The sequence below is a fragment of the bacterium genome, assembly GCA_040755755.1.
Classification (GTDB): Bacteria; SZUA-182; SZUA-182; order DTGQ01; family DTGQ01; genus DTGQ01.
In genome coordinates this window covers 1-57,671 of sequence record JBFLZW010000044.1, presented here as the reverse complement: position 1 = coordinate 57,671, position 57,671 = coordinate 1, and the positions used below count along the sequence as shown (strand labels likewise).

The following is a 57,671-nucleotide window of genomic DNA, read 5'->3' as shown; positions in this document are numbered from 1 at the left end:
AAATCAATATTGCCTTCTGCTCTTGTTTAAGCAATAGCTTAATTTTGCGTTTAAGTTCAGCAAGGTTTTGCAAATATTGCCAAGGGCCAATATAGGTTGGCAGAGGGAAAAATCTGACCCCTTTCCCCTCTATGGGAACAGCAGATAGATCTTCTCTATGAGACAACCGCCCTACAACAATTACAGACTCAAAAACCTCTAAATAGCGCCTCCAGAACCGTTCGTATGAATAACCAGGGGAAGCAGGCTTCCCATCGCGAAGCGTAAATCGCTCTTCAATAGCTACAATACAGTTCATTCAATCTATCCCCTCGATGGCTCAATCTGATCGATCTTTTCCAAAATTCAAGCTTTTACTCCCTGGTCTGGAATGTTTTCCTTTGGACAGTCATAAGTAATGCTGCCAGCAGAGGGCGCAAAGCATACCAGCCGTGGCTAAGAAGCCGTTTATCACGCTTGACTGCGCGCCATAAAACATATGATGAATACGCCGAACTCCGATAATCTGAAGCCGATCGGCGATAATAAATTAAGGGCATCTGTAGGTTGTGATACCTGAATTGCTTATACCCACGAAGCCATAAATCATAGTCCTGTGCTCGACGGAGGGTCTTATTGTATCCGCCCAATGTGTCGAAGAATTCACGGCGGGCTATGACTGTTGGGTGGATGAAAGGACACTCCTTATAAATATGGGATATGATTTCTTCGTGCTTTTCTGGACAATAGGTTTCGCGTATGGGGTGCCCCCTCGAATCAATTTCTATCATTCCTGCTCCAAGAACATCTATGTCCGGATGTTCTTGGAGAAATGACAACTGATGGCTAAACCTCGTGGGTAGGCTCACATCATCTCCGTCCATACGTGCAATGAACTGGCCTCTGGCATTGGCAAGAGCCTTATTGAGGCTAGCAGCCAAACCAAGATTATGGATATTTCTCATCAGTTTGATGCGTGGATCCTTTTCAGGCAGGTGCTTTATGGTATTATAGGTATTATCTGTAGAACCGTCATCTATTATTATGAGTTCCCAGTCACTCATGTCCTGTTGCTGAATACTTCGGATAGCTGCACCTATATAATCACATTCATTATGCGCGGACATAATAACAGAGATAGTCGTCATTAGCATACTCCTGTCACTCGGTTATGGACCGGTTAAGGAAACGAGATCTACACCTATCTTAGACCGATAACTTTTAACATCTTTTCAAATCTCTTCTCCCACGTGTGTTCCCTGACCGCCTTTTTCCTGCCAGCCTCTCCTATTGCCAGGGCTTCATCTAAGTGGTGAAGATAATAGAGTACCTTATCAACGCATTCATCAGGGGTACGGTAGGTTACAATCTCACGGCCAACATCAAACAGTTCATACAGATCAGGATTGTCATGGGTGAGATAGAGACTTCCTGACATAGGTCCATCAAAGTCCCGCAGCTTTAAGGCATAAAAATCTGAGCAATAACCAATAGTTCCAACTCCCAGAATAATTCGGGATCGGGCAAAAAGTCCGGGTATTTTTTCTATATCTATTCTTCCGTTTGGCCAGCCATTTCCATAGCGGGTAACATGTACCCCTTTTTTTTCTATTGCCTTTACAATCTTACTCCGTATTCCATAATTCGCCCCTACAAAGCAAACATCGTATTGTTTTGGTTCAGAGAGGGGTCTGAATAACTCTGGGTCACTTGCTTCGGGCAAGTAAATGGCGGGACATCCTTCTGCCAGATACCACAGACAACATTCTTTCGCAGCAGTGCAGACAAGATCAATAGCGCCGATAAGGCCAGCAGTGCCTGACCAACATCCATTGATCCGTTTGCCATAAAAGGCATGCCGATCATCCATTGAGATATTAACAACGGGGATACCAAGATGGCGGACTCTTTGAAGTGCATCTGGAGACATGGAATAAGCCCACATCTGTCCAATTACAAGGTGAAAAGGGTCTGTCTTTTGAGCTTCTTGAACCATTTCTAACAGCCGGGTGCCGTTTTCCCTTCTCTTATCCTTTCCTATGCTTCCATAATACTGGCCATATTTACCCGATTTGTGTGTAAAGGGGGTAACCTTTCCAAACTTTCTCAGGCCCTGGATAATTCCTCCAAAATCCTGACCAGCAACAGTGCCCACATAAAGTATCCTTAATTCCCCTTTGGGCACTGGCATGGGATGGAAGTTTCGTCTAGCAAATATATCTGCTACCAAACACGGGATATCAGCCTCTCGGTAATAAATTTTTTTTCGGGCAGCTAATTTTTTATAATATGCCTGTAAAGAGACATAGCGACGATTACAAAGGGTTGCCTTCCAATATTTATTAATGGCGTACAGTAATGAAATTTTTTTGAGGCTATTCTTTATTGATGGCATTGATACTATTCTTTCTGCATCTGAAATGGCCGCCTTTCAGCCGTTTATGAAATCCACCTGTTCTCGCAGGTATTTGTTTAATTAAGAGTCTATCTACCGAAAAGTGGGTAAGACACCAATATTAATGCAGCATCTCAGGATCTTTCTGATAGGTTCTATGCACAAGTCATAAAGAATGCATTCATATTTTGAAACTGTTGGCGGCATTTTAAAATAAGGATTGCATCGATAATATTTATTTACTCTTGAGTTATGTCCTTTTAAAAATAATAATCCTTTCTCATCTTCATATTCGTACATTTTATGGTCCTTTGCATACTGATAAAGTTCGGACCCAGGTAAGCCAACAAATACATTTTTCCCGACAAAGTCTGGTTTTATTCTTTTTATCAACTGCTTGGTTAATTTAATATCCTCATTGGTCTCTGTAGGCAGCCCAAATATGAAACTAGCATATGTTTTGATACCTGCTCTACGTGCATTGTCAAAGGCATTTATGAATTGTTGAATTGTTTCCCCTTTTTTTACGAAATCAAGCATCCTTTGACTGCCACTTTCAACTCCAATATAGAATACCTTACACCCGGATCTCGCCATCAAGTCAACATATTCAAAATCCTGCAGACTATCCGCCCTTGTCTCACATAGCCAATCAATTTTTTGATTGTTCTTGATAAGAAGATTACATAGTTCTATAATTCTCTTTTTATTCAAAGTGAAATTATCTTCCCTGAAATAGATGCATTTTGCGTTATAATTTTTTTTGAGAAAAATCATATCTTCAAACACCCTTGCAGGGGACATTGTTCTGTATGTCTTTCCCCATATGCCTTTAACAGAACAGAATTTGCAGCCAAAAGGGCAGCCTCTGCTTGTATTTAGCGTAAAGACAGAGTGAGAATTTACAAAGTTATCTGTCCAATTATAAGGTAATTTTATAAATTCTTCCCAAGCAGGCCTCGGCAATGAATCAAGATCTTCTATTCTTTCTCCATAAAGGATTCTATCTTTTTCCTGTTCTTCAACAATATTTATTATCTTTTTTTCACCCTCTCCTATAACGATATGATCTACATAATCTGGGAAATCATGTGGCATGAGCGAAGGATGCGGTCCACCGACAATAAGTTTTCCTTTCCATTTCTTTTCTATTCTTAGTTTTTGAATTTTATCAAGAAGTTTAACTGTCTCACTAAAACATACTGTATTTGAATATATTCCAACATAATCGATATTATTTTTCTGTAAGTAATCCGATTCTATACTATTTGAACGCCGTAAGTATTCATCGCTAAAGTGTATAACATGACCATCCTTTTTCAATACAGCCATTAAAAAACCTAATCCGAGAGGAGGCTTTTTTTCTTTGGTTGAAAAAGGAGAAAATTTCGGAGCAGGGGATGTCATTAACAGAATGTTTTTACGATCTTTCATTTTCCAATCCCTTATACCTTGCTGATCAAGTTTTTTTGTTCTTCAGGATAAACAGACAAGACACTATCTCTATTACTCCTATACTTTTCATCCTCTCTTAATCGCTTCGACAAAATATTCAACAGTAAAATGATGATTTAGGTCCATTCTGTCTAAATAATGGCAAACAAACGGCATCAACACGCGGAAATAACAGGCCAGCATAACTTTTAATGGCAGGGTTAATATCCTGGCAGATGATGATGTATTATCTGGAAACAAGATCGTTAAAAATCGCGTCGACTCCTGCCCGTAGTGTTTAAAAAAACCTCCATTTGGGGTAATTTCCATAAGCTTTAAGCTATATTTAGGGAAAAAACGATCAAACCAGAAGGGTGTATACCCTCCGTAGAAAATGTAAGGCTGCTGATGGATTCCGCATCCCAGGGGTGCACTCAATAAAAGTCTGCCCCCTTGCCGTAAAATTCGAGAGAATTCTTCGATCACCTTGATTGGTTCTGGTACGTGCTCAAGAACTTCAGTGCACAAGATAATATCAAAGGATTCATCTGAGACGGGAATATCGATTATGTCACAAATATAATCCATTTCTCCATATTTATAACCTGGCAACTGACAAAAATCCTGTGTTTTATAATCGCAATGAGAGAATAAATACCTATATCGTCCCCCCCCTGCTCCAGCATCCAGTACCCTAGCTCCAACAGGAATCTCCTTAGCCTTTCGCGCTACCCACTGGTCACGGTTATGTTGATTAAAATTGAAGATTTTATTGAGCATGTTAACCTCCCGTCTCTAATACTATTTTGTACTCTTATGAAGGACGTCTTACGTGCTGGAAGATATTGATCATGATAGAGATGAGTAAAAAAGAATAAAATATGCTCGATAACGAAGAAATAAGTGTATAAACAATCAAAAAGCTTAATGGGTAAGCTAAGAAAGAGAGGTTATTTTTGAATGATAAAAGCTTTCTTACCATCCATTCAGCTAAAAATAATAAAAAAGCGGTAATTAACCCTAATAAGATCAATACAAAGATATTTTTATTTGCTAGCAATATTAACATAGGAATGAATCCTATACCGACGCCTATAGCCATATTGGGGGGCAAAATGAAGCCATAAAATTCTAATGCTTCGTCTTTTATTACTCTTTGAAGAGAAAAGTACTTAATTATAGCAGAAATTCGACCATCAATAACATACTGATAGGCCAATACAACATTCTGCGCACCGCATAACCTGCCGCAAATATTATTAAATATTTTCAAAGGAATATCCCAGGTAATGTTACGGAGGAGTTCTGGGCTAAAAATTAAGTCAAAAAAATTTATTCCGCTATAAGAATAATATACAATGAGTCTTGAAGAAGTTATAACCTCATATCCGATTGAAATAAAAATAAATATGATAACTAATCTAATGTACTGTCTATCTTTAAAAGCATAAAATAATGTCGGCAAGGTGATAAATATTAGAGTGGAACGACTTACTCCAGAAAGACCGGCAATTAGAGCACAGATTAATACAATCAGATTTAATAATGTTGATCTATTTGATTTCCCGTACAAATAAAAAATTATAACTGGGACGAGCAAGCTTCTGAAAAAATAAAGTGCCCCTGTCAATTTAAATGGAAGCCTATGTTGAGGTAAGCCAAGAATTCCTATTTGATTATTAAACATGGCAATACTTATCGGTATTACTAACGATATAAATATTATCAATAAAATTTGGAATAAAATTTTTTTTTGTATATTATTGTTTATGTTAAGTATATCATCTATTTTTGTTATATTGCAAGAAGATAACGATTTATCCAAAGGAAATAAAATTTTCCTTAATCCTATAAAAAAAATTAATATGGAAGCCATCAAAATATATACTAAAATGTATATATTTAAAAACTCAAGCACCTCAAAATTAAAATTTTTTACTGCGCCCCAGCCATAGTAAGTATAGTTCTCTTTATCTAAGAAAAAAAAGGCAGGCTCTATGCCATGAGCTAAAAAGAAAAATAGCGTGAATATTGAAATTGTTATACCTTTTTCACGGATCGCTATGAACAGAAATAAGCCTGATACTGGAGATAATATGGCAAATAAAATGCCAGCTTGTTTATCTTGAACCCAAAATAATAATGTTAATATTAAATATATTATAAATATATAAAAAAATAATTTTCTATTTTTCATTCTATTTTTCATGAGAATTAATAAGCAGGTTAATTTTTAGGAAACTCTGGCAACCAGACTTATTTCTTATAGCTATTAACTCGACAATGTCAGGTTACCATTGCATATGTGCCCAGCCGTTTTTTCGCTTCTATATAACACACTGCGTCATGAGCCTTTTGCCAGTGTACCTTGGATATAGAGAAACCACATTCATTTATTAAATTTGTCAACTCGGTATATGTTGGATGCCATATATGATGATCGGAATGGTTATTTATTCCAATAAGAGGAAGAACTGCTCTGACAATCTCCTTGAACTGTGTTATTAAATCAACCTTACCTGTTTTCCCTCCACGAACATATAAGCCTACAATCAAAATACCATTATCTGTTAATACCCTGTAGGCTTCATTCAGAGATAATTCTGGATTGAGAAAGTGATCTATCACAGAGCGCATATGAACAGTTTCAAATGAGGATGATCGAAAAGGCAAATGCTCGGCATCACAACAAATAAAGTTTACAGGATCTTTCAGAAACGGATATGCCTTAAGTAAACTTTTCCTGCTTTCAATGTTATCAAATACACCCAAAAAAGGATCGCAAGAAACATATTGCTGATTGCGGTCGAGAAATGCACGAAGACGGCCATCATTTCCTCCGACATCGAGACATCGACCGGTTATAGGGATATTTTCATAGACCTCCCTCACCCCATTGATTTGAGCTACATAATCTTGTTCAAGATCATGTGCTGCAAGGCTATGGGTACAGCGTTCAAACCAAACCTGCCCCTTCTTCCATGTTTTTTGATCTTTTGTTGTTTTGTTATTTAAGAGGCGCAAGTCATAAATACCGTTTACAATCGGGTATTGCCGACCATAAGGTGCTATTAAGTAGTCTCCAGTGTTTTTAATAGAGAGAGGCTCTTTGCTGAGAGGATCAACAATCAGCTCTTTTACCCAATCATCTAATTTGGTGTACTTGCACACCATGAGGATATTCCTTTCTATTAACCATGGAAATATCTCAGTTCATAGCTTTGTCATCTCAAAGATGCCGCATCCATAGTTGCACCCAAAATTATTCTCAATTCCATCGTCGGTCAGTGTAACGTTTTCATGCAAGTCCCCTCTATCATCAACAAATGAAAAGCGGTCGATTTGGTATTTACCGACGAATAATTCGAGCAAATAAACGATTGAAAAAACCCTGTGTGCATTAAATTCAATCCGCTGTGGACCAATCGGGACAGAGATGTATAATTTCCCGTATCGCTTGAGAATTCTGTATAGGTTTTTTAATCCGATAAGATGTCCATCGTAATTAACCGGATCTCCATACCTTCCTAACCCGAAATGTTCTATTGCGTGCAGGCATGATAATGAATCGCAATAGTCAATTAAATCCTTTTCAAGGTTTTTTGTTAAATCGGCCTGCATAAAATGGACGTTTGGTATGTGGCTTGATAGCGGACGAATATCAATTACTTCAATTGATCGAAATGAAGCTACGTGAGCAGTAAACCCATCAACTCGAGAACCAACATCTACGTGGATTTTCGGGTTGTTTAAGGAAATTCTTCTGGCAACTAACAAATCCTGATGAAAGTAATGTCCCTTGGCTGAACCGCTTTCCATAGTCCTTTCTTCAAAAATGGGGTAAAACTTTCCAAATGGAAAAGAATTCTTGGTAAAAGCTTGCTGGTTTTTTAAGATCTTAAGATCATACAAATAGAATGGCAAGTTTCTTATAGCATGGATTGTTTTACGAGGATCAAAACCCAATAGTACCATTATGCTGTATGGGATTCTTAATTGATGCTTAATCTTTTCTTTCATTTATTGTCTTTCCATATATTTTACTATAACTTGTGGCGTTATACTTTTCAAAGCCATTTCATTGCTCGTGCATAGTTCTCATTGAGCATGTTCTCGTAGTTATTATCCCATACCCCAGCCCTTTTAATGGCCATCTGTAGTACCTCAAAATGCCTTTCCAAACGTTTAATGCAGTTATCTCTTCTTAAGTGGCCATACCTCCACTGACTAACAGACTTGTATAAAAAGGTACCCAACCAATGTCCGGGAGGAAACATTTTATATGTTTTATAGAAAAGGATACGAGGTATTTGAAAACATTTATGCCTGGTTAGAAAGAAAACTATATAGGGCGTCTCGTTATCTACTTTCATACCATCAAAGGCATCGATTGTTTGTTTTGCAATACTTCTCCTCCAAAGGCCGTATATCACATTGGACTTATACGTAGCTTCTTCAAGCTCTATATACTTAGCAACGCGGATGAATGGATCTTCATTACACAGAAAAGACATATTAGGAAATCGTTTCATTTTAATAATTGGATACATCCTGGATGTTACCCAAAACTTACTAAACACAATCCCTATATCAGTATGATTATCCATAAAATTAACGCAATCTTTTATGAAATTTTTGTCCCAGGAATCATCACATGCTGCCCACATAAAGTAATCGCATTGGGCTTCGTGTAAAACGAAGTTAAAATTCCAACTCCCCCCTTTGTTCTGTGATTGTCGGCAATATCGAATCCTTGAATCCTTTGCAACATAATGCCTGCATATCCCCTCTGTCCCATCAGTCGAAGCATTATCTGAAATAATCAACTCAAAATCAGTAAATGTTTGGCGAAGAAGAGAGTCAAGAGCCTTTCCTATAAATTTTTCTCCATTATACACTGGCATGCCAATGCTGACCTGGGGTGTATGATCACTATCCTGCAATTGATGCTCCTCCATAATACATCTTATTAAGCTTAATCACTCTTTGAATAATCCAGGAACGGGTGAAAGAGGCGAATATAGCTGATGTAAACAAAGTAGTGATTGAAACGCCAACTAGATGAATAAACATCATATATCTCGACAATCCATTTGGAGCAAATAGTCGCCATAGTGATGCTATACATAGAGCAGCCAAGAGGGGCATTCCCACATCACTAAGATACCATCGCCATTGTTCCCCTTTAAGCAAGCGTGAATGCATAATCGGAATACAAATAAACGCATAAGCGGTATTAAGGATAACCCAGGTACTTGCTGCTCCGGCTGCGCCATAATGAGTGGCAAGAAAGTAAATCATGGGAACAAATACAACGGATGCAATGATATTTGTATACAATGCAAGTTTTGTCCATGCATTGGCTATTTGGAGGTCATAGGGAAGATTCATTAATCCGTTAAGGGCAGTGCCTATGATCAGAAGGCTGAGAATGCTATGCGCGTTTGCTGCGATTCCTGGATTACCCGTCCAGAGAAGCAAGAGCTCTGAAGAAAAAAGTGATACCACTATCGCAGCCGGCAGGATCATTACCGACATAAATTGGCAGCCTTTGTGGTATAATTCTTTCAATCTGTCTTGATCATGCAGGCTTACCAATTGAGAAAATCGAGGGAACACAGCATTGGAAATAGGGGTGATAAATTTATATAGGGTGCTTGCCATAACTGAAGCGAGAGTATAGTACCCAAACATTTTCAAAGGCAATACCTTGCTCAAAATAACCTTGTCCATTTGAATAAGAATAATGGATGTGATAGAAATGCCGGACATTCCTGCCGCAAAACGCCAGACACGATGCAATGATTTTTTCTGAAAATGAGGACGATGACCACTTTTAGGCAAGTTGCGCCATAAAAAGACAGCCATCATAAAAGAGTGAATCATTTCTGTGAAAATCTGCCAGGTAAAAAATGCCTGTATAGTAGGGGAAATCTTCCAGAGGATAAGAACGGCACCAAGTCCACGCAAAATAGCGATGCCAACATCTATGCCATTTAATAACACCTGCTTTTGAAGACCATGAAGACCGCCTGAATAAAAAGTGAGAGGCCATCGGAAAGCTATTACTCCGCCCATGATCATTATTGCTTGTTGGACTGCCACGGGTGACAAATCCACTCCCTTAATCCAGTAATAGGCAATAAGTCTTGCAAGGCTAACCACTGCCAAACCAACAAAAATGGCAATGCTCCAATATATAATTTCCAGTGTTCGAACCGTGCAACGCATCTCATGGGCTTTATCCGGCATTACCGAAAGCCTTGCCAATTCCCTATTCATGGTTGCGCTCATGCCCATATCAAACAGATTAGAAAAAGCTTCCAAAGATGAACAAATACTCACCAGTCCATAAGCCTCAATGCCCATAAACTTTATGTACAGAGGTACAAGAACCAGAGACAGCAAAGCAGAAATAGCTTTACCTCCAAAATTTGCTATGATATTTTGTTTTATTGGAGACATATTTCTTAAGCACTGCTTGAGTTACTGTAAAATGCTCTTCAGGACATCACAAACGTATCTGACCTTCACTTCGGTCATATCCATGCCAGATGGGAGATTTATCCCATACGGACTGATTTGATAGCTGACTTTATTACGGATACGGGCCTGTTGAGCCTGCTCAAAATTTTCATAGGCAGGAAGGGAACTTAGAGGATGGAAGAAAGGGCGACAATCGATATTTTTTTCACTCATTAACTCCATTAGCTGATTTTTATCTTTTCTGAACTTTTTGTCGAGGATTACGGTGATCATCCAATAGGTATTTTTTGTGTTGGATGCTTCGTAGTTAAGGGTTATCCCTCCAAGGCCATCTAATTCTTTTTTATACCAGGCAAAAATTTGGCGTTTTAGGAAAACCAGTTCTTCGATGCGCTCCAATTGAGCGAGACCGAGTGCTGCCTGCATACTGCTCATTTTGTATTTATAAGCCACTTCCGTATTCCTGAACATCTTGTCGCCCGGATTGCGACCGTGGTCCCGCAGTACGAGTGCACGATGGTAAATATCCTCCCGATCAGTGACCAGCATTCCACCTTCGCAGGTAGTAAGAGTTTTGGAACCATGGAAACTGAAAACGCCTGAGTCTCCAAAACTACCTGCCTTTTTCCCTTTGTATTCGGAGCCTATCGCCTCTGCCGCATCTTCGATAATCGCTATGCCATATCGCCTTGCTATGCCTTGAATAGCGTCCATATCCGGCATGTTGCCGTACAAATCAACTGGAATTACTGCCCTGGTCTTTGGCGTTATGCATTTCTCGAATGAATCAGCAGATAAACACCAGGTCTTGGGATCGACGTCAGCAAAAACCGGCCTTGCCCCGACATAGGTAATGGGGGCCGATGAAGCGATCCATGTCACATCCGGGACAATCACCTCATCTCCCGATCCTATCCCAAGTGCCAATAATGAGAGATGTATCGCTGAAGTGCAAGAAGGCAGGGCAATGGCAAAGCGAACTCCTAAATAATCCCGAAAGGCTTTTTCAAACCGCTCGTGATAGACATTGGCATTGCCGTACCATGCATTAGTCACTGCCTCGGTGACATAGTCGATTTCCTTTTGCGTAATCCAAGGTCCAGATACGGAAATTCGTTCCATAATTAGTCTCTTATGCATCTTGGGTATTCATCTTTAGTGCCACAGTGATGGGAAGCATATTTCCATTGTAACATTTCCTAAGTCGAGTTACTTTCCATTCATCATTCAAGAATAGCGAATGAAAGTGCCGATGTGAATGGAAATCTTTCAATCCGGAGATTACGCAGGCCGACTGTTTCTAAAACGGCCAAAGTTTCGCCTGGCCAGGATGCCTGGTTCAACTCATCAAAGGCCAATACTGCCCCCTTGGGCATCCGAGGCAAAAAAGTTTCGATAGCGACTTTGGTTGGTTCATACAGGTCAAAATCAAGATAGAGCAAGGCAATGACCAAATGCGGGTTTCTCTGTACGTACTCAGGGATCGTTTGTATAGCATCGCCTACTGCCAACTCGACCCGTGGAATATGCCCGATATGGCGGTTCAAATCGTACAGCCGGATGCATTCCTGAAGGTCGTCATATGCATTGGTAGCCAGTCCGCCTTCAACCGAGTACTTAAGGTTATTTTCACTTTTGTCCTTATCATGTATATTGACAAAACCTGTGAATGTATCAAAACCAACCACACGCCTGACATGGTTAACAGGCTCATAGATTGCGCTGAGTTGCGCCCAAGTCATTAAGCCACCGCCGAGATATACGCCACATTCGATAATATGGCCGTGAATACCGATTACTCGCTGAAATAGGGCATGTTTGGCGAGAAACATACTGAGCGTCTGCCTCGGTACATACTTATTGAAGTGTCGCAGCTTGTCCATATTGGTGCCAAGACTACTCGCATAATAATGATCCATGCCTTTGGCGTATTCAAAATCTTTCTCAGTCTGTTGTGTTGGATTTAGCATCGAGTATTGCTCACTGGATTTATTTGTCATCTTTATTCTTCCGTTAGAGCCTCCCTTGCTTATTTCATTTTCCATTCAGATATCCCCTTTTATATTTTCTGCAGAAACCACTTATAATCTGTTGAAGGCCCTCTTCAATTCTGATCTTAGGTTGCCATCCAATCTCTGTTCTTGCTCGCGTAGTATCCATCACAATGTTTGGAGCAAAATCTTCGATTTCCCTGTGCTTGACTATACTTTTTGAGCCTAATTCCTTGATGATAAGTTGGGCAACTTCGGTCGTCGATGTTCCTGTACTAGTACCAAAATTTAAAAAACCGATATAGTTTGTCTCAATAACCTTAACTAAAGCAGAAATAGCATCATCAATATAAAGAAGGTCTAATGTAGGAAAGCCATTCATATATTTATGTGTTGTGATTTCAGCATTGTGAATGGCCTTTTCCAAAAAATTATATATAAATTTTGGTCTATCACTGCCTAAACCATAGATTGGGCTAAAGCGTAATATAACATAATCAATACCATACAGTTGTTGATACTGTTTGATCAATGTTTCGCAAAGATACTTGGTTTCTCCATAAGTTCCCTTGGGAAAAGATGGCAAAGACTCTGCTGCCAACAAATACTTCGATCGATATCCTGAATATACTTCCCAACTAGAGGGGTAAATCAATTTGACTTTATTTTCACGACAAACGTCAAGGACATTTTTCAGCAATAGCAGGGTTTCTCCCATTGCTTCATGAGAGGTGTAAATACGCGGATTTGCTAAGTGCACTATTGTATCGATGCCTTCTTCCTTAACCATAAGGTCTAACTCAACCGGCCCCTTTATAAGGTCTAGTTTCTCCCGTTCAGGAGCAAATATTTTGTGGCAGGTTTGAAGATAAGGAAGCAAAGAAGTACCAATAAACCCAGAACGTCCGGTCATGAAAATACTCTTTTTTAAGAACGGGTTATTATTTGTATTATCAGGTACAGCATTTTCAAGGGCTTTACGTATAACAGAGAGAACTTCAATCTTGATTGCCTTTTCAGATGTAGCTGACATAACTTTGCCTACTGCTTCATTAAAGGATATATGTGAAATTTTTGCCAATGCGCCAGCAGCAATTGCATTGCTTCGCGACATACCATAATCACAACAAATAACAACTCTTTTCCCCTGGTTTAAAGGATTGATAACCTCCTCAATCTTTTTCTTAACCTCATCGATAGAATTACCTAGCTTATCAACCATGTCTCGAACATCGACAATATGAATGTTTGGGTGTTCAACCGCATCTATTTTAGCAGATGTACCTAATCTATCTGTTATCCATTTAATCATTTTTGATCTTTCCCTTATCAACACAAACCTCAGTCAGGCTCCTAAAATAGTACCCTTTACGAATTTCTAAAGGCTTCTCAATATGACCAGTAGCAACATATTGTAAATAAATATCTACTTCATTGATTCCCGCCATGGCCCGTAAATAAGTGGAAGCCGAAAACCGGGGGTTGAGCTCAAATGGGATCAAAACACCATTCTTTAGTCGGCCTTGGATATTTAGCGGGCCGCTACTTTGTATTGCAGCAGCAATCTTCTCAGCTATCATCCGTACCTCTGGAAAATCATCGATAAGACCTTGACTATATCCACTAGAAATTAATCCGCTCTTTGTCTTAGAAGATATTGACAATTTAACGTTAAATACACGCTTTAAAGCGATTGAACAGACCAATTCTTTATTTGGAAGTGAAAGAACTCCTACAGTAAATTCCCCTTCATCTTCAGGAATGTATTCTTGTATCAAGGGGGTTTTCCCATTTTTAAGAAGATATTGGGTATAAATTGCCGCTTCAGTTTTGTTGGCAGCCAGAAAAACAAAACTACTTCCTCCTGAACCAGTAGCCGGTTTCACTATAGAAGGGAAAGGCATTTCATCCAGGTCACTGATTTCTGTGACAACCTTAGTTAAGGGCAATTGGAAACCGAGTTGGGATAAAATTTCAAAAGTGGTTTTCTTATTAGAAAAATTCTCTATAATTGCCGGCGAATTGATTGCCAAATGGATTCCTTTATCTGTAAATATATTAGCAGATGTACTGAGTAAGGCCATAGGCTCTTCCCCGCCAGGAACTATAAAATCCACATCTGCTTTGGAACATATCTCTAGCACCGATTCAATATAGTCGTGGGGGGTAGCTAAAAAAGTCTTATTGAATCCCTCTTGATAATGTCCATAAGCGAATTCAGAAATGTCGCACCCAAAAACTTGATAACGTCCGGTCAATAGGAGACATTTCAATATCTCTGTACCTAAAGAGGCACCTCCAATTCCAGCGATTAGTACTTTATTTTTGGGTTTCATAAGGGATCCTCAAACAAAGGATAATTTATATCTTTTTTAGAAATAGTTCGTTTTTTTGTCCATGGCCAGTTAATCATAAACGATGGATCATCCCACCTTATTCCTCTTGCACATTCCGGATAATAAAACTCAGACATCTGATAAAAAACCTCGGTTTTGTCCTCCAGGGTTTGAAAACCATGGGCACAACCTTTCGGAATATATACCATGGTATGATGTTCAGCATGGAGCTTAACAGCATCCCATTGCCCATATGTGGGGGAAAGCGGCCGCAGATCAATAATCACATCGTAGATGGCACCCCTCGTGCAGCATACCAGCTTGCCTTCTTCATGAGGAGGTATCTGATAATGCATCCCCCGAAGTGTGCCTTTCTTTTCGTTATATGAAATGTTGCACTGAACGATCGTAAAATCGATCCCCTGTTTTTCAAACTCTTCTTTACACCAGCTCCGGGCGAAGAAACCCCGTTCGTCTCGTATGGGTTCAATCTCAATAACATAGGCGTTCTTTAACTTCGTTTCCGTGAACTTCATGAAATTACTTCCACTTCCGGTATCAGTACCACGAACTTACCGCCCCAGTCTCGAATGGAATTCATCTGGGTCATGATCTCATCCTTGAGATTCCAGGGAAGAATGACCAGATAATCCGGTTTTGTTTCTCTTACCTTGTCCGGGTGTTCAACGGGAATATGAGTACCCGGCAGGAAGTGACCCTGCTTATGAGGGCTGCGGTCCACGGTATAATCTAAAAAATCGGTGCCTATTCCGCAATAGTTGAGAAGGGTATTGCCTTTGGCCGGAGCACCATAACCGGCGATCCGCTTGCCCTCTCCCTTGACAGAAATGAAGAAATCGAGAATTTTCCGCTTTGTTTCTTTTACTCTTTCAGCAAAATTCTGATAAGTGTTTAGATCTGCTATGCCAAAAGCCTCCTCCCGGCGCTTTAACCCGGCGACCCGCTCGGTTAAGGACCTGGATGTATCTTCCTTATGCCGGGCGTAAATCCTCAGGGATCCGCCATGAGTAGGCAGCTCTTCCACATCAAACAGGGTAAGCCCATGAGCATCGAATACCTTTTCCACGGTGGTGAATGAAAAATAGGAGAAGTGTTCATGGTAAATAGTGTCGAATTGCCTCCCTGCCATCAATTGCACAAGGTGAGGAAATTCCAGGGTAATCACGCCCGCAGGTTTGAGGATAATATTCATTCCTTCTACAAAATCATTGAGATCAGGTACATGGGCCAGCACATTGTTGCCCACGAGTAAATCAGCCTGTTTGCCTTCCTCAGTCAGTTCCCTGGCCGCTTTTGCGCCGAAAAATCCGGTCACGGTAGGGATCCCCTTTTCTTCCGCCACCCTGGCTGCATTCACTGCGGGTTCCACCCCCAAAACAGTGAACCCCTTTTCCCTGAAATATTGAAGAAGATAACCATCGTTACTGGCCAACTCGACTACGAGCTGCGGGGGATTCAATCCAAAGCGCTGAATCATCAGTTCCGTGTAGTTTTGAGCGTGCTTCAACCAGGTATCGGAATAAGAAGAAAGATAGGCGTATTCACGGAAAATATTTTCCGGGCTTTCAAATTCTTCCAACTGAACCAGAAAACAGCTTTCACACACGTAGGCATGGAGCGGATAGAATCGCTCCATGTCCTGTAAATTTTCCTCCTTCAAATAAGCATTCGAAAGGGGAGACATTCCCAAATCAACAAAAGAATACCTTAATGGCTGAGCACAAAAACGGCATTGTTTGTTTCCCATGTCCTCACCACCAAAGAATGATAATGATTGATTTGTGATTCCGTAAGTTTGCAAACAGATGACGGATCACTTTGATAAGCTCGATACCAGTCCAGAGTAAGCTCCAGGGCCTGCTCGATACTCAACCGCGGTGTCCATCCTAATCTCATTTTAGCTTTTGAATAATCAAGCTTTAAATAATTGGCCTCGTGCGGGTGACGGGCATTATCCAATTCATAGCGTATGCCCTGGCCCCACCTTTGGCCGATATATTCCACGATCCAGGATACAGTTTTGATATCACCATCTGATGGCCCGAAGTTCCAGCTTTCCGCATATTCCGGGCCATTGGTATAAAGCTTTTCAGCCAGTATGAGATAGCCGCTGAGTGGTTCTAATACATGCTGCCAGGGACGAACGGCCTGAGGGCTGCGAATGCGAAACGAGCGCTTTTCAAGAAGGGCTTTCATAATATCGGGGAGTAAACGATCCTGGGCCCAGTCCCCTCCACCGATGACATTACCTGCCCGCACCGATGCCAGGGCGATACCATGGTGATCAAACCTTTGCGGATGAAAGAAAGAGTTCCTGAAGGCTGCGGTTATTATTTCCGAACAGCCTTTGCTGCTCGAATATGGGTCAAATCCTCCCATAGGGTCGTCTTCCCGGTATCCCCAGAGCCATTCTTTATTTTCATAGCATTTGTCGCTTGTCACGTTGATAACAGCACCCGGATTACCTGCCCGGCGAACAGCCTCTAAAAGGTAAACGGTGCCCATAACGTTAGTAAAATAAGTTTCAATCGGGTCCTGGTACGAGCGCCGCACCAGGGACTGGGCTGCCAGGTGAAAAACAACTTCCGGCCGATGGGTTTCGATCACTTTTCTCAAATGATTGAGATCCCGGATATCACCTTTGATGGAAATCATCCCCTTTTCTACCCCGGCCAGTTCATACAGGTTGGGGATTGTCGGGGCAGAAAGGGAATACCCTATGACCTCGGCACCCAGCATCTTGAGCCAGAGCGATAACCAGGATCCCTTAAAACCGGTATGCCCGGTGATGAGAACCCGTTTCCCTTTCCAAAAGGCTTCGGTTACCATACCTTCCATGCGGCCCTGTTTTCCTTCCAAAGATTATTCAGGTAATCCATGTCCCTGAGAGTATCCATGCAGGCCCAAAATCCTTTATGCTCGTAGACCATAAGCTCTCCCTCCCGTGCTATTTGTTCCAGGGGGCCACACTCTAAATCAGAATTATCATCAGGCAGAAGATAATCAAAAATACGTCTGTTAAAAACGAAGAATCCACCGCTGATAAGGCCGCTGCCATTTTCCGGTTTTTCATGGAAAGCTATTGCCTGGTTTCCTTTAACCTTGAGCTCTCCAAAGCGCGAAGTAGCTTTGATACCCGTTACGGTAGCCAGTTTTCCATGACGGTGGTGAAAAGCCACAAGATCGTCAATATTTATGTCAGCCAGACCATCACCGTACGTCATCATGAACTCGTTATCTGTTATATATTTTTCTACTCTTTTTAAACGAGCGCCCTTGAGTGCATCATTACCCGTATCTGCAAGAGTAACCGTCCATCCATTTTCCTCGTGAGATTGATGAATGCGGGTCTTTTCAGGATTTCCCAGGGCAAGAGTTACATCATTATTCATGATCTCATAATGGAAGAAGTAATCTTTGATCATTGTACCCTTATAGCCTAAGGCAAGTATGAAGCTTTTATGGCCATAATAAGCATAATGTTTCATGATGTGCCAGAGGATCGGGCGAGTGCCGATATTGACCATTGGTTTGGGACGAAACTCAGTTTCTTCGCGAAGGCGTGTGCCAAAACCACCGCACAGGATTACAACATCCATACATGCCCCCCTGTCTTCCCTCAATTAGGTTTTTTTTCATGATACCGTATTCTATTCCAGGGCTCTCTCTTTCCCTGCCGACAGCTCAGGATAACGCCGACGATCCGCTCAAGGTCATCACTGGTCAGGTTTGATCCTGAGGGGAGGCAGAGGCCACGGTTAAAGAGGTCTTCAGCTACAGCTCCGCCCCGGCACGTGCAACCCCTGAAGGCTGGCTGAAGGTGGAGGGGCTTCCAGATCGGCCTGGCTTCGATATTCTCCCTGCCAAGTGCGGCAAGAATTCCATCCCTGTCCGCACCGAATCTTTCGGGGTCTATGGTCAGGCAGGTGAGCCAGCGCGTACACTTGCCGAAGGGAGCTTCCGGCATGAATTCAATCCCGTCAGCATCAGCCAGGCCGGCCTGATAAAACTGGTAATTGCGGCGTCTGGTCTCGATCCGCTCGTGCAGGGCACGAAGCTGCCCCCGGCCGATTCCAGCCAGCACATTGCTGAGCCGGTAATTATAGCCGATAACCGAATGCTCGTAATGCGGGGCCGGATCCCTTGCCTGGGTAGCCAGAAACCGGGCTCTTGACACCAGTTCCTCATCATCCGAAACGAGCATGCCCCCGCCTGAAGTCGTAATAATCTTATTGCCGTTAAAGGAATACACCCCGGCCAGGCCGAAGGTGCCGGGAGATCGTCCCTGATATGTGGCTCCCAGGGCTTCGGCGGCATCTTCGATCAGCGGTACGCCATAACGGTTACAGGCCGCAAGAATAGGGTCAATGTCCGCACTCTGGCCGAACAGGTGGACCAGAACCACAGCTTTGGGCAGCCGGTTTCTGCGGGCCCGCTCTTTCAGCTCATCAGTCAAAAGCTCCGGATCCATGTTCCAGGATGTCCGGTCGCTGTCGATAAAAAATGGCCTGGCCCCAAGGTAGGTAACAGGCGAGGCACTGGCAATAAAAGTCAGGGTAGAGCAGAGAACCTCATCACCCGGACGGACGCCGATTAACTGGAGGGCAAGGTGCAGAGCGGCTGTACCCGAGATTACGGCTGCCGCATGCCTGCATCCTGTTACCTCACAGAACTCGCGCTCGAAGGCATCCACATGCGGCCCTATCGGTGCGATCCAATTCGTTTCAAAGGCTTCGAGAACAAACTCCTTTTCCGCTTCCCCTATGTGCGGAGGAGAAAGATAGATGCGGCCTGATGCTGATCTTGTCCCTGCAACCGGCTTGACTTTTACCATGATCGATGCTTCTCCTTGGCTTTCTCCAACAACAGTTCTCCAACAACCATTGACCTGCTTTCACTATTTTCCTCTATATTTACCTCTATCGCGGCTGCCTGCCGGGTTTTGATTACCGTAGCCGGAACTCCAGCCACCGTCGAGTAAGGGGGTACATCATGGATGACCACGGCCCCGGCTCCAACAATCGCCCACTTCCCTATGCGCTTTCCCTGGATAATCTTGCATCCTGTTCCCAGATAGCAGCCTTCCTCCAGGACGACATTGCCGGATACGTTCACCCCCGGCATAAGGCTTACGAAGTCTTCGATTACTACGTCGTGGCCAATAGTAGAAGCCATTTCAAAACAAACATGATTGCCAACGGTCACATCGACATTCAAGATATTGCCTGAGCTGACAATGTTCCCGACGCCAAACGAATTACCGTGATAACAGATGACATGAGGGTGGATGATATTGGGAAATCGAGCGTTTGCCTGCTCCAAAATCCCGACGATCTTTTTCCGGGCCAAAGGGCTGCCGATAGCGCAGACCACAAATACCTCCGGATTATGGAGAAATCTATCGATGCCGCCCAATACCGGATAACCATTTACCCGGCTCCCCTGCTTACCTGAATCTTCATCCAGAAAACCCAATAACTTCCACTGGGGCTTGAGGAGATTAATATCCTCGATCAGGAACGCTGTTTCGCGGCCAAAACCGCCTACGCCGAAAATGACGATCTCTCGCATGCTTTGAGACTTGTTGTATTGGAAAAAGAAGCCGGGAATCTGAAAAAGAAAGATTTGAAGAAGGTGAATTATGCTCAGGCCGGGTCTATAGTATCTCAGCCTTTTGACCCTCGAATTTTTTTACCGTTGCCTGTCCTGCCTGGTTGATATTTTGCCTGCAAAGAGTCTTCCAGATAGTAAGAAAGATAATTTTCATATCCAGCCATAACGAACGATGGTCTACATACCAGACATCCAGGGCAAACTTCTCCTCCCAGGTAATGGCATTTCGGCCATTGACTTGAGCCCAGCCGGTAATACCGGGCTTGACCCTGTGTCTTCTCTCCTGTTCCGGAGTATAGCGGTCAAGATATTCCATAAGAAGCGGTCTCGGTCCAACCAGACTCATGTCTCCCCTGAGCACATTAAAAAGCTCTGGCAGTTCATCAAGACTTGTACTGCGCAAAAAACGGCCAAAAGGGCTAAGCCGCTCCCCATCCGAAAGCAATCTCCCCTGGGTATCCCGTACATCAGTCATCGTTCGAAACTTATAGAGAGGAAAGGGCTTACTATCCAGTCCAGGCCGCTGCTGGCAAAATAACACCGGATCCCCAAGTTTAAGGCGAACAAGAAGAGCAATGAGAATCATTATTGGTGAAAGAATAATAAGTGCCGGAATGACTAAGATAATGTCGAAAAGACGTTTTTGGAGATCACAAGACCCATTCTTGTATGACATAAGGTGAATATATTTTTTCCCGTTCGTTATGTTACTCCTTTGTAAATTCCAGGCATAGCTTCGCCCTCTCAATTCCCGGAAACTTTTTTACTCAGGTGTTAAACAATACCTCTCCTGGCAAGTACTTAAATTGTGATTTCGAGCAAGGTGAGAAATCTCTTACTATCCTGAACATGTCGCAAGTAAGATTTTTCGTTCCTGAGCTCTCGAAATTACAATGTCATTTTGTGTTGACTATTATTATGAGCGAGTAGATTAAAATTAGATGAAAAATTTTTTAGTGTGGCAAATAAATGAAAGTAAATTTTTTAGCTCATATATGATCGAACCAAATACTTATCGGAAAATTTTATTAATTATACCTACACAATTTATATAAAATTTTTATTAATAGATGCTGAGGGTTTTTAATCCGGGGAGGAATTTTTGAAATAATGGCTGCAAAGGCTATTTTATAGTATAATATTTCTGGTTTCGGTCACTTCCTTGATGCCCTGATTCGGGAAGAGAGGCAAAGACAATGAGAATTACCAATGAATGATCAGGTTACGCCGTCCATCGAGCACCTTAAGGGACCTATTACCCGCATCTTGAATGCACGCCGTATTGTCGTTGGTGGTGGCGATATTCTGTTGGCGGATAGAGGATTTTGCTCTTGGTTGGCTTCAGCAACCTCGTTCATCAAGTAAATGGCAGAGATCATGACCAATATCTTTATAATGAAGAGAAATAGGGCTATTTTTGTCGATGCCAGTGCTCACTTGCTGGCTTTTTGATTGCTTTTACGAGAAGGTGCACAGAACCTCTTGGGAGCTTGGCTTCCACCTTATCGTTTATACAAGAACCTAAGAGGGCTTGTGCAATAGGTGTATTGACGTTTACTATTCCCCAATCAGGATTCGATTTTGTGTTGGATATCACGATATGTTTCTCGATCTGCGGATCTTGAATATCAACATAAATCACCGTGTCACCGATTTGGACTTTTACATCGTGTGCAGCTTTTACATCTTTTACATCCGATTCCTTTTCTTGTAAGCGGATTTGCGGGACAATTCCTCTCTCATCGAGAAGGCGATAAAGATGCTCCATTACCCTTTGCTTATCCGCATAGAATTCCGATTCTCTGACATTAAAGAAGACCCAGCCGCATCGTTCTAATTGTCGTTTACGCTGCATATCCTCTTCATATCGATCAACTCCATGCCACTCATCACCATCACACTCGACCGCCAATCGCGTCCGGCCGCCTTCGACCACAAGATCAATCCTTTTTCCGGCAACCTCATACTGCGGTATTACGAGATATCCCCTGCGGATCAGCTCGAGCGCTACGTTCACTTCAAACCAACTCTCAAACGGTGGTGGCGCTTTAACGACTGATCGGTTATCCTGCGCCGCTCGACGTTCCAACTCATCCCTATCAATACCGGCGATCTTTCGTGGCCGAGTATCTTCAAAAAATTTAAGTAACGTGCGGCGCAGACAATGTGTACTCAGATCGTTGCACTGTACTGAGTGGAAGAGCCACATCTGGTCCCGTGCGCGACTTGCTGCCACATTGAATCTTCTTTCATCCGCCGCCTTTGCGAGTGGGCCGATTCTATCATTGGTTGCGGCAACCATGGACAGGAAGATAATGTCACGTTCATCGCCCTGGAAGCTGTATGGATTCCCGCAGATTAGACGCCGCATCTCCATCTCTTCAGCTCCCAGGAGTTTCAATAGCTTTTCCTCTATCAGGCCAGACTGGGCATCCCCCTGCAGCACCACAACACCCATAGTCTTTCCTGTGTACCTTGGATCTTTGCACAATTCAACAATTTTCTCTGCTATCGCATCAGCTTCCGGATGATTGATCGCACGACTATCGCTTCCCTGGCGATAGCCTTTCCTGACAAAAACATGCTCAAGTGGGGTCAGTCGGTCAGGTCCGTATTGTCTCAGAGGAATCAACGGAGTATCGAAATACCAAAGATCGTTGCTGAATCGGATAATTTCCGGCATGCATCGGAAGTGCTCACGCAGAATAATCTGCCGATTTCCACATCTCAGTTTGCCGTGAGCGAATAAGCTGCTCTCGACGTCGAAAGAAGACCTGAAGCGGAAATCGTGAAGAAATTCTTCCATTAAGCCGTGCACGTCATCACGTGACAAACCAACAGCATCCGGGCTGATCTGCTTGTCATCTCCCACAATCAAAATCTTCTTCCCCAGGTAAAAGAGTGGAAGAGCTTCAAAGCCGCATTGTGATGCCTCATCAACGATGATGACGTCAAACATTCCGGGCGAGGGGTCTATTGTATCCCAGACCCGATGAAGAGGCATTACCCAGGCCGGAACCGCCTCCCGGCACTCGTTCAAGTGTTTCTGGGCTTCACGAAGGTGTAAGTGCGCATGTTTTCCCGTTCCTTTGCCATATTTCTTCATCTCCTGTTGCCAAGCTACCATGTGACGCTGGTGCTTATCCTGAAGACGGGAGAAGCAGAACGACCATGCATGGAGTGCAGCGAGTTTCGTAATGGTTATGCTGATTTCGTCCTCAATCTGCCTTGCGCGCCTGGCGAGATTTGGAGCGTCTTCCTTTCGTATGTATTCCTCAACCCAGAACCTTGCCTGGGCCCAATGCCAGGCACTTTCTATCTCCTGAACACGTGAATTCCAGCAGGCATCATTGCAGGTGCGTTCCAATTCCCCAACCAGCCTTGGCACAAGATGCCGCAGTTTGTTAATGTCTTCGTTCACCTTATGAAGATGTTGACAATCTCTATCCAGATCATGCAATTTATTCCAGGCACGTGCGAATCCCTCAGGGTCACGTTGGCGAAGTGACTGAAGTAACTCTCCTGTTATGGGATGTACACCGCTCTTAGCAACAAGTACCATCAGTGGAGCTTCAATCCTCCGGATTTCTTCAATAGCAAGGCGCTTTGCTTGACGGTCCAGTGCAAGCCTGCAAGAGGCAATGATTTTTCTTACCTGCAATTCATTGGTCCAAATGGATTCGCCCAGATGTGGACAGTGCTGCAGGGCCTTGCGGCATTGCTCAATGAGAGTCTCGATGGACAGCACACTGGTCAAGGCGTCATACAAAGCTTTCAGCCTGTGTAGTTGCAGGGTATAAGGCCCCTGGATATTTTTACACCGGCCTGCCCAGAATCTCCATGCCTTTTCGCATGCAATCCGTACATACAGCGCATCGGCCAGAACTGAGATATGCTCAAGGGTGGAGCAGGAACGCCCGTTTATTCGAACGGTCTTGAGTACATAAGCACGCTCTTTAACCAGCTTTGGGCGGAATGGCCCCCACCACCCAAGTTTACCGCCATTTTCCATGTGCTCTTTCAGTTTGCAGGCATCTTCACGGAGTGCTCTGATATTGGTTGTATCTGGAAAGTCAATGGTGGTATCATCCGCCACAGAGGCCAGCGGTTCGATAGAGGTGATTGTATCCCGAGTAACGCAGTGAAGGTCACGCCACATGGATGAATTGCCGCCTGCAACATCACGCAAAGCTTCGCATATCCATGCATGAGGCGATGTGGAAAGCCTTTGGTACTCGTTCAGGAAAGCAGAAAGGGAATCATGGATCGCCTTGATAGTTTCGGCCTCCATCCTTGATAGATGATCGGCTATCAGTTGCTCATCCGCTCCTTTTGCCGAACGGGACTCTTCTTCAATCGCCTTTTTCTCATGCTCAAAGAGGGTGGAGACTCTTTCGGGTGATAGCAGGTCTTTTGGCCGCGGACGGATTAACTCCTGCCGCTTTTCGGCTGTGAAGCGGCGCAGACCCCCAAGCACATTTCGCAAGTCGCTTTCGGAGATTGGACAAGTCCCATCCAGAGGGACCGTGTCCGTGAACCATTCGTAGGTACTCCTATTCCGATTCATAGCTTCTGCTATTCGTGCAGCGGTACCTCGATAGGTTCCTTCAGCAATGGAATGTGAATAAACTTCGGATTCCCGGATATCGCGAAGCCTTCTGTTGATTTTAGCTTTCTCCTCCCGCAATTCGCGGAGCTTTTGCTCAAGTTCCTCACGAACTCTGGCTGCCTGTTTTTCGCTCCATTCATCTTTCTTCCGGAGTATTCCGCCGACACTGGATTCCATCGACCTCTTCTCTTCACGTCCGCTGCCGAGCACGTTGATGCAGAGCGGCCGAAGTTCATCCGGGATAAGTCCTTCGAGAACCTGAAGTGCACGAGGAGTTTTTGCTGTGATCAGCGTTCTCTGGCCGGTGGCAAGCAGGTGGCAGATTAGATTAGCGATCGTATGGGATTTTCCCGTACCAGGAGGCCCCTGCACAAGTACGAGACTTGCTCTTCTGAGCATCTCCACGATGCGACGCTGTTCCTCATTTGATGGCTTTGGGAAAAACACTTCACCATCAAAGCAGCTATTCACTTCACCCGAATCATTTTCCGAATCGACATCACTTGCCGATTGTATTTCAGCAAGATCCAAAAACTCGCGGGGAATATCCTCGCCCTTCTCAATCCGTCCCTTAATCCGGTTCAATATTTCAGTAAGACCTCTTGCGCATCGTTTTCTCAGAATAAGGGCGGGCGCATATTTAACAACGGGTTTACCGGATGCTCGGACACTCTTCCCTTCCAATGCGCTGTCATATTCGCCCTGCGAATTGATTGAACGCACAAGAGCTTGAAGTACCCCTTCAATACAATCCTTTTCCCACGGATCATCCCCAGCAGCAGTCAATGCCCGCTTCGCCTCTTCCTCAGCGTGCGCTGGTTGACCCTTAATATCCAGCATATCGAGCTCAGGTCGAAGTTTTGCGCCATCCGGGTTTGGCCGGACAGTGAATTTTGCCAAACGCGCCTCAAACTCAAGCAGGGCGTTGGCGACAATCAAGTGGCGGCAAACACGGTGCCCGCTTGGAGTCTGCCAGATAAGAAGGCCAAGACCGAGAACGAGCTCATACTCCTCACCGAGTCGCATTTGTTCCTGGTGGATGGCAAAGAGTTCGGAATATATCTTATGGATGCTCTCCCAGGCATTATGCTCTTCCGTCCATGGCAGCCAGCGTTCTTCAACCCAGCGGTCCCATGCACTTTGAATTTCTGGATGATCCTCAAGCCTTGCGGTGCAGGTTATAAGCTCTGGTAGATTGGAGCCTTCCTTCCAGTTGGGATTGCGATCTTGGATGGTTATGGACGATAGAAGTTCCGGCAGTTCATTCTTGTTCCGCAGAGTATTCTCGTTAACCCAATTCTGGCACTGCTCCGGGACGCTCGGCAATTCTGGTTCCCGCCGACTCTGGACCTCGATCCAGATATCTGGATCGTATTTTTCATCTCGTCCCCAAGCCTGAGTGAAGCATCCCTTTTGTTGCGGGATCCCACCGACCCAGAGAACCATTTCATAACCGGTGATCTCCCGCACCAATGGAGAGCGCAGAGAAGCGAGCCGCCGCAGATACTCAACGAGTCGAACGGCTTTCTCATTAATATTTGGAATTTGACATAAGCTCATATGTCATCTGACCCCAAACAAACATTCCTTCTACTTCCCCCCGATCGCCTGCAATATTCCCTCTTTCACCTGGTCGTCAAAGCCGGAGTAGGCTTTGTCCTTCACGAATATGACCGGCAGATAGCCGAATGTGTCCGATATCCCCTCGCTTGAGCCATACTGGGTCATGAGCTCGTTCAGCCGGTCCCGGTAATCGGCATCGGTATTCAGATGCTGCACGAGCGGGTAGTCAAGACCCTGGAGGAAATCGAGCGCGGCCAGGCACATGGAGCCATAGCCGTTATGGAAGATGATGATCCTGCTCCCGGCTTCTTGGCCGACTCCCTGGCCGGGAGATGCCGGAAAGTCGCTGATTTGACAGGGATTATCAACATTCGGCTCTTCATCGAGGGGCCGGGCCGGTTTGGGGACGGTGTATTGGACCTCCCGGTTTTGGGGGATTTCAGACAGCGGGAGTATCTCGTCCACTGTCCCGAAGGTGTCCAGATCGACCCAATGGATGGATGCCTGATCGAAAAAGTCCAGATAGACCGCATTCCACGCTGCCTTCAGGCCGCCGATCCGGGTATGGGAGACCGGAGAGATTTTGTCGTGCTGCCGGGCGGCATCGAACAGCTCCTCCCGGAACTGCTCCGGCGTCCCCTCCCTCGCCCAGTAGCTGTAATCGCACAGGCTGCCGGTGCCCCACTTTTCCGAGGACACGTTGGAAACCGAAAATATCCTGACATCGTACCCTTGCGGCTGATAGATGGTTGCTTTGGCCCCGGTGGTCCCTCTGGCCATGACAAAGGGGATGCCGAGCTCTTCAGCCACTTTGAGGGTATTATGATCGTAAGCAAAATAGGCTGAGGCTATTGCCCTGATCGGCTTGCCGAGGCAGGCTTCGATCCTCTCCTTCCGGTCTTTGATAATCTGATACTGCTCCTCGTAGGGCACATCCCAGAGCGGGGGAGAGGGAGAGCATAAGGCCGCGACCTCCATGCCATACTCTTGCAGCTTCTTGAGTTCCCCGGTATGCTGCTCGACAAAGTCTGCCGAAGCCAGAAGCAGTGAGGGGATATTTCTTTTCTGAAGCTCGAAGATAAAGTTAGTCAGGCCGGGCATGCCTTCATACTCGATGAGCAGCATCAGGGCTTCCGGCGGCTTCTGGGTATTGGTTTGGGTATTGGCTGGCTCGTCTATGACCGCATTGTCAACCAGCATCCGCTCTTCATCCAGAATGTCGCCGGTTTGCACATCAATGAACAGATGCAGGGTGGACCCCCAGGCATCGATGACTGCTCCGCCGACTCTTTTGCACAGCCTGTCCCTGATGATGTAAAGTTCCCCGACTGTCAGGTCAGCAGGCACGGAAATAACCTCATGGCTTGCAGTATGGGTATAGTAATACTGTGCTTTCTCCTCCAGGTCCGCATCGGAGAGTACAACCGTGATGTCGTTTAGGTTAGGATACCATCTCAGGATTTTCAGGAAGTTGATTTCACCCGTATCTCCTTCGATTTCCGCATAAATACCCGGATAGCTCAGGGTTTCGGACCCGAACTTCTGCTTTGCGGTAAACTCATACCAATGAGAGTAGGGACCGGCAGAAGATTTGACGAGGGATAACTCTTCCGAACCGCTCAAGACTATGCCCAGCGAGAATAGTATCTCTTTCATCCTGGCCATTACCTTTTCCTGATCGTATGACCAGCCGATTGAGGTCCCCCGCCTCTTCAGGAGATAAGTTAAGGCATAGTGCTGACAATTGGGATAAGGCCGATTATTGGGATCGCCCCACATGGTGATCCGGCCACCATTAGTGAGGGTGTACTCATACCCTTCCTTTATCCATTTCATTTCCCTTTCCCAGTCAAGCCCAACCGGCTGGCTGTCGGTAGAGACCACTTTGTAGTCAGGACCTATCTTTCCAACCGGAAGGTGCAGTATACTTGTAAGATATTCAGCCGTCTTCAAGGGAGACATACGTAAAAAATCAATGTAGCAGAGCTTGATCCAATCCAGGCAGGATGTCAGCCCCAGATATTTTCGGAACAGGCAAAGAGCATCTGCCGGAGTAATCTGACTGTCCTGATTGACATCAGCCCAGTGCGGGCAGGAGCCAAGAGCCAGATAGCACCGGAAGGCAATCAGGGCATCTTCGGGCGTGACCTGGCTATCACCATTGAGATCGCCTTTGATGCACTCGCCATCGTGCTCCACGTTTACACCGCTGAAGGCCGCAGCACAACCGGGATTACTGTGCGTTCGGCCATCACAGCCACAGACCGGATCAACGTAAGCCAGGCAGCCTGCTGGCCTTCTGACACACACCCCTTCTCCCTGACAATCTCCGGGCTTCTTCTCACAATACTCTTCCGCCAGGCACTGATCATTGCTGGTGCAAACCACCGGCGGAGGATCAGCAGCCCATGCCTCATGCTGACCGGGCAGCAGGGTGAGGGTACCTGCCATGTGTCCTGCCAGGGCTGCTATCATGAGCCCTGCAAGCCATAAGGTAATTCCCTTGCCTACCCCCCCGGTCATTCTTCCCAAAACCCGTCTCATATGCTCACACTCACTCCTTTTTCTCATAGTCGGCCTCCTTATTGACTCCTTACTATTCAGCTTGCTCTTCGGCAGCTAATCCCTGGCCGGTCATTGCCGCCTTTATGTCGTTGAATACTCGTCTGGCAATGCTGACGGCTTTCCCTGCATCATTTCCTGATGGCTCTCCCAAAGGGAGGAGACCGGCTTCAACAGGATACCCTCCCCGGTAAATCGTATCGATAAAGATTACTTCCTCATCAGAGATGTTGAGGGATATCTTGTAATCCTCTCCGATAGCTGCCAGCCGTTCGATGCTGGGCACCCTTTCCAACTCCCAGCCCCTGGTAAACAGCATTGCTTTGATAGCTTTCTCGATACTCTGCTGAGAATGATAGCAAGCGCCTTTAAAGTGAATGGCACTTACAGAACGAATCATACGGCTAATCCGATCTCATCTCCCTCTTGAGGGCAATGATGCTCTTACACCCTAAAAGATAATGCTCCTGCCTTCTGCGGCGGCAGCCGCTTTGGACTGCGGCAGCACGATACCGCTTTCCTTCTCCTGGACTGAAGATAATCTGGCGGCCACTTTCCTTGTGGATGACTCAATACTGTCACTTTTGAAAATAGCCGGGCTTGCCTTATAATATCCATTGCCTTTTGGAGTGGACATCGGGAGCGCAGCGGAAGCTGCTTTGCAGTGCTCACCGCACAGGTACGACTTCCTGGCATACCGCCACACCACACATCCTGACATACTGCCCCCCTCCTGGCACATCATCTGCCTGGCGAGCCAAAGAGCACAACCAGAGCCGGATGAACCACCCTGGCAATAACCTGAACCACTTCCTGTGCATCCTGAAAGGTAACCATAGAAATTGTCCGTGTATTCAAAAAGATGATAAATATATCATCTTTTTTATTTTAAACAAAAAGATTTGGTTTTACAAGGGAAAAAACACCACCTTATTAATCCGTCTCTTGATTTAATAGCACTGACCCCCAGGGAGGAGGAGAGTAAGTGAAAGCTTTTCCATAGCATTGGGGAACATCCGGGCTCCCCTCTTTTAAGCTTGAAAAAGATGGAAATTCTGCTAAAATAAGCACTTCCATAATTACATAATTATTGGATTTAGGATACAGAACTGGCTGATAAAGAAAGGATAAAAGGAGCTTTCATTTATGATCAATATTGCCATTTCCCTGCTCTTCGGTGTTGGAACCTTCTTTCTCCTCCATTTTGCCCTTCCCGGTCATTGGGTTATCGGGATCATTTTGGGGCAGATTGCGGCTATCGCCGTTTTTTTCCTGCTGGCCAGACTCGTGATGAAAAAGGTTACTGCCGTTATTGAACAGGCCAATGAAGAGTTGACCAAAGGGCAATTTGACCGGGCTATCAATGTCCTGGAAGGCGGGTTCAAATACCAGTACCGGCATCCCTTTATTGCCTCTCAGCTCAATTCTCAAATCGGAGTGATACAATATTATAAAAAGGATTTCAAAAAGGCTGAAGAGTATCTTAGCAGGGGGATTGCCAGCCATTACATCGGGCAGTGCATGCTGGGTATTTTGTACATGAAGAAAAAGGACGAGGAAAATATGAACAAAGCCTTCAGGGCTGCTACCCGCGCCTCCGGCAGGGAGAGTATCGTCTGGTCCCTGTATGCCTACTGCCTGAGCAGCCTCGGGAAGAAGGACGAAGCCATCGAGGTCCTCAACAAGGGGCTGAAGCGGCTGCCAGGTGACGAGAATATCAAGGCTAATCTCACGGCCCTTCAGAATAACCAGAAGATGAAGATGCGGGCTTATAAAGATATGTGGTCAATCTTCATGCTGGAAAAGACCATTGTCCGTCAGCAGCCTCCCAAATTTGTCCGCGGCGGCGGCAGCGGCAGCGTTCGAAAAATATATCGGAGATAGGTTAACCGAGTGGAGTTTTTCCAATGCCTTCCTATTGAATCTCTGCCAGGAATGGCATTAAATACAAAGACCTCTCCCGGCAGAGAAGATTATTGAGCGTCTTCAGATATTCAACCTTTTTCGTCAGTTTCACATCAGAGGATGAGCAAAGACCGAATCTCTCTCTCAGGAAGGGGCGGAGAGTGCGCAGAATATCCAGCAGGCTTTCCGGCTCGATTGTGATGGGGACAATGGTCGGGACTACATCCTTGCCCAAACCGATCTTTTTCTTGACAGCCTGAATGACTTCATGATAGCCGCCAATACCGTCCACCAGGCCAACCTGCCGGGCCTGCCGGCCGGTCCAGACCCGGCCCTGGGCGACTTCGTCCAGCTCCTCATACTTTTTATTCCGGCTCAAAGATGCCTTGGTAACAAAGCTCCGGTAGGTATTCTGAAGAAACTCATCAAACTCCCTGCGCTGGTTTGGAGTGAAGGTCTGAATGGGGGAGAACAATGACGCCCCATCACTAAAGGCAATAATTTCCGTATGAGCACCGATCTTGTCCAAAAGATCGCTGACCACAAACTTGCCGCCAAAAACACCGATAGAGCCGGTGAGGGTGGTCGGGCCAGCATAAATCTGACCTGCACTCATGGAAATGTAGTAGCCGCCTGATGCTGCTACGGAGCCCATAGATACGAAAACGGGCTTTTTGGCATTCAGCTTTCTGACTCTCTCCCAGATGATGTCTGAAGCCAGGGCTGAGCCTCCCTGGCTGTTTACCCGGATAATCAGGGCTTTAATGTCGGGATCTTCCTCGACCTCCTCCAGTTCCTTGAGTATCTGGGAAGGCAGGATGGAAGGCTCTTTGATCTGATGCTCCTGGGGTGACATCTGAATCAGGCCGTTGGCGATAATCATGGCAATCTTTTTATCCGTATCAACCTTGAGCCCTTTGACGGATGAAGGCGAAACCCTGGCGTAGGTGCTGAAGCTCAAGGGCTCAATCTCCGGAAAGAGTTTCTTCTCTACAATTTCAAGGAATTCGTCATGATAGGAGAGGTTATCTACCAGCTTTCGCTGGAGGGCTTCCCTGGCCGTGATCAGGGCTTTGTTGAGGCACCCGGTTACTTCCTCTCTGGATAATTTTCTGTTTTTAACCAGGGTGGTGATAAAAGTCTCCTGGATATCACTCAAAAGCTCCGTGTATACTTTCCGGGTATCCTCAGACATGGCATTGGATGTAAACATTTCCGGAGCGCTCTTATACCTTCCTGCCCGGAGAAAGTCAGCTTCGACTCCCACCTTGGCCAGGGTATCTTTTACGTACATAAATGAGCCGGAAATGCCTGGTATATACAGACTTCCCTCTTTCTGGAGAAATATCCTGTCCGCCGCCGAGGCCAGCAGGTAGTTCTGATTGTCAGCTTCGTTTAAAAAAACATAGACCTTTTTACCCTGCTTCCGGAAACGGTTCAAGGCATCGCTCAACTCGAAAAAGGAATTCATGGATGCCTGCATGTCCAGATTCCTGATGACCAGCCCCTTGATCCGTCCATCGCGGGATGCCTGATCTATGGTAGTGATCAGGTCGTAGAGCTGGAATCTTGGCTGCTCTTCAATGAGCTGGATAAACCAGCCAAACTCCGAAACCTCCTGGTCCTGAACATCCCCCACCAGATTCAACTCCAGATAAAAAGGCTGATCAGCCGCAAGCTCTTCTTTCTCTTCCATGCGCAGGGAGACCTTGCCGATGTTACTGATTAAACTGAAAATGAAAACTGCCAAAAGCAGCATGAACAGGGTAGTCAGGAATCCAACGATCATCAGGTAATATTTGAGGATATTCTTCATCGCCTGTGAGTTCCTTATTATATTGTTGTTATTTTATTGCTCCTATCTTGCAGCTACTCATTATCTTCTTTGCCCCTTTGTGCCTTTGTGCCTGAGTAATTACGCAAAACATACCATAAGGTGAAAATGATAGTCAAGGAAAGTTACACGCAATTCTCAGGAAGTGTAAAGCTTTCAGCAAGTAATATCAAGCAGAAATGATTCTGTCAGACAGTCGGATACCGACACGTCTTATCTTGGTGCTCATCATTGCCGGGTTTTTTCCTGAAATCCGGGGTGGATAGTCCGGCATCCCGGCATTTGGGAGGTTATCTGAAATCAGCGGCAGAGAATTTTTTCAGGCGGGAGAGGCTCTTCGCGGAAGCACAAAAAAAGGGTCTTAGCTTACGCTAAAACCCCTGAAATACATTTGAGTCGCATGGGTTATCCTTCCTATTGAACTAGTTTTTTCCCTCTGCTGCAGCAAACTGTACTTCACATTTGACAGGAGCTCCATATTTTTCCCACAGGTGTTTGACTGCCCTGGGGAAGATGCTCCGCGCTGAAAGACCGTTCTTCCATTCAAAATAAATATATCTCAACATACTCACCTCCTTTCTGGAAAAATCAGTGCAATAATATACTGGTTATCCCCACCCTTGTCAATGGGAAAAATAAGGAGGCGCGCTTTCAATTTCTACTGCTCCCGGATCAACTGGAGCAGTTCGTCGGCGGACATTTTGCCGGTCATATCGCTGCCATCCAGGAGGTTGGAAGCCAGGTCCCGTTTTTCTTCGTGCAGGTTGACGATTTTTTCTTCTATCGTATGCCGGGTGACCAGCCGGTAGACAGTCACCGGGCGCTGCTGCCCGATTCTATGCGCCCGGTCCGAGGCCTGATCCTCGACAGCCGGATTCCACCAGGGGTCCATGTGAATCACGAAATCCGCCGCTGTCAGGTTCAGCCCAAACCCTCCGGCCCTCAGGCTGATCAGAAAGAGGTCCCCCTCGCCGGTCTGAAAGGCGTCGATCCGCCGCCTTCGCTCTCTGACCGGAGTGCTGCCATCAAGGTACTGGTAGGATATCCCCTTCTCATCCAGAAATTCCCTGATGAGGGATAAGTGATCGACAAACTGGCTGAATATCAGTGCCTTGTGCCGGTTTTCGAGAAGCTCCTCCACGACTTCGGCCAGAAGCGCCATTTTGGAGCTTTCCATGCTGAGGCCGGGGTCGACCAGCCGCACATTGCAGCAGGCCCGGCGCAGCTTCATGATTTCTGCCAGGATATGCAGGTGCTTCTGCCCCGGCGGACCCGCAAGCCTCTCAATCCGGGTGAGGGCATCCTGTCGCAGGGCCTCGTAGAAGGCGATTTCCTCGCTGTTCATTTCAACATGCAGGGTGATTTCCGTGCGCGGCGGAAGCTCTTCCAGCACCTGGCTCTTGATTCTTCGCAGGATAAAGGGCTGGATCAGTTTCTTGAGCCGTTTCCTGGCCTCCTTGTCCTGATATTTTTCGATCGGGATACCGAACCGCTGATTGAACTTTTCCAAAGACCCCAGCAAACCCGGATTGAGGAAATGAAAGAGGTTCCACAGCTCACCCAGGTGATTTTCGATCGGGGTTCCGGTGGTGATCATTTTAAAACCTGCTTCGAGGGACATGGCGGCCTGCGATCTTTTGGTGGCCATATTTTTAATAGCCTGGGCCTCATCGAGAACAACAGTCTGCCAGTGGATTTCGGAAAGGATGTCCGACTCTATCTGCAGCAGAGAGTAACTGGTGACCAGAACATCGAAGGCTCCCAGCCCCTCAAGCTGCTTCTTTCGGTCTTTTCCCGAAAACTGGACAATTTGCAGGGTCGGGGCAAAGCGATGCGCTTCCTCCACCCAGTTCATGCAGACCGAGGTGGGAGCGACAACCAGGGTCGGCCCGCCCCCAGCCCGCTCCAGAATCATAGCCAGGGCCTGAACGGTCTTTCCCAGGCCCATATCGTCAGCAAGGCAGGCACCGACCCCCCATTTGGCCAACTGGGCCAGCCACATAAAGCCGTCAACCTGGTAATCGCGCAGTTGCGCCTGCAAGGTCGAAGGAACCTTGGCCCGCAGGTTCTGCGAACGGTCGATCCGCCCCAGGTGCTCCCGCCAGGCTTCATCCGCTTCCAGAGAGCCGACGCTGTCGGTAAATTCCCGTAAGGCAAGCGAGGTCAGAGGATGAAACCTCACTCCCTTGGCAGTCGGATCGGAGAAGGCTTTCAACTCATCCAGCCGCCTGCGGAATTCATTGGTCAGGGCCAGAAACTGGCCTTCCCCCAGGGGAATGAACCGTCCGGGTGCAGCTTCCATAAGCTCAAGGAGCCTTCGCATGTCAAGCACCTTCGATTCATCGAGCTGCAGCTCACCGCTGACGCCGAACCAGTCTCTCTCCCGGTGTATCCGCAGCCTCATCTGGTCAAAAGAGAGCTGACGGCTGACCAGCTTCAATTTCTCTCCCTCCGGCCATTCAACCTGAATACCTTCGATCTGCTGGAGATCGAGCAGTGTCTGAAGGCAATCCTCCGTTTCCTCGATGAGCCACTCGAAGTCGCCTTCATCCAGACTGGCCAGGACCGGGCAGGCATCAACCACCTCTTTGGCCTTTGCCCGCTCCTGCTGAAGGTTCCGGGTGGTCTGAACCCGCTTCCCCTCGATCTCGGCCATGATATTCTTTCCTCCCAGACCCGGCTTAAGGTAAGGCCCTCCCAGAGACAGTGGCTTGACCAGCATCTCCAGATGGAACCCGTATCCGGCAGGAAGAAGATGAACATGGATCCTGGTGTCCGGCGCTACCTCCTCGACATTTTCCATCCTGCCCTCAACCATCGACTGCACCGTAACCACAGAAGCAAGGGCAGATGTGGTGCTGAGAACCCTGTCTTTGGCTTCGGCAGGCACCTTCAGGCCATCCGGACCGAGAATCTTGGCTATGGCCCGGTGCTGGGGAGTGACTTCAATGACCCGATACCTGGTCTTCCCTTCCTGAACCAGGATGATATCGTGATCGGCAATACGTTTCGAATCTTCGGAGAACCTGATCTGGAACTGGTTTCCCTGCCGTTCAACCAGAAGCTCCAGACTGCCGGGCATAAGCTCCATCCGAAGGTCCGGTTTATCTGCATGGAACAGGAGCGGATGGCCGATCATGGCTGTCAGGGTCTTTGGCCAGTTGAAGTGATAGCTTGTCTCCCAATAATCACGCTCCATCGAAAGGGTGGCGCAGATCTTCTGATCCTGGGGTGTCAGAAAGGGCAGGTCCTTTCGTGAGTAAAGCCTGCTGAGAGCGACCGGACGGCCCTTGGACCACTGTCCGCTCTTGGTGAGCTTTTGTTCCACGGGCTGAAAGCGGCAATAGTTTTGGTCAATGCCAAGCCGCCAGATAAGGCGCGATTCCCCGACTGCTTTACCCTTATCCGCAGGAGCACCGGCCACCAGATTGGTCAGGGCCGTGAGTGAGCGCTCCCACTCGGCTTCATAGCGAATAATACCCAGGATAGAGTGCATGCCTGTCTGGGCCTGAATTTCCTCGACCCGCTTCCGGTACTTCTGCTCCCTGGGGAAAAGAGCGGCCAGGAGATTGGCGGATTCCAGGGAAAACCAGAGATAGCCGCCTTCCTCCGCTTTGGAAAAAATCGCTTCGAGCATGGATACCTGATCGGCATTCAGCTCTCTGGTTATCCAGTAGACAGCCAGAATAGAAAAAAGCCTGGATATGCTATCATCCGGCGGTGCGTTCTTCAGCAGGGAAAATATGATTCTGGCTTCTTCAGCCTGGCCCTGCTGCGAAAGCAGGGTGGCTTTCAGTGCCTGATACGCATCAGGGTACTCGTTATCATACTGCTGCTTTTCTTCCACATTGCGGATGCAGTCGAGTATCTCCCGTGAGTAAGCAGCCTGTCCGGTCTTCAGCAGGGCCAGAAGGTAGAATATTCCACTTACATGGTTAAAGAAGAGCTTTTTGCGGCCTGCCCCTTTTCGATGCTCCTTCAGGAAATTCTGATATCGGGCAATGGCCTGGTCATTATTCCCCCGGAGAAAATCACACCATCCTTCAATAAGACGCACATACATGAGTCCCTGATCTTTTTTAACGACCTCCAGGGCATCATCCAGCCTGCCCCGAAAAAGTAAGACAGCAGCCAGGGCATCCCGGAAATATGATCCGAATTGCTCCCGGGAAAGATCGCGGTATTCATTCAACAGCCCGGTGATTTTTTCAGGATGGGTCAAATCCCGCAGGGCCAGAACGGCGATTTCTTCAAGGGCTGTAACTCGAATGCCTAACGGGAGCTGACGAAACCAGGCAGGGCGAAATGGGCTGTTGCAGATCATGGCCAGGATCTTTTTTCGGGCAAAAGTCTGGGGAAAATGCGTGTAGCCGATGTTATAAAACTTTCTGACATGATCCGGGTCGTGGCTGTATACCCCGATGCGTATTTCACGGATGCATCGGTCAGGAGATTGCCCCCAGTATGGAGCTGGAAACTGGGCCTGGACCGCTTTGATCATGGCCGGGAACCGTCCGCTTTCCACCGCCAGAGTAGTGGCTTCCTCCACAAAGGCCGGATGGCACACGACCTGATCGCCGATAAACCCCTTTTTTCTGAGTACGACCAATGCACTCCTTACATCCTGGTTGTCCAGAGCCCTTCCTTCAGGTGCTCTGATACCGCTGCTGCGCAGGCAGTTCAAGAGCGCTGTCTGATGGGTCGGTTCATAGATGATCGACAGCATCTGGATGACCGTCTGTTCCAAAGATGATAGTTGCGCATACGATGCTGACAGCTTTTCGAATGTTTTGGTCATATCTGACGTAATCGATAATAGCACGATCTGTTTTTTTTCACCTTATTTCTTGGGTTATTGTCAAGCACTATATCTCCCGTATACCACATATTTCCCCTCTCTGATTACTCCCCGTGCCGGTGCTGATTTAATAGGTAATATCGTCAAAAATGACCGGGATTTTTCCTTTGAATTCATCGAGGAGCTGCCTGGCCACCTCGACCATCTGGGGGTGTCCGGCAACCGGGGTTCTCAGTTTAAAAAAATGCCTCCATTCACGCAGGTTCATGGTAATAACTATCTCGGTCTTGAGAGAATTGGGCAGCACGCTCCTGGCCTCCTGGGGAGTAGCTCCCAGTTCAAGGAGTCTCAGGTAGGCTTTCTCGGCCTCTTCCATAGCCTTTTTCCATACTTCGTGTTTTTGCCTGTTCTCAGTGCTTTCGGCCTTCCAGAAGCAGGGATCGATGCAGGTTATTTCATGGCCGAACTTGTTCTTGCTGTAATTACAGTAACGTGTGCTTTCCTGGCTGTAACTGGCTATCCTGTGCCTGACTATTTCATGACTCACACCCCGGTCGCAGATGACTCTGACCGTAACTTTCTCATGCTCCAGCACGGTTTCGTGGCCGTGCTCGATGAGAAATTTCACAAACCCCTGAGCAGAATCAGTGGTAATCTTTCCTTCACTTTTATAGCAAGTCCGTCCATATTTTTCAAGTTTTTTCAATATTTCCTCGCCATTAATGGTATCTTCAATCATTACACAAGGCGGTATGATATTCATAAAGAACCTCCTTGAATATATTCGCTATAAGATATGCCTGGAATAAAATCCTGCTCTCACGGCCCTGCTCTATTATACCAAGATGGCCATCTTCTTTGAACCTGTAAAATTATTCACTCCGGGACTCTGCAAAAAATTTAATTTGTGCCGATATTCTGGAAGGAAGGTAAGTCGTGGATTTATTGTCACTTGACACTGTTTTATTTAAAATAGGGGAGAAAAATATAACCTAGGTTATTGAAGGAAAGGAGAAGGTCATGAGAAAGACTCGTTTAATGACTCTCAGTGTGGTTTTTGCGCTGATAGCAGTATGTGGACTGATAGTATTCTGTACGTCGGGGGTGGCGAGGGCAGGCAGTCAGATCACCTTCGCTGATTCCCGGCTGGAGAGAGCGGTCCGTGAGGCCCTCGGAATAGCCGAAACAGAGCCGATTACCAGGGAAATGGCCCTGACCCTCACTTTTCTGGATGCCTCTTCGCGGGGGATCGAGAGGCTTGATGGTCTGGAATACTTTACGAATCTGACTGATTTGAATCTTTCGAATAACAAGGTTCAGGTTGTTGTTCCCGTATCCGCCCTGCGAAACCTTGCACGGCTGAGTCTCTGGGACAACTATATCAACGAGATCGGCTCGCTGAGCAGTAATACCAACCTGACCTGGCTGGATCTTGGAGCTAACTTTATAGAGAACATCGATGCCCTGGCTGAGCTTGCAAATCTGGAATGGCTGAACCTTGAGAATAACTTTGTCAGCGATATAGCTCCCCTGGCTGAGCTTGCCAACTTGCAGTGGCTGAACATCCTGAACAATATGATAGAGAACATCAGCGCCCTGGATGAAATTCCCGGCCTGGCATGGCTGAACAACCTCCCCTGGACGGGCGGCGATGGCACCTATCTGGACCAGATAAGAATCATCCTTGAAAATGGTCAGGAATGGATGGATAACTGGCGGATTTTTGTTGATGGTTTTGCCGATTTACCCCGGCTTGGTGAGTTATCGATCGTTCCCTATTGGCAGGGCGGCCAGTTCATGGAAAACGTCGGCATCTTGAATGATTATTGGAGTGCCCGGCTGGATCTCTGGAGCGATACCATCAACGGTTTCCGGTCCCTGGCCGATGATGTCCGCCCGCTCAGGGCAGGTTCATTTGAAGGCAGCTCTCCAGAAAATGCCAACCCCCTGGCCGGTAACTGGGCAGCCCGGCTTCAGGAGTTTCGGGCCAGAATCGTCAACAGACTCGGTTCCTGGTCCGTTTTCAGCGATCAGCCCTGGTCATCGTATCGACCGGGAAATGGTAACTTGCGGCAACTTTGGGAGACTTACCTGAGCAACCGGACCAATAATAACAACGATACCAGGAATACCGATGATGATGACGAAAATAACGGGGATGATGGTGATGACGGAGATGATGGTGATAATGGTGATACCGGCAATGACCCCTGCTATCAAAGCACGTATCAGGGATATCGTCCGTGAGCAATAATCAGCAGAGTCCCCCTGCTTTGCCCTCTTCCCCCCTGGTGAGGGAGAGAGGGGCAGGGTAAGGGGGGAGTGAACGGTTAGGTAACAGGGGAGGGTGGAGCTTTCCAGCTCCATCCTCCTCATTCTAGCGGATGGGAAAAGGTTCATTTTTGCTGAACAATATCCTCGACGGTTATTGCCGGATGCCGGTACCTTTTCCGTCCGGGGGTATTCTTTCCACACTCGACAGCTTCCTCCGGACACCATTGCAGGCAGGCCAGACATCGCTCGCAGTGATGCTGCCACTGCGGCCTCCCTCCCTTCATGACAATGTTATTTACCGGACAGACTCTGGCGCAGATCCCGCATCCATTGCATTTTTCATTCAACCAGAATTCGCTGTCCCCTCCAGGGAACCGGGGTATGCCTTTCCGGTAAATGAGACCGGAAAACAGCAGATTCACCAGGAAGGAGTTCGACTCAATCCTTGCCGTCCTGCCTTCTCTGATTGTTTCCGCGATCTTCTTCAGTCTGGCTTCTGCCTTTGAGAACAATTTGGTTTGCCTGTTTTCGGGAATCGCCCCATACAACGGGGTATAGTTACCCGGCAATTGCACACTGAATCCTGCCGATAGCTTCAGTCCTTTTTCTTTGAGCAGATGATCCATCTGTTTCAGGGTCGCTGCGGGAAATCCGCCACAGGTAACCAGACCGAAGATATACGCACATCTTTCCACTACCAGCTCGTGGATAAACCGGGGAACAATCAACGGCAATCCCCAGGCATACACGGGACAGACAATGCCTATCCGGTCGGCTGAAACAGGTATGGGGCCGCCTCTTTGCACAAATCTTGCGATTGGCCAAAGCTCCGTTGAACCCAGTTCCCTTGCCACATCCCTGGCCAGCTTGAGTGAGTTTCCCGTGCCGGTAAAATAAAAAAGGATCGTTTTCACCCTGTATCCTCCCTTTTTTAATCAAGGTATTGTTTGGTTAGCCAAAGTATATCAGTTCTTCGGAAAAACGTGAAGCCTTTGGCTGATCTGTCGCGCCCAAAGATTTTCCTTTCCGATATTACCAATCAGAGCAGACAGGAAAAGAGAATATTCTCAGAAATTTTTCCACAGCGGGTAAGGGCCCGATGTTTTAGGAGGTTTAATTATGGATGTGATTCAGGCTGTCAAGGAAAGACGCTCAATCAACTTTTTTGAAACCGGGCAGGAGCTTCCTGATGAAAAGCTCAGGGAACTGCTTGAGATATCAAACCTTGCACCTTCCTCATTCAACCTTCAGCCGTGGAAACTGATCGTGGTGCGAAACCCCGAAAGGAAGCGCATCCTGCGGCGATGTGCTTTCAATCAGCGAAAGGTTGAGGATGCGGCGGCAGTGCTTATCATTGTGGCTGATCCAAGCGGCGTTGAAGAGAACGTGGAGAGAGTTTTGGATAGCTGGGAAGAGCTGGGATATATGAAACCTGATGCCAGAAAAGGCTATGTCGATATGATCCAGAATCTCTACGGTCCGGAGAATAGTCTCAAGAGGAAATTTTTTGCCATCAAGAACGCCTCCCTGTTTGCCATGAACCTCATGATTACAGCCAAAGGACTCGGTCTTGATACTCACCCGATGGATGGATTTGACGAGGATAGTATAAAAAAAGAATTCGATATTCCCCCTGACAAGGTCATCCCGATGATTATTGCAGTCGGCAATCTGAAGTCAGGGACTAATCTTCTGCCAAGGGCATTCAGGAGGAAGATCGAGGAATTTGTGAGACTTGGCTCTTATTGAGGGAGTGGTCAGTGGCCAGTGGTCAGAAAAGAACTGAAAACTGATAGCTTTTGATCAAAGGTAAAGCCGTGATCAAAATATTCGTCTTGGCCAGCGGAAGATCAGGAACGCAGTATCTGTCCAGCCTCTTTCAGGATAATGTGAAAAATTGCGTCAGCAGGCACGAACCATACCCCAGCATGTTTGGGAAGCCGATTTACTGGTATCAGGAAAAGAAATTTGATGATATACGAAGGCTTTTTGCAATAAAGCAGAGAAGAATCAGCCGCTGCCGGGCGGATGTTTACCTCGAAACGAATAATGCCTTCCTGAAATCCTTTTCCGACATTGCCATGGAATTTTTTCCTGACCTGAAGCTCATCCATATCATCCGAAATCCGCTGGAGGTGGCCAGAAGTCAGCTCAACAGGCATATCTGGCTGAATAAAATACGTCTTCCTCTCAGAAGATATTACCGGGGTGATGACGGAAAGAAATACTTCCGGTGGACACTCACGGGAAAAGAGGATATTTTTCAGTCAGTCACCCTCGATGCGCTTACGCCGTACCAATACCTTGTGCTTCAATGGATCGAGATCGAAAATAGAGCAATCAGATTTTTGGATACCTATAACAAACACTCCGAGTGCTACACGCTGATGGCTCCCGGTGATCTTAATAACGGCGAGGTTATCGGGAACCTGTTCCGCTTCTTCGGACTGGAGCGGAAAGACGGGAGGATAAATTTCCGGGGAAAGAAGAACGGGAATAAGATACCGACCGTGGTAAGTGAGGAGGACCTTCGGCAATTCAGGCAGGTGATCGGCAGCCTGCCTGACTCCTGCCTGAGAATATTCCGGAATGCACCCTACACAGGATGCGAGTGGGCAAAACTGCTTGTCGAGAATGCAGGAGTCGCAGGTCAGGAGTCAGAATAAAGGCTGTCTTTTCTTCTGACTCCTGGATTCTGACTCCTGAGCAAAAGGTTCAATATTCACCCGTTCGCAGTATACCTACATACTTCCGCAGCATGTGCATTTTCCGGCATCTTGTGCCTGCGGCCTTTATCGGGCGCTCAGGAGCGAGGGGCGAGAGTGGAAAAAGTATTTATGGCAATGAGCCGATAACAAAGTGAAGGGGAATTCCTGGAATTTATTTTTTGCGCGGTGTTGGTTATGGATGATGGTGCAGCCTCATAACGGGAAGAATAACTAACCAGGTGAAGGATGTGATGTGAATTTGGGCGCCGACCTGTCATCACCGGAGATTCAACCGTCCGATATCTTGCAGGCCAGCCTTGAGCCAGTCATTCCTGATGAAGTCAAATATTTCGAAGAGGTCGCCCGACAGGAAAAACGGCTGCGGAATTTTGAAAAAGCCGGTAATATGTTCATGAATCTGGCCAGTTGGTACGAGAGCCAGAACGAGTGTACCCTGCGGAAAAAATGGGAACGGGCCGGACACTACCATTTTATGGCCGGAGAATGCCTGGTCCGCTGTGCTCAGGACAACATTGCCTCCCAAAATAAAAACTGGCACGAATTAGCCAGCATGGAATATGCCCGCTCGGTTGAATGCTACTTGAAAAACCCGGAAGATGTCTACTTTCACCGGGAAGCATTTAACCTGGCGATTCGGGAATTTAAAATGATTCCCCGGGGACAGGGTCTGCTCTACAGCCAGATCGAAGAGGCCGAGCGGATCAGCAGGCACCTGATTGACATGACCTACAAAAAATTCATAGCCATGCTGGACGAAATGACCTTCTCCAGGGACAGCGACCAGTTGACCATTGAATATTGCCATTGGAAAGCCATTCAGACCAAGAACAAGGGGCTGAAGATCTGGTACTGGTTCTGGGGCATGACAAGCAAGTACGGAACCAGCGTGACCAGGTGGATACTCTGGATGCTGTTCGTCATCAGTCTCTTCGGCGGATTTTACTACTTCACCGATATGGCCATCAATGTTCCCCTGACCGGGTTCGATAAAGTAGTCCAGTGCTTCTACTTCAGCGTAGTTACCGTAACTACGCTGGGATATGGCGATATTTATCCTAAGACCAGCTTTGGTATGGCATTAGTCATTGTCGAGGTATTCTTCGGTCAGTTGATGTTCTGGGTGATGATGACCATTCTGGCCAAGAAGATATTCCGGTAAGAAAAAGAGTAAAAATGACCTTGACCCATGTAAATTTTATTGCGTATAATATGAGATATTTCAAGAGATGGAAATATCAGCAGAAGATTCAACAAAGGAGAGAAAGGTTCAGAATAGATGAAAAATATTCTCCCTAAAGCCACAGATGCATTTAAGACGACTTCCGAAGCACTCAAAAGAATAACGCTGGCTGATATTTACACAAGAATTGATTCCATAGGTAATCAGCTCAATGCCAGGATCGACGCACTGGGTGAGAAGTTTGACCATCGCTTTGATATACTTGACAGGAAAACAGATACCCAGATCGGCCAGGTTAGACAGGAAATTGGTCAAGTCAGACAGGAAATTGCCCAGGTAAGCCAGAAGAACGATATCCAGATCGGCCAAGTCAGACAGGAAATTGCTCAGGTAAGGCAGGAATTCGGCCAATTAAGTCAACGGGTAGATCTGATTAACCAGCGCGTAGATCAAATAAATCAACGATTCGACACCGTTATGCAAATGTTGGTTGAAATAAATAAGCAGGTAGTTGAATTAGCCAAAAAAAGCCAGTAGTCATATTTCACCCCCCAATAAGCTTCTGCCATTTCTTGAGAAGCCTGAGTGCCTCCTGAGCGGGAAGTTTCCCAAGGTCCAGGGCTCGAAGCTCTGCGGCCACATATTCTTCCGGAGCGGTAAAGAGAGACAACTGCCGTCCCTTTCGGAGCTGGCCTTTTTGAAAGGCGGATGTCTCGGCGGCAGCCTCGACGTTATGCTTTTCCAGGGACGTGAGGATCTCTTTGGACCGCTCGATTACCTGCGGAGGAAGCCCGGCCAGCCGGGCTACGTGAATGCCGTAGCTTTTATCCGCGCTGCCGGCCATGATCCGCCGCAGGAAAATCACCTCATCGTTCCATTCCCGGACAGCCACGCTGTAATTCCGGACCCTGTCCAGGGAATCAGCCAGCCGGGTCAGCTCATGGTAGTGGGTGGCAAACAGGGTTTTTGCTCCTACCTTTTCGCTGTGCAGGTACTCAGCCACTGCCCAGGCAATGCTGATTCCGTCAAAGGTGCTGGTCCCCCGGCCGATTTCATCCAGGATAATCAGGCTGCGGCTGGTGGCATTGTTCAGGATGTTGGCGGTTTCATTCATTTCGACCATGAAGGTACTCTGCCCCTTGACCAGATTGTCGGACGCGCCTACCCGGGTAAAGATCCGGTCCACCAGGCCGATGACCGCCTCTTTGGCCGGAACGAAGCTGCCCAGGTGGGCCATCAGGGTGATCAGGGCCACCTGCCGGATATAGGTTGATTTTCCAGCCATATTCGGGCCGGTGATAATCAGGAGCTGGTTTTTCTCGTCATCGAGGCTGGTATCGTTGGGCACAAAGCGTTCATCCTTTGACAGATGCTCCACGACCGGATGACGGCCTTCGACGATCTGAATGGCTGATCCGGCATTGACCGTCGGCCTGACATAGTGATACCGGCAGGCAGCTTCAGCCAGAGCAGCCAGAACGTCAAGCCTGGCCAGGCTCCGGGAGGTTTCCTGCATCCGGTTCACCTGCGGGGAGAGCCGGGCCAGAAGTTCCTGGAACAGGGATTTTTCCATCTGCACCATTTTCTCGTGGGCGGTCAGGACCCTGGTCTCGTAATCCTTGAGCTCGGCAGTGATGTAGCGCTCTCCATTGGCAATGGTCTGCTTGCGGATGTAGTTGTCCGGGACCAGCCCCAGATTGGCTTTGGTCACTTCGATGTAGTAGCCAAACACCTTGTTGTATCTTACTTTCAGCGACGAGATGCCGGTCTTCCGGCGCTCCTGGTTTTCCAGCCGGGCAATCCAGTTTTTGCCCTCGAAGGCAAGCTGGCGAAGCTCATCCAGCTCAGCCGAGTACCCTTCCCTGATAAGGCCGGTATCCTGCGAGGGTGGGGGCGGGGGATCAGCCAGGCTTAAGGTAATCCACTGATAGACATCCTGAAGCTCATCGCACGATCCGGCCAGAGAGGCCAACAGGGAGGAGGCAGGCTCTTTGGGCAGCAGGGCTTTTATCCGGGGAAGGAAAGCGATCGAATTTTTCAGCGCGGTCAGGTCCTGGGCCGAAGCGGAAAAGAGGGCAATTTTTCCGGATATCCGCTCAAGGTCATAGACCTTTTTCAGCAGCTCCCGCAGCTGCTGGCGCAGACTCTGTCGGCTGGCCAGAAACTCCACAGCCTCAAGCCGCTGGTTGATTGCCTCAACCTGGAGCAGGGGGTGGAGAATCCACTGCTTGAGCGTGCGTCCTCCCATCGAGGTCTCGGTCAGGTCGAGAACGGCCATCAGGGAGCCGCCTTTTTTGGCATCCTGCCAGGAAGAGACCAGCTCAAGATGCTGCTGGGTGGCGGCATCGATGATCATATACTCGCTCAGGCTGTACCATTGGGGCCGGCGCAGGTGGGAGAGATCGCGCTTTTGGGTTGAGCGCAGATAGGAAATGGCTGCGGCTGCCGATAAAATTGCCAGACTGTTTCCCTCACAGCCAAGCCCGTCCAGGGAGTGGACCATGAAATGCTCCCGCAGGCATTTGCGGGCGCTCTCCTCCCGGTAGCGGTCATCATCCCGGTATTCGAGGCGGATGCGGGGAAGCCCGGCCCACAGCTTTCGGAAAAGATGATCTTCGGCCAGGGAGCGGGGGACGATCAGCTCCCGCGGGGCTTTGCGAAAAAGCTCGGTTTCAAGCTTCTGATACCAGTCCGGCCCCTGGTATTCGGTTATCCAGAGCTCGCCGGTCGAAACATCGGCAAAGGTCAGTCCGAGGCCGGAAGACTTGACGGCCAGGGATCCCAGAAAATTATTCTCTTTTCCTTCCAGCAGGTTCGAATCGGTGATCGTGCCGGGGGTAACTACCCTGGTCACTTCCCGCTGGACGATCCCTTTGGCCTTTTTCGGGTCCTCCACCTGATCGCAGACAGCCACCGTGTAGCCTTCCCTGATCAGCCGGGCAATATAGCCTTCCGCTGCATGATAGGGCACTCCGCACAGAGGCACGGCATTTTCCTTGTTCCGGTCGCGGCTGGTCAGAGTAAGCTGAAGTATCCGGGAGGCAACTTCGGCATCCTCGCCGAACATTTCATAAAAATCACCCAGCCGGAAAAAAAGAATCGCCTCACGGTACTCCCGCTTGATCCGGGTGTACTGCTGCATCATGGGAGTCAGAGCCGCATCTTCGGCAGCGGGCAGACATGGTCCGTTTGTCTCATCATGCGTGGTCTGATTGGATTTCAGGTTGTCAATCATGGTTGTGTCTGGTTTCTTTTGTCTTTAAAAGTGTCGGCGGAAAACGGCAGGATTTTATATCTGGTGAGCCACGTAGCTGTCCCATTCCTTGCACTGCGGGCACTTCCACTGGATCTGGGAGGATTGATAACCACACTTTTGACAGGAAAAAACTTCGTTTTTATCCATGATCTGTTCTATAAGGTGTTGATATTCCCGAAGAGCCTCATCCTGACGGTTGTCGCGGATCAACATTTCGGCCAGCGTGGAGCGAAGGGTCAGAGACTCGGGGCAAACTTTCAGCCCCTCCTGCAGTTCTTCGATTGCTCTGGGTATGAGCCCTTTTTTATAGTAATAATCAGCCAGGATAGCCCTGGTCCGGGTATCCTGGGGACGACGGGTTAAAATTTCCTGGTAAACTGATTCTATGCTCTCAAATCTTCCCTTCTGGAGATAAGCCTTTTCCAGCAGCTTGTGCACGCCGAAGGAATGCTGGTACTGATCCGAGGAGATGATTTTATTGAAAATGGCAATCGCCTTGGCTGGTTTATCCTCGGCCAGATAAATGTCTCCCAGGATAAGATATGCCTCGGTGCAGTCTTTGTCCAGGCTGATTGCTTCTTTCAGTTTTTTGATGGCCTGAGTATAGTCGTTTTTCTGATAAGCCACCTTACCCATTTCAGTCATAAGGTGTGCTATCCGGGAGTAATTACTGGAAGCTCCTGCAAGTTTCTGAATCTGTTTTTCCATCTGGTATGCGTTTTCCCAGTCTTTTCCTTCCTCGTACAGCTCTTCCAGCAGCCGGTAGGCCTGCAGGTTATCCTCGTCATGCTCCAGGACTTCCTGATAAACCTTGATTGCGCGGTCGATAAACCCGCCTTTCTGGTAGTCAAGTCCCAGGTTCATGAGAGCGGATATCCGGAATTCCCTGTCCAGTGAAGGCCGTAAGAGAATACTCTGGTGAATCTGAGTCGCCCGTCCGACCTCTCCCCGCTCCCGAAACAGGTTGCCCAGATCCTGGTAAATTTCAATGGTATTTGAATCGACCTGAACCGCCCTGGTGAATTCGGCAATGGCCTTATCCGGTTGATTGGAAATGATGTATTTGAGTCCCCGGATATAGGCGTCGCGATCGTTCTGGCCGGTCTTTTTTTCCGGCGATGGCTTTTTAGCTATGGTCCACCCCAGCCAGGCTCCAAGAGCCAGGGAGATGGCAGCCGTGAAGTAGATAGATACATTGTGCATTGTTTCTCTGCCTCAAGTGTCCTTTCCAATTCGTTCAATGGCCTTTTCATCGGTAAGCGGCAAGTTCCGGAGGGAATTCAGTTCCCTTTCCATCTGGGCACATCTTCGGCGCTCCGCTTTCAAGGTCCTCTTCAGGTTAAAGTTCTTGACGAATGAAGGTATGCTCACCATCAAGGCACCAAAAAAGAGACTGCCCAGAAGCAGGAGAATCACCGGGATCTCTATGGTTTGATACCGATAATACTGGATTTGATAACCCTGCCTGACAATCCAGTCATTTTGCCTGACAAAATCGACACTGACGATAACTATAACCACAACCAGCAATATTTTAATAATATGCATTATCTCCACTCCCAACCCTGTCCATTTCTCTATTTCCAGCTTTTTCGTTATCGAAAGAGAGGTTTCAGGATATCATAGGTGGTATCCAGATGCTGAGGCAGCACCTTGATATCCGCTAAAACCGGCATGAAATTGGTATCTCCGCACCATCTGGGTACGATGTGGAGGTGAAGGTGATCGGCAATTCCGGCCCCGGCCACGGCCCCGACATTCATGCCAATATTATATCCATCAGCCTTCATGGCCTCCTGCAAACAGGCCACGCTCTTTTTGGTCAACGTCATGATCTGGAAAAGCTCTTCCGAAGATAACTCTTCCAGACTGGCTGCATGACGATACGGAGCTATCATGAGATGCCCGTTATTATACGGGAAAATGTTCATGATAACGAATCCGAGCGTATCACGAAATAAAATATAATTTCCCCTGTCTTCGCTCTCTTGTGCTTTTTCACAAAATATACAGCCACTTTTCTTCTCGGAAAGAATATACTGCATCCTCCACGGAGCCCAGATTTTTTCCATAGGTATTCTTTCTCCTCTCTTGAGCAAGCGGTATAATTCTAATCGATTTTGCCAATCTTGTCAAACAATTACGAAAGGCAATCAAGATTGTGATTTTTATACATTTTCAGCATTTGAACAAGAAGGCCGAAGTCTTTCGGCAATTTTTTACCGAAAGTTTTATTACTGTCAAGAAAATAAACAGGAGGTGTTTTCCTGCCCTTCGCCATCCCCGCCTATATATCCCTTTATATTCCGGGTGATAAATCCTGCTGGTAGATTCGCCAATATTTGGCATAAAACTTGCTTGCTAAAATGGGAAAATGTCTGATACAAATCAATCACCCGAATAGTGTTCTTCGAGGAGGCTCTATATTATGGGATATCCGGAAATCAACACCATCCTGAACTTCTGCCGGGAATACTTTCTCAACCGCTACAATGACAGTCTTTCTGACCAGGAGTTTCAGGAACGATCATTGAATCTTCTTGAGAGACTGCACAAATACTGTCAAGGGGAGACGGTCTATGTCATGGGGGAAATGGCCCGTTCAGATACCCCTCCCAATTACGACTGGGTAATGAAAAAAGTGATTCGCCCTCTCTTAAAACAGTAGAGGATTACATCTGCCCTATGAAGGGGCTATGAGAATCTGTTCGGGTAATGTATTTATCTCAAAAATCACCCAACACAAACTGAAGGATGCTGAGAAGGGCCAGGGACGCTGTTTCCGTTCTCAAAATGCGGGGACCAAGGTGAAGGGTTTCAAACCCTTCCTGTCTGGCCAAAGTGACTTCATCCTCGGTAAACCCCCCTTCAGGACCGACCATGACAGATATTCCTCCGCTGCCACATGGCCGTCTCAAGAGATCGGCCGGAGTCAGTCCTGCTTCCTGCTTTTCCCACAGGAGTATCCGGAGGCCGCTTTGCCGTGCCTGGTGCAAAGATTCCTGAAAGGTGCACAAAGGGAAGAGATAAGGGATGTCGGGCCTGCGGCACTGCTTGGCAGCCCGCAGGGCTATGCGGGGCCAGCAGTGAGCTTTCTTTTGCCTGCTTTCCCTCTCCTCCAGCGAGGTGGACCGCGCCGATTTGAATGGGGCGATGGCAGAAACCCCAAGCTCGGTGGCTTTCTGAATGATCCATTCCATCCGCTCCCTTTCGGGCAGGGCCTGGTGGAGGATAATTTCCCTCCCGGTCCCGACAGGGCCATCCCCTCTGGCAAAAACGTGAATTCTGGCCCCTTCAGCCGACAGGTCGAAAATCCGGGCACGGTAACTGTGCAGACCCGCATCCATGACCGTGATGATTTCCCCCCTGCGCGGCTCCCACAGTTGCAACGCCTTTCGGGAAGGGCCGGTCAACTCGTAGTCGCGGTCCAATTGGATGTCACAAGCCAGAATGATTCGGGATTCCCCTCTATTCATGTTGTCGGCTGGCTCAGGCATGGCGGCTGGTTGACGTGCCCCTTGAGTGCTGGACCTGCCGCAGTATCCCCCGCAGGATTCTTACTTCCCTGCCGGTGACGGCTTTCCGGCGGATCATTTCCTTGAGTGACAGCATCATGTGGCGGGAATTTTCCTCGGTTATAAATCCAATCTCCGTCAGGACCTGCTCAAGGTGAAGGAAAAAGCCCTGAAGATCATCCTGGGAAGCCATTCTCGGCTGATGCGGCTGGGTGTTAGACCGATGATGACAGCCTTCCTGAAAAACCTTGAAAAGCTCCCAGGCTACAACCATGACCGCCTGAGAAAGGTTCAGCGAGCAAAAATCCTCCTGGGTGGGGATCGTGACCGCCTGGTGGCAGAAGCTCATCTCCTGCGTGGTCAATCCGTATTTTTCCGATCCGAAGAGAAAAGCTATCCTGTTCTCCTGACTCAGGGAAACAACGGTCCGGGCAATATCCTGGGGAGAGGAGACGGTCTTCGCATACCGCCTTCTGCGGGCAGTAGTGCCCACAACCCAGGTAATGTCTGAAAGGGCCCCCTCCAGACTGGCCTCTACTCGTGCCTGCTCGATCAGGTCCTCCGCTCCGCAGGCCATCTGAATAGCATCAAGCCAGTTCACAGGGCGGGGGTTGACCAGCCGCAAATCCCGGAACCCCATATTCTTGAGTGCCCTGGCCACGGCTCCGACATTGCCGGAATTTTTGGGCGAAACCAGCACAAAGGCAATATTTTCCGCAAGCATAAAAATATCCTTTCCCAATTATACCAATGTTGGTATATCATATCATAAATTATCAGCAGGAGCCAGGGAGTAGGGAGTGGTCAGTGGCCAGTGATCAGTGGCCAGTGGTCAGTGGTCAGTGAAGAGGAGTCAGCAATTGCAGACCGTTATCGGAGACAGCTCATCTTTAATCTATTTGAGCAAGGCCTCACTGCTGTGCACCTATGCGCAGCTTGTCCGCCTGATCGCTTCTCCCCAGGTTTACGAGGAGTGCACACGGCACTCATGCTCAGAAGATGCCCGGCGGATCCGCGACCTGGTTCAGGAGAAATGGATAGCAATCTGCCCGGTCCCCGAAGTGGACCAGCTTGCCCTTCCGCATTTGGGAGCAGGGGAAAAGAGTACCATCGAGCTTTATTATTTCCTGAAAGCGGATTCGGTCATGGTTGACGATCGCAAGGCCATCAAGGTCTGCATGAAACGCCGGATTCCTTTCCTGTGCGCAATCCTGGTACCGGCGATACTCCAGCAAAACCATCTGCTCAGCGGCCCGGATGAAACCGACCGGCTCATTGAAAAGATCTGTCAGATTGGCAGGTATGGTAGATGGATTATCCAGTATGCCAGAGAGAACAAGCCGCAGCCAAATTGCCAATCTGGATTATAACCCCTAGTATTTTGGAGAGCTTGGAAGAATATGAAATGGTTACAGTTAACAGTACCGATTTCCGGTGAGATTGAAGATGCCTGTGTTAACCGGGTACAGGAGCTGGGGGCTACGGCGGTGTTTACCGATTCCCTGCCTGACAGTTCACTGTCCCTTGTGCATGGAATATTTCCCCTTGATGCCGATCAGTCATGGATTCTGCAGTCCATGCAGGTCTATCTATCCTCTTTGCGGGACCTGGGGTTTGATGTTCCCGATCATGAGTCTACCCTCCGGGAGATTGACGAGGATGAATATCTCTACCAGTGGAAAGAATTTTTTCAGCCGATTCACTTCGCCGATACCCTGGTTGTCGAACCTGTCTGGGACCAGGGCCATGCCCGGACAGGAGAAAAGGCAATCATAATCGATCCGGGCATGGCTTTTGGTACAGGACAGCACTTCACTACCCGGTTCTGTCTTCAGTGGATTTGTGAGCACAGGGAGCGGCTTGGCAGCCTTATCGATATCGGCTGCGGGTCGGGAATCCTGTCCATTGCCGCATCAATACTGGGAGTAAAGCGAGTCGTAGCCCTGGATCATGATTTTGCGGCCGTGCAGGCGGCGAAGATATGCCTTGAGCTCAACAAGGTCCGGAACAAAATCTTCCTGATCACAGCCGATGTTCTGTCCCTCCCGCTCAAGGGCAGTTTTGATGCCGTAATCGCCAATCTCCATACACCCCTTTTACTCCAGGCCAGAGAGTCGCTGGAATCGCTCCTCAATCCCGGAGCATCTCTTGTCCTGACAGGTATTGGATATGCCAGACAGCAGGAAATCCTCGACCGGTATTCGGGCCTTCACCTCCGGGAAATGCATGATGATCCGCACAAGGAGTGGGTGGGGATATGGTATGTTAAGTGACAGGAGTCAGGAGTCAGGAGTCAGGAGTCAGGAGTCAGAAGTCAGAAGCCAGGAGCCAGAAGTCAATTGCTTATACATGGCAATCCCCCCCACCTGACATCCCCCCTCAAGGGGGAGAGATATAACTTCCTGTAAATTCAATGCATTAACCAAAAATACCCCTTGTGAATCCTCTCCCCTGAGGGGAGAGGGGAAAAATGTCCCATGAGAAAGGGGTAAATTTTACCCTCAAGTCAATGCTACTGAAAGCCCCTTGGCTTTTAAAAGAAGTTATCAGTTATCAGTTTTTTCACTGGCCACTGACCACTGGCCATTTATCGCTCTCTCCTGGCTTCTGACTTCTCTTCACTGCCCATTCCCCTTTCCCCCTGTTTTCCCTGGCCTTCCGAGCACATGGCATAAACATTGCTTTTCTTAATAAAGTGTAAATTTTATGTTATAACAGTAAAACGAGGGAATGGGAATGGCGATTCAGTACCAATGCGATGAGGTTTCCAATATCCTGGGGAAAAGCGAGAAGATCCGAGAAATTTGCCGGTTGATTGGAGTGGTTGCCAAGACCAAGGCTACGGTTTTGGTACAAGGAGAGAGTGGAACAGGAAAGGAACTGGTAGCCAACGCCATCCACGCTCACAGCCTGCGGGCTAACAAGCCATTCATCAAAGTGAATTGTGCGGCTCTCAGCGACACCCTTCTGGAAAGTGAACTCTTTGGTCATAGGAAAGGGTCTTTTACTGGTGCTTTTGAGAGTCGAAAGGGCAGATTTGAACTGGCTGACGGTGGAACCATTCTTCTGGACGAAATCGGGAATATGTCGTTCCCCGGACAGGCCAAGTTGCTGAGGGTCCTGCAGGAGGATGAAATTGTCCCGGTTGGTGTATCAACTCCGATCAAAGTGGATGTCCGTGTCATTGCCACGACAAATGTTATGCTGAAAAAAGCTTCGGAAAACGGCGCGTTCCGGGAAGATCTCTATTACCGGCTGAGTGTGGTCACTATTTTTCTGCCTCCACTTCGCGAACGCAAAGAGGATATCCCGATACTGGTAAACCGGTTCATTCAACTGGATCATTGCCGGGCAAATCGGAAGGTCAAAAGAGTTTCCACCGAGGCAATGGACATCCTTGTGTCCTACAATTGGCCGGGAAATATCCGTGAATTGAAGAATGTGGTTGAAAACGCCGTTATTATGGAAAGCAGCGATACCATTCAGGTCCAATCCCTGCCTCATTATCTGCTCACGGAAAATCGGCAGAAAACGATACCTCCTGAACATGAGTTTAATTTGAAGATGCAGTTGAAGACCTACGAACGGCAGCTCATTCTCAAGGCCCTGAATAAGGCCAATTGGGTAAAGACCCGGGCTTCCAAACTATTGGGGATCGATCAACGCAATCTCAGCTACTTTATCAAAAAACACCATATTCTCGATCCTGAAGAAAGAAAACGGGCCAGGGGAAGTCTGAGCAACTCTTCCATAGATTCTATGAAGTGATTCATAAAAATACCGGAAGGTAAAAATAATTGTAAGACAATTAGTTGGCTTTTCCATTACCGGCAGGTGGTTTTTGTGCTCCATAAAAAAGGTAAATGGCAGGCCGATTTATTACTCTATTTCTGTGAAAAAGAGCAGGGCTTTCTTAATAAGATGTTTGATTACAACATGTTATATAAATATCGTGCGAGATGAGAGGATTGGTATCTCAATTGCACAAGAGAAGAAAATGTATGGCTAAGGTAAAATGAGTATCCCTAAGAAACATCTGGATTAAGAACCTTGCTATTTAACATCCCCCCCAATGGGTAGGCCGGTAATCTACCGGAAGAAGCGGCCTTACGGCCGCTCCTACCCATTGCCCGTTATGACAAAAAACTTAGGAGGATGATTTTATTATGGGGGATCTGTTAATTTTACTGGTTAGTAAAGATTCCTTCGCGGATTACATTTGCAACTATCTGCTCATGGATGGGCACTATGTTGATATTGTCGAGAATGTCGAGGCGGCGGAGTTTATGGTCCAGGTCCGCAAGTACGATCTCCTCATCCTCAGCTCCAATGTCAAAAGAGAGGAAGAGGTGGCGATTACCAGGCAGATGCAACGACTTGACCCCTCACTTAAACTTCTTTTTCTCTTTCGGCTGCTGACGCAGAAGGCCATAGAAATCTCTCAGCAGGAGAAGCCGAATGCCTGCCCGATAAAAACGCTTATCCTGGAGTGTCTTCCTGTCCTGATCAAAGAGATTCAGCTTACGAAAGAATTTGAGAGCGATTCACCGCCCAATACTATGCCCAATGATCGAAGGAAAGAGATCAGAGCATCGACGAAAATCCTGGTTAAGTATCATTTCAGCGACATCTACGACAGCTTTCAGGAGGAGATGATTTCCAAGGGGATGGATTTGAGCAAGGACGGCATTAAGCTGGTAGTAAATGATTCGACCAGGATACTCCCCTATGTTACGCTGAATATCCTGCTCCCCTTTTCCGCAGACCCGATCCATATTCTGGGAGAAATCAAATGGGCCAGGGGGCACCTGCGCTTCCCCTGGAAGGACGTAGGAGTCAAATTTTTTAATATTAAAACCGAAGATATCCATCGAATTACGGATTATATCAATCTTGCTTTCCGCAAACCCTTCATCCACTGATCTCTCATCCTGAGCATCGTTTCTTTTCGAGCCGGTCCTTTTCAATAAATCATCGGCTCTGGCATCTTGATTCAAGAGACAAAAATCGCAAGTAGTATAAATTTTATTGCTTTCAGAGGGTGAAGTCTATGTCAGCAAAGTTATCGTGTTTCCAATATGTTAAAGCATTCCCCCCTGCTATTTTTCATATGCCCTGTGCGTCAAACCGGTTTTTATACCGGCTACCGACCGGCTGAGAGAGCAGTTATCGGTCCAGAGCCCCATTCGTGTTGTGAAATCCCGGCTTATGGTACTCGAAGCCTTTCCCCTTGTTTTCAGGTAATTCTCTCGGTTTTCAGGTAATTCTCTCGCTCTTTAAATCCTCTGACAGCATGGGTAACAGACGAAATCTGCCCTGCCGGGAAATGCGGTCTCAAGAGACTTTTTCGTCCATGGCATACACTTTGCACTTCTCTTGAGGCAAAATGAACAGACAAGAGGAAAAAAGGAAAACCGAATCAACTGAGCTCAACCGAGTATGGGGAGGAAATATTGACTCAAAGGGGGGATATGCAACCAGCCAAAGCAGTGGCTGTTGCTCTTGGTATTGTGCTGGCAGTCTGGCCCGTAACCTGTCTCGCCTATTTCGGGCTTTACGGTGGTTATACCGGCTATGCCTCGCCATACCGGAGTTACGGGTATCCTTATTCCTTCGCTGCCAGTCTCGGTCTTGGGTATTTCGGATCGGGAGTCGGCGGCCTCTCCGGGCTGTATGGTCTATACGGCCTGAGCGGTCTCAGTGGTCTGGGATTGTCCGGCCTGGGATTTTACGGCCCCGGTTTATTTGGTACGGGATTGTACGGTCTCGGTTTATACGGATCGGGGCTGTACGGTCTGGGGACCCTTGGGTTATACGGCCTGGGTAAACAGAACGGGTTGCAGAGCCTGTCCGGTCTTTTCGGATCTTCCGGATTGAATGAGTTACGCTCCTATGGACTTCAACTGCTGGCCAGTGGAGGACTGGGAAACCCCGGATGGCAGTCTTTACTGCTGGCAGCCATGTTCTCTTCTCCGGTCCCGGAGACTGTCCAGACAGCCAGTACGGCTGCAACCGCCACCGCGGATGCGGTTATAACTGTCCCGGTAATATGAAAATTTTCCTGTCAGGATCGGGAGATGGTCTTTTCGCAAGGGTAGGCTTTGGGGGGAATTTGGGGGGAAATTCAGGTTCAGGGAATAAAAAGGATCATGTCAGGAAGATGAGGATCGTGTAGGCAATAGTAAACATCGCGCGTTAAGAAGACATTGTGGTAAGAAGATTGCGTTAGGGGTAGATTAAAGAATTTCAGCAGGGTCAGGGATCGGTATGAAACTCCCCCCCAACCGGTTCCTGATACCGGGAGGGGTTGCATCCAGGTTTTAGCTTCTGAGCTTTATCACCGGATGCAACCCCTACTCAACTGGTTCGCGAAAGATGGTCAGGCAAGATCGAAGACGCTGAATATGTGCTGGATCGATATTCTGGATAGGCATTGCTGAACAGATGACTCCAGAGGCGCAAATTGAGGAGATCTTCGATGTTGACTCTGAGTAGAAAAACCGTGATGCGCATGCTTACTCTTGCTATCCCAGTAATACTGGTGATTGCTTTTTCTGCCACGGGGAAATTGCTACTACGGCCTTTATGGGGGAGAATATTATGGAAGCGGTCTTTATAGCTCTGGCTGGTACGGTCTGAATGGATTCACCTCCGGGTTATACGGAGGATACGGCCTGGGGTTATATGGATTATCCGGATTGTGTGGGGTGGGCAGTTTATATGGCGGACTCTACGGATTGAGCGGGTTATTCGGGTTGAGTGGACTCTACGGACTGGGCGGACTGTACGGACTGAATGGGCTGTACGGACTTGGGCGGATTATACGAATTGGAAAGACTCTTCATACTGCAAGGGCAATCTGACTTACCGGGCTGGACCTCCTTATTGAAGCAGCTGTCTTCTTCCGATACGACTACTGCCAATTCCTTATAATTTATGAGATATGAGCCAATGCAGTATCCATAATGATTACAATCCGGTCTCTCATGAAAATGCTCTTCCCCGGTTTCGGGGGAGAGCATTTTGCTAGAGGGGGAGCTTTTTCAAGGAGTCAGGAGTTACTACCCTATGGCGCTCAGCAAAATTGACCCATGTGCGCTCAGATAAATTGGACCGTTCATCCACACTGTAAATCGATAAGCTGGGTATGAAGCAGGAGTTGTAGATGTGGATAGAGGTGAGGGATGAGGT

Annotated in this window: 50 protein-coding genes (1 of these 50 running past the window's edge); 14 read left to right on the top strand and 36 right to left on the bottom strand. The window is 47.3% G+C overall.

Annotated features, from left to right (window positions below; genetic code table 11):
• The 21 genes from AB1611_14095 to AB1611_13995 form a co-directional block, all read right to left on the bottom strand.
• Positions 1-298 carry the 5' end (the start) of a glycosyltransferase family 4 protein gene (locus AB1611_14095; protein MEW6380723.1) on the bottom strand. 905 nt of this gene lie to the left of the window's left edge, so 298 of the gene's 1,203 nt are visible here — the first part of the coding sequence; the start codon lies at positions 296-298; the stop codon falls past the left edge of the window.
• Positions 299-353: 55 nt separating this feature from the next.
• On the bottom strand, positions 354-1,127 hold the full coding sequence (locus AB1611_14090) for a glycosyltransferase (GenBank protein MEW6380722.1): 774 nt from the start codon (positions 1,125-1,127) through the stop codon (positions 354-356).
• A gap of 53 nt (positions 1,128-1,180) precedes the next feature.
• Positions 1,181-2,374, bottom strand: a complete 1,194-nt coding sequence (locus AB1611_14085; protein MEW6380721.1) for a glycosyltransferase — start codon at positions 2,372-2,374, stop codon at positions 1,181-1,183.
• 93 nt (positions 2,375-2,467) lie between these two features.
• Complete coding sequence (locus tag AB1611_14080) at positions 2,468-3,808, bottom strand: radical SAM protein (GenBank protein MEW6380720.1); 1,341 nt, start codon at positions 3,806-3,808, stop codon at positions 2,468-2,470.
• A gap of 87 nt (positions 3,809-3,895) precedes the next feature.
• Entirely contained in the window at positions 3,896-4,588 is a 693-nt protein-coding gene (locus AB1611_14075; GenBank protein ID MEW6380719.1) for a methyltransferase domain-containing protein, read from the bottom strand.
• A 34-nt stretch (positions 4,589-4,622) separates the two neighbouring features.
• Positions 4,623-6,005, bottom strand: coding sequence for an O-antigen polymerase (locus tag AB1611_14070; GenBank protein MEW6380718.1), 1,383 nt, complete (start codon positions 6,003-6,005; stop codon positions 4,623-4,625).
• Positions 6,006-6,094: 89 nt separating this feature from the next.
• On the bottom strand, positions 6,095-6,982 hold the full coding sequence (locus AB1611_14065) for a class I SAM-dependent methyltransferase (protein ID MEW6380717.1): 888 nt from the start codon (positions 6,980-6,982) through the stop codon (positions 6,095-6,097).
• 39 nt (positions 6,983-7,021) lie between these two features.
• The gene (locus AB1611_14060; protein MEW6380716.1) at positions 7,022-7,828 is read right to left on the bottom strand and encodes a DUF268 domain-containing protein; all 807 of its coding nucleotides are present in this window, start codon (positions 7,826-7,828) and stop codon (positions 7,022-7,024) included.
• Positions 7,829-7,875: 47 nt separating this feature from the next.
• A complete protein-coding gene (locus AB1611_14055; protein MEW6380715.1) occupies positions 7,876-8,766 on the bottom strand; it encodes a glycosyltransferase family 2 protein in 891 nt (296 codons plus the stop codon).
• Entirely contained in the window at positions 8,741-10,273 is a 1,533-nt protein-coding gene (locus AB1611_14050; GenBank protein ID MEW6380714.1) for an oligosaccharide flippase family protein, read from the bottom strand. The genes AB1611_14055 and AB1611_14050 overlap by 26 nt, the downstream gene beginning before the upstream one ends.
• Positions 10,274-10,294: 21 nt before the next feature.
• On the bottom strand, positions 10,295-11,416 hold the full coding sequence (locus AB1611_14045) for a DegT/DnrJ/EryC1/StrS family aminotransferase (protein MEW6380713.1): 1,122 nt from the start codon (positions 11,414-11,416) through the stop codon (positions 10,295-10,297).
• Between the two features lie 101 nt (positions 11,417-11,517).
• A complete protein-coding gene (locus tag AB1611_14040; protein ID MEW6380712.1) occupies positions 11,518-12,339 on the bottom strand; it encodes a TylF/MycF/NovP-related O-methyltransferase in 822 nt (273 codons plus the stop codon).
• A complete protein-coding gene (locus tag AB1611_14035; GenBank protein ID MEW6380711.1) occupies positions 12,329-13,597 on the bottom strand; it encodes an NAD-dependent epimerase/dehydratase family protein in 1,269 nt (422 codons plus the stop codon). Before AB1611_14035 ends, AB1611_14040 begins: the two co-directional genes overlap by 11 nt.
• Positions 13,590-14,621 (bottom strand): ATP-grasp domain-containing protein, encoded by a 1,032-nt coding sequence (locus AB1611_14030; GenBank protein MEW6380710.1) that lies wholly within the window; start codon positions 14,619-14,621, stop codon positions 13,590-13,592. The genes AB1611_14035 and AB1611_14030 overlap by 8 nt, the downstream gene beginning before the upstream one ends.
• On the bottom strand, positions 14,618-15,157 hold the full coding sequence (gene rfbC / locus AB1611_14025) for a dTDP-4-dehydrorhamnose 3,5-epimerase (GenBank protein ID MEW6380709.1): 540 nt from the start codon (positions 15,155-15,157) through the stop codon (positions 14,618-14,620). Before rfbC ends, AB1611_14030 begins: the two co-directional genes overlap by 4 nt.
• Positions 15,154-16,389, bottom strand: coding sequence for a class I SAM-dependent methyltransferase (locus AB1611_14020; protein MEW6380708.1), 1,236 nt, complete (start codon positions 16,387-16,389; stop codon positions 15,154-15,156). Before AB1611_14020 ends, rfbC begins: the two co-directional genes overlap by 4 nt.
• The gene (gene rfbG, locus AB1611_14015; GenBank protein MEW6380707.1) at positions 16,350-17,471 is read right to left on the bottom strand and encodes a CDP-glucose 4,6-dehydratase; all 1,122 of its coding nucleotides are present in this window, start codon (positions 17,469-17,471) and stop codon (positions 16,350-16,352) included. Before rfbG ends, AB1611_14020 begins: the two co-directional genes overlap by 40 nt.
• Positions 17,465-18,241 (bottom strand): glucose-1-phosphate cytidylyltransferase, encoded by a 777-nt coding sequence (gene rfbF / locus AB1611_14010; protein ID MEW6380706.1) that lies wholly within the window; start codon positions 18,239-18,241, stop codon positions 17,465-17,467. Before rfbF ends, rfbG begins: the two co-directional genes overlap by 7 nt.
• 20 nt (positions 18,242-18,261) lie before the next feature.
• Positions 18,262-19,476, bottom strand: coding sequence for an aminotransferase class I/II-fold pyridoxal phosphate-dependent enzyme (locus tag AB1611_14005; GenBank protein ID MEW6380705.1), 1,215 nt, complete (start codon positions 19,474-19,476; stop codon positions 18,262-18,264).
• The gene (locus AB1611_14000; protein ID MEW6380704.1) at positions 19,470-20,213 is read right to left on the bottom strand and encodes an acetyltransferase; all 744 of its coding nucleotides are present in this window, start codon (positions 20,211-20,213) and stop codon (positions 19,470-19,472) included. The genes AB1611_14005 and AB1611_14000 overlap by 7 nt, the downstream gene beginning before the upstream one ends.
• 85 nt (positions 20,214-20,298) lie before the next feature.
• Positions 20,299-20,931 carry a sugar transferase gene (locus tag AB1611_13995; GenBank protein ID MEW6380703.1) on the bottom strand — a complete coding sequence of 211 codons (633 nt, stop codon included), beginning with the start codon at positions 20,929-20,931 and terminating at the stop codon, positions 20,299-20,301.
• A gap of 533 nt (positions 20,932-21,464) precedes the next feature.
• Here AB1611_13995 and AB1611_13990 point away from each other — a divergent pair.
• The gene (locus AB1611_13990; protein ID MEW6380702.1) at positions 21,465-21,620 is read left to right on the top strand and encodes a hypothetical protein; all 156 of its coding nucleotides are present in this window, start codon (positions 21,465-21,467) and stop codon (positions 21,618-21,620) included.
• A 46-nt stretch (positions 21,621-21,666) separates the two neighbouring features.
• Here the strand turns inward: AB1611_13990 and AB1611_13985 are convergent, their stop codons facing one another.
• Genes AB1611_13985 through AB1611_13970 form a run of 4 tightly spaced genes read right to left on the bottom strand, consistent with a single transcriptional unit; the run spans position 21,667 to position 29,710 of the window.
• Positions 21,667-26,424, bottom strand: a complete 4,758-nt coding sequence (locus AB1611_13985; GenBank protein MEW6380701.1) for an AAA domain-containing protein — start codon at positions 26,422-26,424, stop codon at positions 21,667-21,669.
• A gap of 30 nt (positions 26,425-26,454) precedes the next feature.
• Positions 26,455-28,998, bottom strand: coding sequence for a polysaccharide deacetylase family protein (locus AB1611_13980; GenBank protein MEW6380700.1), 2,544 nt, complete (start codon positions 28,996-28,998; stop codon positions 26,455-26,457).
• Positions 28,999-29,023: 25 nt separating this feature from the next.
• Positions 29,024-29,389 (bottom strand): HEPN domain-containing protein, encoded by a 366-nt coding sequence (locus AB1611_13975; protein ID MEW6380699.1) that lies wholly within the window; start codon positions 29,387-29,389, stop codon positions 29,024-29,026.
• A 51-nt stretch (positions 29,390-29,440) separates the two neighbouring features.
• On the bottom strand, positions 29,441-29,710 hold the full coding sequence (locus AB1611_13970; protein ID MEW6380698.1) for a hypothetical protein: 270 nt from the start codon (positions 29,708-29,710) through the stop codon (positions 29,441-29,443).
• Positions 29,711-30,135: 425 nt separating this feature from the next.
• Here AB1611_13970 and AB1611_13965 point away from each other — a divergent pair, with 425 nt between their 5' ends.
• Positions 30,136-30,873 (top strand): tetratricopeptide repeat protein, encoded by a 738-nt coding sequence (locus tag AB1611_13965; protein MEW6380697.1) that lies wholly within the window; start codon positions 30,136-30,138, stop codon positions 30,871-30,873.
• A 31-nt stretch (positions 30,874-30,904) separates the two neighbouring features.
• Here the strand turns inward: AB1611_13965 and sppA are convergent, their stop codons facing one another.
• The 4 genes from sppA to thyX all read right to left on the bottom strand — a co-directional run bounded on the left by sppA (position 30,905) and on the right by thyX (position 38,289).
• The gene (gene sppA, locus AB1611_13960) at positions 30,905-32,710 is read right to left on the bottom strand and encodes a signal peptide peptidase SppA (protein ID MEW6380696.1); all 1,806 of its coding nucleotides are present in this window, start codon (positions 32,708-32,710) and stop codon (positions 30,905-30,907) included.
• Between the two features lie 440 nt (positions 32,711-33,150).
• A complete protein-coding gene (locus tag AB1611_13955; GenBank protein ID MEW6380695.1) occupies positions 33,151-33,294 on the bottom strand; it encodes a hypothetical protein in 144 nt (47 codons plus the stop codon).
• 92 nt (positions 33,295-33,386) lie between these two features.
• Complete coding sequence (locus tag AB1611_13950; protein ID MEW6380694.1) at positions 33,387-37,526, bottom strand: DEAD/DEAH box helicase; 4,140 nt, start codon at positions 37,524-37,526, stop codon at positions 33,387-33,389.
• Positions 37,527-37,653: 127 nt separating this feature from the next.
• On the bottom strand, positions 37,654-38,289 hold the full coding sequence (gene thyX, locus AB1611_13945) for an FAD-dependent thymidylate synthase (GenBank protein ID MEW6380693.1): 636 nt from the start codon (positions 38,287-38,289) through the stop codon (positions 37,654-37,656).
• Between the two features lie 257 nt (positions 38,290-38,546).
• Between thyX and AB1611_13940 the strand changes: the two genes are divergently transcribed.
• The gene (locus AB1611_13940; GenBank protein ID MEW6380692.1) at positions 38,547-39,773 is read left to right on the top strand and encodes a hypothetical protein; all 1,227 of its coding nucleotides are present in this window, start codon (positions 38,547-38,549) and stop codon (positions 39,771-39,773) included.
• A 149-nt stretch (positions 39,774-39,922) separates the two neighbouring features.
• Here AB1611_13940 and AB1611_13935 read toward each other — a convergent pair whose 3' ends face one another.
• Entirely contained in the window at positions 39,923-40,714 is a 792-nt protein-coding gene (locus tag AB1611_13935; protein MEW6380691.1) for an EFR1 family ferrodoxin, read from the bottom strand.
• 205 nt (positions 40,715-40,919) lie between these two features.
• On the opposite strand from AB1611_13935, the gene AB1611_13930 reads away from it, so the two are divergent.
• From AB1611_13930 to AB1611_13915, 4 genes are all read left to right on the top strand, one after another.
• Complete coding sequence (locus AB1611_13930) at positions 40,920-41,549, top strand: nitroreductase family protein (GenBank protein MEW6380690.1); 630 nt, start codon at positions 40,920-40,922, stop codon at positions 41,547-41,549.
• Positions 41,550-41,599: 50 nt separating this feature from the next.
• The gene (locus AB1611_13925; protein ID MEW6380689.1) at positions 41,600-42,466 is read left to right on the top strand and encodes a hypothetical protein; all 867 of its coding nucleotides are present in this window, start codon (positions 41,600-41,602) and stop codon (positions 42,464-42,466) included.
• A 295-nt stretch (positions 42,467-42,761) separates the two neighbouring features.
• The gene (locus AB1611_13920; protein ID MEW6380688.1) at positions 42,762-43,688 is read left to right on the top strand and encodes a potassium channel family protein; all 927 of its coding nucleotides are present in this window, start codon (positions 42,762-42,764) and stop codon (positions 43,686-43,688) included.
• A 117-nt stretch (positions 43,689-43,805) separates the two neighbouring features.
• Positions 43,806-44,246, top strand: coding sequence for a hypothetical protein (locus AB1611_13915; protein MEW6380687.1), 441 nt, complete (start codon positions 43,806-43,808; stop codon positions 44,244-44,246).
• Positions 44,247-44,253: 7 nt separating this feature from the next.
• Here AB1611_13915 and mutS read toward each other — a convergent pair whose 3' ends face one another.
• From mutS to AB1611_13895, 4 genes are read right to left on the bottom strand one after another with little or no spacing between them, the layout of a single operon-like run.
• Positions 44,254-46,944, bottom strand: a complete 2,691-nt coding sequence (mutS, locus tag AB1611_13910; protein MEW6380686.1) for a DNA mismatch repair protein MutS — start codon at positions 46,942-46,944, stop codon at positions 44,254-44,256.
• Between the two features lie 54 nt (positions 46,945-46,998).
• Positions 46,999-48,168, bottom strand: coding sequence for a tetratricopeptide repeat protein (locus tag AB1611_13905; GenBank protein ID MEW6380685.1), 1,170 nt, complete (start codon positions 48,166-48,168; stop codon positions 46,999-47,001).
• A gap of 12 nt (positions 48,169-48,180) precedes the next feature.
• Positions 48,181-48,513: a lipopolysaccharide assembly protein LapA domain-containing protein gene (locus tag AB1611_13900; GenBank protein ID MEW6380684.1), complete on the bottom strand. Its 333-nt coding sequence runs from the start codon at positions 48,511-48,513 to the stop codon at positions 48,181-48,183.
• A gap of 47 nt (positions 48,514-48,560) precedes the next feature.
• Complete coding sequence (locus AB1611_13895; protein MEW6380683.1) at positions 48,561-49,037, bottom strand: HIT domain-containing protein; 477 nt, start codon at positions 49,035-49,037, stop codon at positions 48,561-48,563.
• A 356-nt stretch (positions 49,038-49,393) separates the two neighbouring features.
• Here AB1611_13895 and AB1611_13890 point away from each other — a divergent pair, with 356 nt between their 5' ends.
• Positions 49,394-49,633 carry a hypothetical protein gene (locus AB1611_13890; GenBank protein MEW6380682.1) on the top strand — a complete coding sequence of 80 codons (240 nt, stop codon included), beginning with the start codon at positions 49,394-49,396 and terminating at the stop codon, positions 49,631-49,633.
• 58 nt (positions 49,634-49,691) lie between these two features.
• Here AB1611_13890 and AB1611_13885 read toward each other — a convergent pair whose 3' ends face one another.
• Both AB1611_13885 and AB1611_13880 read right to left on the bottom strand, forming a co-directional pair.
• Positions 49,692-50,462 (bottom strand): 16S rRNA (uracil(1498)-N(3))-methyltransferase, encoded by a 771-nt coding sequence (locus AB1611_13885; protein ID MEW6380681.1) that lies wholly within the window; start codon positions 50,460-50,462, stop codon positions 49,692-49,694.
• The gene (locus AB1611_13880; GenBank protein ID MEW6380680.1) at positions 50,455-51,204 is read right to left on the bottom strand and encodes an RNA methyltransferase; all 750 of its coding nucleotides are present in this window, start codon (positions 51,202-51,204) and stop codon (positions 50,455-50,457) included. Before AB1611_13880 ends, AB1611_13885 begins: the two co-directional genes overlap by 8 nt.
• A 97-nt stretch (positions 51,205-51,301) precedes the next feature.
• On the opposite strand from AB1611_13880, the gene AB1611_13875 reads away from it, so the two are divergent.
• The 6 genes from AB1611_13875 to AB1611_13850 all read left to right on the top strand — a co-directional run bounded on the left by AB1611_13875 (position 51,302) and on the right by AB1611_13850 (position 57,343).
• Entirely contained in the window at positions 51,302-51,850 is a 549-nt protein-coding gene (locus AB1611_13875; GenBank protein MEW6380679.1) for a hypothetical protein, read from the top strand.
• A 30-nt stretch (positions 51,851-51,880) separates the two neighbouring features.
• A complete protein-coding gene (locus AB1611_13870; GenBank protein MEW6380678.1) occupies positions 51,881-52,753 on the top strand; it encodes a 50S ribosomal protein L11 methyltransferase in 873 nt (290 codons plus the stop codon).
• 463 nt (positions 52,754-53,216) lie between these two features.
• On the top strand, positions 53,217-54,248 hold the full coding sequence (locus tag AB1611_13865; protein ID MEW6380677.1) for a sigma 54-interacting transcriptional regulator: 1,032 nt from the start codon (positions 53,217-53,219) through the stop codon (positions 54,246-54,248).
• A 398-nt stretch (positions 54,249-54,646) separates the two neighbouring features.
• Positions 54,647-55,402 (top strand): PilZ domain-containing protein, encoded by a 756-nt coding sequence (locus tag AB1611_13860; protein MEW6380676.1) that lies wholly within the window; start codon positions 54,647-54,649, stop codon positions 55,400-55,402.
• Positions 55,403-55,951: 549 nt separating this feature from the next.
• Positions 55,952-56,533 carry a hypothetical protein gene (locus AB1611_13855; GenBank protein ID MEW6380675.1) on the top strand — a complete coding sequence of 194 codons (582 nt, stop codon included), beginning with the start codon at positions 55,952-55,954 and terminating at the stop codon, positions 56,531-56,533.
• 492 nt (positions 56,534-57,025) lie between these two features.
• Positions 57,026-57,343 (top strand): hypothetical protein, encoded by a 318-nt coding sequence (locus tag AB1611_13850; GenBank protein ID MEW6380674.1) that lies wholly within the window; start codon positions 57,026-57,028, stop codon positions 57,341-57,343.
• The last annotated feature ends 328 nt before the right edge of the window (positions 57,344-57,671 follow it).

Bases quoted from the DNA above. Each gene is read 5' to 3' on its own strand.
- AB1611_14090 (MEW6380722.1), bottom strand. From the start codon at position 1,127: ATGACGACTATCTCTGTTATTATGTCCGCGCATAATGAATGTGATTAT.
- AB1611_14085 (MEW6380721.1), bottom strand. From the start codon at position 2,374: ATGCCATCAATAAAGAATAGCCTCAAAAAAATTTCATTACTGTACGCC.
- AB1611_14080 (MEW6380720.1), bottom strand. From the start codon at position 3,808: ATGAAAGATCGTAAAAACATTCTGTTAATGACATCCCCTGCTCCGAAA.
- AB1611_14075 (MEW6380719.1), bottom strand. From the start codon at position 4,588: ATGCTCAATAAAATCTTCAATTTTAATCAACATAACCGTGACCAGTGG.
- AB1611_14070 (MEW6380718.1), bottom strand. From the start codon at position 6,005: ATGAAAAATAGAAAATTATTTTTTTATATATTTATAATATATTTAATA.
- AB1611_14065 (MEW6380717.1), bottom strand. From the start codon at position 6,982: ATGGTGTGCAAGTACACCAAATTAGATGATTGGGTAAAAGAGCTGATT.
- AB1611_14060 (MEW6380716.1), bottom strand. From the start codon at position 7,828: ATGAAAGAAAAGATTAAGCATCAATTAAGAATCCCATACAGCATAATG.
- AB1611_14055 (MEW6380715.1), bottom strand. From the start codon at position 8,766: ATGGAGGAGCATCAATTGCAGGATAGTGATCATACACCCCAGGTCAGC.
- AB1611_14050 (MEW6380714.1), bottom strand. From the start codon at position 10,273: ATGTCTCCAATAAAACAAAATATCATAGCAAATTTTGGAGGTAAAGCT.
- AB1611_14045 (MEW6380713.1), bottom strand. From the start codon at position 11,416: ATGGAACGAATTTCCGTATCTGGACCTTGGATTACGCAAAAGGAAATC.
- AB1611_14040 (MEW6380712.1), bottom strand. From the start codon at position 12,339: ATGGAAAATGAAATAAGCAAGGGAGGCTCTAACGGAAGAATAAAGATG.
- AB1611_14035 (MEW6380711.1), bottom strand. From the start codon at position 13,597: ATGATTAAATGGATAACAGATAGATTAGGTACATCTGCTAAAATAGAT.
- AB1611_14030 (MEW6380710.1), bottom strand. From the start codon at position 14,621: ATGAAACCCAAAAATAAAGTACTAATCGCTGGAATTGGAGGTGCCTCT.
- rfbC (MEW6380709.1), bottom strand. From the start codon at position 15,157: ATGAAGTTCACGGAAACGAAGTTAAAGAACGCCTATGTTATTGAGATT.
- AB1611_14020 (MEW6380708.1), bottom strand. From the start codon at position 16,389: ATGGGAAACAAACAATGCCGTTTTTGTGCTCAGCCATTAAGGTATTCT.
- rfbG (MEW6380707.1), bottom strand. From the start codon at position 17,471: ATGGTAACCGAAGCCTTTTGGAAAGGGAAACGGGTTCTCATCACCGGG.
- rfbF (MEW6380706.1), bottom strand. From the start codon at position 18,241: ATGGATGTTGTAATCCTGTGCGGTGGTTTTGGCACACGCCTTCGCGAA.
- AB1611_14005 (MEW6380705.1), bottom strand. From the start codon at position 19,476: ATGGTAAAAGTCAAGCCGGTTGCAGGGACAAGATCAGCATCAGGCCGC.
- AB1611_14000 (MEW6380704.1), bottom strand. From the start codon at position 20,213: ATGCGAGAGATCGTCATTTTCGGCGTAGGCGGTTTTGGCCGCGAAACA.
- AB1611_13995 (MEW6380703.1), bottom strand. From the start codon at position 20,931: ATGTCATACAAGAATGGGTCTTGTGATCTCCAAAAACGTCTTTTCGAC.
- AB1611_13990 (MEW6380702.1), top strand. From the start codon at position 21,465: ATGAATGATCAGGTTACGCCGTCCATCGAGCACCTTAAGGGACCTATT.
- AB1611_13985 (MEW6380701.1), bottom strand. From the start codon at position 26,424: ATGAGCTTATGTCAAATTCCAAATATTAATGAGAAAGCCGTTCGACTC.
- AB1611_13980 (MEW6380700.1), bottom strand. From the start codon at position 28,998: ATGAGAAAAAGGAGTGAGTGTGAGCATATGAGACGGGTTTTGGGAAGA.
- AB1611_13975 (MEW6380699.1), bottom strand. From the start codon at position 29,389: ATGATTCGTTCTGTAAGTGCCATTCACTTTAAAGGCGCTTGCTATCAT.
- AB1611_13970 (MEW6380698.1), bottom strand. From the start codon at position 29,710: ATGTCAGGATGTGTGGTGTGGCGGTATGCCAGGAAGTCGTACCTGTGC.
- AB1611_13965 (MEW6380697.1), top strand. From the start codon at position 30,136: ATGATCAATATTGCCATTTCCCTGCTCTTCGGTGTTGGAACCTTCTTT.
- sppA (MEW6380696.1), bottom strand. From the start codon at position 32,710: ATGAAGAATATCCTCAAATATTACCTGATGATCGTTGGATTCCTGACT.
- AB1611_13955 (MEW6380695.1), bottom strand. From the start codon at position 33,294: ATGTTGAGATATATTTATTTTGAATGGAAGAACGGTCTTTCAGCGCGG.
- AB1611_13950 (MEW6380694.1), bottom strand. From the start codon at position 37,526: ATGACCAAAACATTCGAAAAGCTGTCAGCATCGTATGCGCAACTATCA.
- thyX (MEW6380693.1), bottom strand. From the start codon at position 38,289: ATGAATATCATACCGCCTTGTGTAATGATTGAAGATACCATTAATGGC.
- AB1611_13940 (MEW6380692.1), top strand. From the start codon at position 38,547: ATGAGAAAGACTCGTTTAATGACTCTCAGTGTGGTTTTTGCGCTGATA.
- AB1611_13930 (MEW6380690.1), top strand. From the start codon at position 40,920: ATGGATGTGATTCAGGCTGTCAAGGAAAGACGCTCAATCAACTTTTTT.
- AB1611_13915 (MEW6380687.1), top strand. From the start codon at position 43,806: ATGAAAAATATTCTCCCTAAAGCCACAGATGCATTTAAGACGACTTCC.
- mutS (MEW6380686.1), bottom strand. From the start codon at position 46,944: ATGATTGACAACCTGAAATCCAATCAGACCACGCATGATGAGACAAAC.
- AB1611_13905 (MEW6380685.1), bottom strand. From the start codon at position 48,168: ATGCACAATGTATCTATCTACTTCACGGCTGCCATCTCCCTGGCTCTT.
- AB1611_13900 (MEW6380684.1), bottom strand. From the start codon at position 48,513: ATGCATATTATTAAAATATTGCTGGTTGTGGTTATAGTTATCGTCAGT.
- AB1611_13895 (MEW6380683.1), bottom strand. From the start codon at position 49,037: ATGGAAAAAATCTGGGCTCCGTGGAGGATGCAGTATATTCTTTCCGAG.
- AB1611_13890 (MEW6380682.1), top strand. From the start codon at position 49,394: ATGGGATATCCGGAAATCAACACCATCCTGAACTTCTGCCGGGAATAC.
- AB1611_13885 (MEW6380681.1), bottom strand. From the start codon at position 50,462: ATGCCTGAGCCAGCCGACAACATGAATAGAGGGGAATCCCGAATCATT.
- AB1611_13880 (MEW6380680.1), bottom strand. From the start codon at position 51,204: ATGCTTGCGGAAAATATTGCCTTTGTGCTGGTTTCGCCCAAAAATTCC.
- AB1611_13870 (MEW6380678.1), top strand. From the start codon at position 51,881: ATGAAATGGTTACAGTTAACAGTACCGATTTCCGGTGAGATTGAAGAT.
- AB1611_13865 (MEW6380677.1), top strand. From the start codon at position 53,217: ATGGCGATTCAGTACCAATGCGATGAGGTTTCCAATATCCTGGGGAAA.
- AB1611_13860 (MEW6380676.1), top strand. From the start codon at position 54,647: ATGGGGGATCTGTTAATTTTACTGGTTAGTAAAGATTCCTTCGCGGAT.
- AB1611_13855 (MEW6380675.1), top strand. From the start codon at position 55,952: ATGCAACCAGCCAAAGCAGTGGCTGTTGCTCTTGGTATTGTGCTGGCA.